The 57,671-nt window shown below is 38.6% G+C and carries 56 protein-coding genes and 2 pseudogenes (1 of these 58 running past the window's edge); 14 read left to right on the plus strand and 44 right to left on the minus strand.

Going from position 1 to position 57,671, the window contains the following annotated elements; translation table 11 throughout:
• Positions 1–415: GNAT family N-acetyltransferase (locus tag H7U02_RS07610; RefSeq protein WP_201043095.1), on the minus strand; the 415-nt coding region annotated here is incomplete at its 3' end.
• 118 nt (positions 416–533) lie between these two features.
• Here H7U02_RS07610 and H7U02_RS11715 point away from each other — a divergent pair.
• Positions 534–590, plus strand: a pseudogene (locus tag H7U02_RS11715) (IS3 family transposase); the annotation flags it as partial.
• 109 nt (positions 591–699) lie between these two features.
• On the opposite strand, the gene adhP reads toward H7U02_RS11715, so the two are convergent.
• The 9 genes and pseudogenes from adhP to glmS form a co-directional block, all read right to left on the minus strand.
• Positions 700–1,719, minus strand: coding sequence for an alcohol dehydrogenase AdhP (gene adhP / locus H7U02_RS07615; protein WP_021146799.1), 1,020 nt, complete (start codon positions 1,717–1,719; stop codon positions 700–702).
• A 161-nt stretch (positions 1,720–1,880) separates the two neighbouring features.
• Positions 1,881–2,162: a DUF5960 family protein gene (locus tag H7U02_RS07620; protein WP_110981446.1), complete on the minus strand. Its 282-nt coding sequence runs from the start codon at positions 2,160–2,162 to the stop codon at positions 1,881–1,883.
• A complete protein-coding gene (locus H7U02_RS07625; protein ID WP_110981447.1) occupies positions 2,140–2,517 on the minus strand; it encodes a hypothetical protein in 378 nt (125 codons plus the stop codon). Before H7U02_RS07625 ends, H7U02_RS07620 begins: the two co-directional genes overlap by 23 nt.
• Positions 2,514–3,929, minus strand: a complete 1,416-nt coding sequence (locus tag H7U02_RS07630) for a Y-family DNA polymerase (protein ID WP_110981448.1) — start codon at positions 3,927–3,929, stop codon at positions 2,514–2,516. The genes H7U02_RS07625 and H7U02_RS07630 overlap by 4 nt, the downstream gene beginning before the upstream one ends.
• 113 nt (positions 3,930–4,042) lie before the next feature.
• Positions 4,043–4,894: an amino acid ABC transporter substrate-binding protein gene (locus H7U02_RS07635; protein WP_060971242.1), complete on the minus strand. Its 852-nt coding sequence runs from the start codon at positions 4,892–4,894 to the stop codon at positions 4,043–4,045.
• A gap of 12 nt (positions 4,895–4,906) precedes the next feature.
• Entirely contained in the window at positions 4,907–5,536 is a 630-nt protein-coding gene (locus tag H7U02_RS07640) for an amino acid ABC transporter ATP-binding protein (protein WP_014634575.1), read from the minus strand.
• Positions 5,537–5,544: 8 nt separating this feature from the next.
• A complete protein-coding gene (locus tag H7U02_RS07645) occupies positions 5,545–6,186 on the minus strand; it encodes an amino acid ABC transporter permease (RefSeq protein WP_014634576.1) in 642 nt (213 codons plus the stop codon).
• A 200-nt stretch (positions 6,187–6,386) separates the two neighbouring features.
• Positions 6,387–6,719 (minus strand): zinc ribbon domain-containing protein YjdM, encoded by a 333-nt coding sequence (locus H7U02_RS07650; RefSeq protein WP_002891088.1) that lies wholly within the window; start codon positions 6,717–6,719, stop codon positions 6,387–6,389.
• Positions 6,720–6,836: 117 nt separating this feature from the next.
• Positions 6,837–8,645, minus strand: a pseudogene (gene glmS / locus H7U02_RS07655) (glutamine--fructose-6-phosphate transaminase (isomerizing)).
• A gap of 207 nt (positions 8,646–8,852) precedes the next feature.
• On the opposite strand from glmS, the gene H7U02_RS07660 reads away from it, so the two are divergent.
• On the plus strand, positions 8,853–9,761 hold the full coding sequence (locus tag H7U02_RS07660; RefSeq protein WP_073689982.1) for a LysR family transcriptional regulator: 909 nt from the start codon (positions 8,853–8,855) through the stop codon (positions 9,759–9,761).
• Positions 9,762–9,854: 93 nt separating this feature from the next.
• Here the strand turns inward: H7U02_RS07660 and H7U02_RS07665 are convergent, their stop codons facing one another.
• Positions 9,855–10,568: a glycoside hydrolase family 73 protein gene (locus H7U02_RS07665; protein ID WP_110981450.1), complete on the minus strand. Its 714-nt coding sequence runs from the start codon at positions 10,566–10,568 to the stop codon at positions 9,855–9,857.
• A 172-nt stretch (positions 10,569–10,740) separates the two neighbouring features.
• Here H7U02_RS07665 and H7U02_RS07670 point away from each other — a divergent pair, with 172 nt between their 5' ends.
• Entirely contained in the window at positions 10,741–11,748 is a 1,008-nt protein-coding gene (locus H7U02_RS07670; RefSeq protein ID WP_110981451.1) for a YeiH family protein, read from the plus strand.
• Positions 11,749–11,802: 54 nt separating this feature from the next.
• Here the strand turns inward: H7U02_RS07670 and H7U02_RS07675 are convergent, their stop codons facing one another.
• The 3 genes from H7U02_RS07675 to H7U02_RS07685 all read right to left on the minus strand — a co-directional run bounded on the left by H7U02_RS07675 (position 11,803) and on the right by H7U02_RS07685 (position 14,422).
• On the minus strand, positions 11,803–12,114 hold the full coding sequence (locus H7U02_RS07675) for a hypothetical protein (protein ID WP_002891096.1): 312 nt from the start codon (positions 12,112–12,114) through the stop codon (positions 11,803–11,805).
• A gap of 145 nt (positions 12,115–12,259) precedes the next feature.
• Positions 12,260–12,658 carry a hypothetical protein gene (locus tag H7U02_RS07680; RefSeq protein ID WP_037597868.1) on the minus strand — a complete coding sequence of 133 codons (399 nt, stop codon included), beginning with the start codon at positions 12,656–12,658 and terminating at the stop codon, positions 12,260–12,262.
• A gap of 219 nt (positions 12,659–12,877) precedes the next feature.
• A complete protein-coding gene (locus H7U02_RS07685) occupies positions 12,878–14,422 on the minus strand; it encodes a zinc ABC transporter substrate-binding protein AdcA (protein WP_002891098.1) in 1,545 nt (514 codons plus the stop codon).
• Positions 14,423–14,579: 157 nt separating this feature from the next.
• On the opposite strand from H7U02_RS07685, the gene H7U02_RS07690 reads away from it, so the two are divergent.
• Positions 14,580–15,401, plus strand: coding sequence for a PrsW family intramembrane metalloprotease (locus H7U02_RS07690; RefSeq protein ID WP_073686288.1), 822 nt, complete (start codon positions 14,580–14,582; stop codon positions 15,399–15,401).
• A gap of 55 nt (positions 15,402–15,456) precedes the next feature.
• On the opposite strand, the gene H7U02_RS07695 is transcribed toward H7U02_RS07690, so the two are convergent.
• The 16 genes from H7U02_RS07695 to H7U02_RS07770 form a co-directional block, all read right to left on the minus strand.
• Positions 15,457–16,854, minus strand: a complete 1,398-nt coding sequence (locus H7U02_RS07695) for a C69 family dipeptidase (RefSeq protein ID WP_201043097.1) — start codon at positions 16,852–16,854, stop codon at positions 15,457–15,459.
• A gap of 17 nt (positions 16,855–16,871) precedes the next feature.
• Entirely contained in the window at positions 16,872–17,783 is a 912-nt protein-coding gene (gene whiA / locus H7U02_RS07700; protein ID WP_004182012.1) for a DNA-binding protein WhiA, read from the minus strand.
• Complete coding sequence (locus H7U02_RS07705) at positions 17,780–18,754, minus strand: YvcK family protein (RefSeq protein ID WP_002891102.1); 975 nt, start codon at positions 18,752–18,754, stop codon at positions 17,780–17,782. The genes whiA and H7U02_RS07705 overlap by 4 nt, the downstream gene beginning before the upstream one ends.
• The gene (gene rapZ, locus H7U02_RS07710; RefSeq protein WP_014634584.1) at positions 18,751–19,641 is read right to left on the minus strand and encodes an RNase adapter RapZ; all 891 of its coding nucleotides are present in this window, start codon (positions 19,639–19,641) and stop codon (positions 18,751–18,753) included. Before rapZ ends, H7U02_RS07705 begins: the two co-directional genes overlap by 4 nt.
• Positions 19,622–20,392, minus strand: coding sequence for a DUF1003 domain-containing protein (locus H7U02_RS07715; protein ID WP_037603138.1), 771 nt, complete (start codon positions 20,390–20,392; stop codon positions 19,622–19,624). The genes rapZ and H7U02_RS07715 overlap by 20 nt, the downstream gene beginning before the upstream one ends.
• A 125-nt stretch (positions 20,393–20,517) precedes the next feature.
• Entirely contained in the window at positions 20,518–22,554 is a 2,037-nt protein-coding gene (locus H7U02_RS07720; protein WP_037613878.1) for a CAP domain-containing protein, read from the minus strand.
• A 260-nt stretch (positions 22,555–22,814) separates the two neighbouring features.
• On the minus strand, positions 22,815–23,306 hold the full coding sequence (queF, locus tag H7U02_RS07725; RefSeq protein ID WP_003097375.1) for a preQ(1) synthase: 492 nt from the start codon (positions 23,304–23,306) through the stop codon (positions 22,815–22,817).
• A gap of 122 nt (positions 23,307–23,428) precedes the next feature.
• On the minus strand, positions 23,429–24,145 hold the full coding sequence (gene queE / locus H7U02_RS07730) for a 7-carboxy-7-deazaguanine synthase QueE (protein ID WP_022496683.1): 717 nt from the start codon (positions 24,143–24,145) through the stop codon (positions 23,429–23,431).
• A complete protein-coding gene (queD, locus tag H7U02_RS07735) occupies positions 24,138–24,581 on the minus strand; it encodes a 6-carboxytetrahydropterin synthase QueD (protein WP_004182082.1) in 444 nt (147 codons plus the stop codon). The genes queE and queD overlap by 8 nt, the downstream gene beginning before the upstream one ends.
• Entirely contained in the window at positions 24,581–25,234 is a 654-nt protein-coding gene (gene queC, locus H7U02_RS07740) for a 7-cyano-7-deazaguanine synthase QueC (RefSeq protein ID WP_037600856.1), read from the minus strand. The genes queD and queC overlap by 1 nt, the downstream gene beginning before the upstream one ends.
• 173 nt (positions 25,235–25,407) lie before the next feature.
• Positions 25,408–25,788, minus strand: a complete 381-nt coding sequence (locus H7U02_RS07745) for a RidA family protein (RefSeq protein ID WP_002891112.1) — start codon at positions 25,786–25,788, stop codon at positions 25,408–25,410.
• Positions 25,789–25,896: 108 nt separating this feature from the next.
• A complete protein-coding gene (locus tag H7U02_RS07750; protein ID WP_021144044.1) occupies positions 25,897–26,304 on the minus strand; it encodes a hypothetical protein in 408 nt (135 codons plus the stop codon).
• A 26-nt stretch (positions 26,305–26,330) separates the two neighbouring features.
• Complete coding sequence (asnS, locus tag H7U02_RS07755; protein WP_037600853.1) at positions 26,331–27,677, minus strand: asparagine--tRNA ligase; 1,347 nt, start codon at positions 27,675–27,677, stop codon at positions 26,331–26,333.
• A gap of 36 nt (positions 27,678–27,713) precedes the next feature.
• The gene (locus tag H7U02_RS07760; RefSeq protein WP_013990479.1) at positions 27,714–28,895 is read right to left on the minus strand and encodes a pyridoxal phosphate-dependent aminotransferase; all 1,182 of its coding nucleotides are present in this window, start codon (positions 28,893–28,895) and stop codon (positions 27,714–27,716) included.
• Positions 28,896–28,899: 4 nt separating this feature from the next.
• Complete coding sequence (locus H7U02_RS07765) at positions 28,900–29,382, minus strand: DUF5590 domain-containing protein (RefSeq protein WP_037600849.1); 483 nt, start codon at positions 29,380–29,382, stop codon at positions 28,900–28,902.
• Positions 29,383–29,539: 157 nt separating this feature from the next.
• Complete coding sequence (locus tag H7U02_RS07770; protein WP_201043099.1) at positions 29,540–32,026, minus strand: bifunctional DnaQ family exonuclease/ATP-dependent helicase; 2,487 nt, start codon at positions 32,024–32,026, stop codon at positions 29,540–29,542.
• A 95-nt stretch (positions 32,027–32,121) separates the two neighbouring features.
• On the opposite strand from H7U02_RS07770, the gene H7U02_RS07775 reads away from it, so the two are divergent.
• Entirely contained in the window at positions 32,122–32,754 is a 633-nt protein-coding gene (locus tag H7U02_RS07775) for an MBL fold metallo-hydrolase (protein ID WP_037600743.1), read from the plus strand.
• A gap of 104 nt (positions 32,755–32,858) precedes the next feature.
• Here the strand turns inward: H7U02_RS07775 and H7U02_RS07780 are convergent, their stop codons facing one another.
• The 8 genes from H7U02_RS07780 to H7U02_RS07815 all read right to left on the minus strand — a co-directional run bounded on the left by H7U02_RS07780 (position 32,859) and on the right by H7U02_RS07815 (position 40,608).
• Positions 32,859–33,815, minus strand: a complete 957-nt coding sequence (locus tag H7U02_RS07780; RefSeq protein WP_004184107.1) for an ABC transporter permease — start codon at positions 33,813–33,815, stop codon at positions 32,859–32,861.
• Between the two features lies 1 nt (position 33,816).
• Positions 33,817–34,884, minus strand: coding sequence for an ABC transporter permease (locus tag H7U02_RS07785; protein WP_073689919.1), 1,068 nt, complete (start codon positions 34,882–34,884; stop codon positions 33,817–33,819).
• Positions 34,877–36,415, minus strand: coding sequence for an ABC transporter ATP-binding protein (locus H7U02_RS07790; protein WP_073689920.1), 1,539 nt, complete (start codon positions 36,413–36,415; stop codon positions 34,877–34,879). The genes H7U02_RS07785 and H7U02_RS07790 overlap by 8 nt, the downstream gene beginning before the upstream one ends.
• Positions 36,416–36,530: 115 nt before the next feature.
• Positions 36,531–37,595 carry a BMP family lipoprotein gene (locus tag H7U02_RS07795; RefSeq protein WP_277619197.1) on the minus strand — a complete coding sequence of 355 codons (1,065 nt, stop codon included), beginning with the start codon at positions 37,593–37,595 and terminating at the stop codon, positions 36,531–36,533.
• 67 nt (positions 37,596–37,662) lie between these two features.
• Positions 37,663–38,061, minus strand: coding sequence for a cytidine deaminase (locus H7U02_RS07800; protein ID WP_037600840.1), 399 nt, complete (start codon positions 38,059–38,061; stop codon positions 37,663–37,665).
• Positions 38,048–38,710 carry a deoxyribose-phosphate aldolase gene (gene deoC, locus H7U02_RS07805; RefSeq protein WP_022496692.1) on the minus strand — a complete coding sequence of 221 codons (663 nt, stop codon included), beginning with the start codon at positions 38,708–38,710 and terminating at the stop codon, positions 38,048–38,050. Before deoC ends, H7U02_RS07800 begins: the two co-directional genes overlap by 14 nt.
• A gap of 33 nt (positions 38,711–38,743) precedes the next feature.
• A complete protein-coding gene (locus H7U02_RS07810; protein ID WP_110981456.1) occupies positions 38,744–40,021 on the minus strand; it encodes a pyrimidine-nucleoside phosphorylase in 1,278 nt (425 codons plus the stop codon).
• Entirely contained in the window at positions 40,018–40,608 is a 591-nt protein-coding gene (locus tag H7U02_RS07815; protein ID WP_110981457.1) for a class I SAM-dependent methyltransferase, read from the minus strand. The genes H7U02_RS07810 and H7U02_RS07815 overlap by 4 nt, the downstream gene beginning before the upstream one ends.
• 112 nt (positions 40,609–40,720) lie before the next feature.
• Between H7U02_RS07815 and coaA the strand changes: the two genes are divergently transcribed.
• Entirely contained in the window at positions 40,721–41,641 is a 921-nt protein-coding gene (gene coaA / locus H7U02_RS07820) for a type I pantothenate kinase (protein ID WP_037597889.1), read from the plus strand.
• A gap of 69 nt (positions 41,642–41,710) precedes the next feature.
• Positions 41,711–41,947, plus strand: coding sequence for a 30S ribosomal protein S20 (gene rpsT, locus H7U02_RS07825; protein WP_037597891.1), 237 nt, complete (start codon positions 41,711–41,713; stop codon positions 41,945–41,947).
• 84 nt (positions 41,948–42,031) lie between these two features.
• On the opposite strand, the gene H7U02_RS07830 is transcribed toward rpsT, so the two are convergent.
• The 3 genes from H7U02_RS07830 to H7U02_RS07840 all read right to left on the minus strand — a co-directional run bounded on the left by H7U02_RS07830 (position 42,032) and on the right by H7U02_RS07840 (position 45,981).
• Positions 42,032–43,447: a sensor histidine kinase gene (locus H7U02_RS07830; protein WP_110981458.1), complete on the minus strand. Its 1,416-nt coding sequence runs from the start codon at positions 43,445–43,447 to the stop codon at positions 42,032–42,034.
• Complete coding sequence (locus H7U02_RS07835) at positions 43,437–44,111, minus strand: response regulator transcription factor (RefSeq protein ID WP_049546057.1); 675 nt, start codon at positions 44,109–44,111, stop codon at positions 43,437–43,439. Before H7U02_RS07835 ends, H7U02_RS07830 begins: the two co-directional genes overlap by 11 nt.
• A 199-nt stretch (positions 44,112–44,310) precedes the next feature.
• Positions 44,311–45,981, minus strand: a complete 1,671-nt coding sequence (locus H7U02_RS07840; protein WP_110981459.1) for a formate--tetrahydrofolate ligase — start codon at positions 45,979–45,981, stop codon at positions 44,311–44,313.
• A 193-nt stretch (positions 45,982–46,174) separates the two neighbouring features.
• On the opposite strand from H7U02_RS07840, the gene H7U02_RS07845 reads away from it, so the two are divergent.
• The 4 genes from H7U02_RS07845 to H7U02_RS07860 all read left to right on the plus strand — a co-directional run bounded on the left by H7U02_RS07845 (position 46,175) and on the right by H7U02_RS07860 (position 49,797).
• A complete protein-coding gene (locus H7U02_RS07845; protein ID WP_110981460.1) occupies positions 46,175–46,858 on the plus strand; it encodes a phosphopantothenate--cysteine ligase in 684 nt (227 codons plus the stop codon).
• A complete protein-coding gene (gene coaC / locus H7U02_RS07850) occupies positions 46,851–47,396 on the plus strand; it encodes a phosphopantothenoylcysteine decarboxylase (protein ID WP_073686340.1) in 546 nt (181 codons plus the stop codon). The genes H7U02_RS07845 and coaC overlap by 8 nt, the downstream gene beginning before the upstream one ends.
• Positions 47,397–47,424: 28 nt before the next feature.
• The gene (locus H7U02_RS07855) at positions 47,425–47,997 is read left to right on the plus strand and encodes an ECF transporter S component (RefSeq protein ID WP_070438309.1); all 573 of its coding nucleotides are present in this window, start codon (positions 47,425–47,427) and stop codon (positions 47,995–47,997) included.
• An 81-nt stretch (positions 47,998–48,078) separates the two neighbouring features.
• Entirely contained in the window at positions 48,079–49,797 is a 1,719-nt protein-coding gene (locus tag H7U02_RS07860; RefSeq protein WP_037600760.1) for a phospho-sugar mutase, read from the plus strand.
• 137 nt (positions 49,798–49,934) lie between these two features.
• Here H7U02_RS07860 and metF read toward each other — a convergent pair whose 3' ends face one another.
• The 3 genes from metF to H7U02_RS07875 all read right to left on the minus strand — a co-directional run bounded on the left by metF (position 49,935) and on the right by H7U02_RS07875 (position 53,846).
• Complete coding sequence (gene metF / locus H7U02_RS07865) at positions 49,935–50,810, minus strand: methylenetetrahydrofolate reductase [NAD(P)H] (RefSeq protein ID WP_013990458.1); 876 nt, start codon at positions 50,808–50,810, stop codon at positions 49,935–49,937.
• A 183-nt stretch (positions 50,811–50,993) separates the two neighbouring features.
• Positions 50,994–53,243 carry a 5-methyltetrahydropteroyltriglutamate--homocysteine S-methyltransferase gene (gene metE / locus H7U02_RS07870; RefSeq protein ID WP_201041770.1) on the minus strand — a complete coding sequence of 750 codons (2,250 nt, stop codon included), beginning with the start codon at positions 53,241–53,243 and terminating at the stop codon, positions 50,994–50,996.
• A gap of 252 nt (positions 53,244–53,495) precedes the next feature.
• A complete protein-coding gene (locus H7U02_RS07875) occupies positions 53,496–53,846 on the minus strand; it encodes a hypothetical protein (protein WP_037600767.1) in 351 nt (116 codons plus the stop codon).
• 146 nt (positions 53,847–53,992) lie between these two features.
• Here H7U02_RS07875 and pabB point away from each other — a divergent pair, with 146 nt between their 5' ends.
• The 3 genes from pabB to H7U02_RS07890 all read left to right on the plus strand — a co-directional run.
• Positions 53,993–55,711, plus strand: coding sequence for an aminodeoxychorismate synthase component I (gene pabB, locus H7U02_RS07880; RefSeq protein ID WP_201041772.1), 1,719 nt, complete (start codon positions 53,993–53,995; stop codon positions 55,709–55,711).
• A gap of 71 nt (positions 55,712–55,782) precedes the next feature.
• On the plus strand, positions 55,783–56,925 hold the full coding sequence (locus tag H7U02_RS07885; RefSeq protein ID WP_201043101.1) for a phosphoribosyltransferase domain-containing protein: 1,143 nt from the start codon (positions 55,783–55,785) through the stop codon (positions 56,923–56,925).
• A gap of 25 nt (positions 56,926–56,950) precedes the next feature.
• Positions 56,951–57,671 carry the 5' portion of a cysteine protease StiP family protein gene (locus H7U02_RS07890; protein ID WP_201043103.1) on the plus strand. The gene runs 368 nt beyond the window's last position, so 721 of the gene's 1,089 nt are visible here — the first part of the coding sequence; the start codon lies at positions 56,951–56,953; its stop codon lies beyond the right edge, outside the window.

Consider the following 57,671-nt stretch of genomic DNA (forward strand, 5'->3'; position numbering starts at 1 on the left):
TATCAATTTTAAATTTGGATGGAATGATTGTTATTAATTCTTTTAATCCCTGCTTTACAAAACCTTGATTTTCATATTTTTCTGATATCCAATATCCAATTTCGGCTTGATGTTTTTGTAAATCAATATTATGTATATCTATCATCCCTACTGGTTTCTGATTGACGCAAATTGTTAACATAAATAACTCATTACGCTCCATTTTTTCACGTGCATACTTTATAAACGCTCTTTCATTTTCAATACTTTTCATATCTTCCACCCAAGGAAGCCACATAGCAAGACGTTCTCGTTCAGTAGAAACAATCTCATATAACCCTTCACTATGGCTATCGGATATATATAAAAGTTGGCATCGTTTCCCACGTGATTTATACTCTATGAATAGTTCCGAGTCCAAGTTGGTAGAATCCACTTCATACTCCTTGTTATAAATGATAATATTCTTTAGCTTCTTTATTTACGAAATCATTATATTACTTTTTTACTACTTTTCAAATGAATAAAATTTTGTCTATCTTTTTGAGGTCAGTACATATTACAACAACAAACGAATTAAGGTAAAACTAAAAGGACCTAGTCCTATATAGTAGAGAACTAAATCCTTCACTTAAATTATTTGTCTAACTTTCTAGTATCAGTTCAAGTTTATACCGCTCGACTCTTCACATAGTCAGGATAGCATAGAAAGATGTTTGCTTACTTAGTGAAATCCAATACTTTACGTCCTTGGATTTGTCCTTTTTCCATTTGATCAAAGACTTCTACTGCTGTATCAACAGGAACAGTTTCAACAACTGGTACCACCAAGCCTTGTGCGCCAAAGTCGAAGGCTTCTTCCAAATCCTTACGTGTACCTACAAGAGATCCAACAACACGGATACCATCTAGAACTGTTTTGACAATTGAGAGCTCCATATATTCTGATGGGAGACCAACCGCAACGACTGTTCCACCAGCACGTACACTATCGATAGCCTGGTTGAAAGCGACCTTAGAAACAGCTGTTACAACAGCACTGTGTGTACCACCAGTTTTTTCTTGGATATAGCCTGCTACATCTTCAACTTCTTTACCGTTCACCACTAAATCAGCGCCAGATTCTTTAGCCAAATCAAGTTTATCTTGGTTGATATCAACAGCTACTACTCGTGCATTGAAAACCTTCTTAGCATACTGAATAGCCAAGTTACCTAGTCCTCCAGCACCATAAATAGCTACCCATTGACCAGGTTCAACTTTAGCTTCTTTAATAGCTTTATATGTTGTAACTCCCGCACAAGTGATAGATGAAGCTTGAGCTGGATTAAGTCCTTCTGGAACTTTCACAGCATAGTCAGCAGTAACCAAAGCATAATCACTCATACCACCATCAACACTATAACCAGCATTTTTTACAGAACGACAGAGTGTTTCACGACCAGTTGTACAATATTCACAATGACCACATCCTTCGAAGAACCAAGCGATTGATACGCGATCACCTTTTTTAAGTGTTTCAACCCCTTCGCCAACTTCTTCAACAATACCAATTCCTTCGTGTCCTAAGATACGACCTGGTACTTGGCCAAAGTCTCCATGAGCTACATGAAGGTCAGTATGGCAAACGCCACAGTACTCAACTTTAACCAAAGCTTGACCATGACCAACTACTGCGGGTTTTTCATGATCAACAACTTCAACACCTGTACTTGCTTGATTAACAACAACTGCTCTCATCTTAATTACCTCCATATGATAACTTTTAACACCTTCATTGTAGCACTTACAGAGACAATGTCAACGCTTATATAAAACTTTTCTTAGCTTGCGAAAACTTTCTTGAAAACACTCTATACAAGTGAAATTGCTACTATTTCTGCTGCTGATATAGCTATATTTCAATCATTCCCAAGATATCTATACTGTCTCACAAGTGTCTTGGAATCCGGTAGGCCGACTTCAAAATGGAAATAATGATTGCGTCCATCTCTGGCATTCTCTTTATTTAATAAAAAATAATTCTTTTGACTGATGGCCATCTCCCTCATAATATCATCCGTCAAAAAGGTTAAGGGAATATCCATGGCAGAATAGCGATAAAAGTCTTCTTCAAATTTTAAATAGCTAGCAGAAAAATAGTCAATTTGAAGTTTATCATCATAAATTTTTCTCTTCCTCATCTATGTTTTCAACCCCCAAACTAATTTCTAATATATCCTTTGTTAGAATACATTTATGTCGCTTGCAAGATTTTATAGTAACTTGATTAAAATTCAAGTCAACCACATAGCCACTACATCTACAGCACCTACCTTGATCCTTTATCTGGAAATTTCCCAATAATTGACCTGAATAAAGCTGGTTTAATAAAGTAAACTTCTCTAAATCATCCAAATGACTCGTAAGATTTTCTTTAGTCTTATCTTCATGTAGGGAACTTGTGTGTTCTGACAAGAAAAAGCCCATCCACTTCATCATTCCCCTATCTTTATGTTCCCTAGCTGATTGAAAGGGAAGGTAACTACGGTCTATCATTTTAAGCCATCTAATCCCCCAGCCGAGTGTCCACCAATAAGCTTACTTCGAGCAAGACTCCTAGATGCCCCCTGTAAAGAAGTCGCTTTTTGAATGGTCGTAAAGCCAAATTCCTGACGAATACTATCTATAGCTGACTGAAGCCTTTCTTCTTTATCAATGTCATCTGGATTATCAAATAAAGAAAGAATTTGAAACCCTTCATCTACAAAATTTGCATAAGAGACACTCACACTTCGAACAGCCCCTCCTTGATATTTCTTCCTAAAGAGTGCAATGACATGTCCTATTAATATCCTTGTGTTATTAGCAGGTTCAATCTTCATCTGTGCTTGTAGCGAACGCTTGCCCTCTAACTTTGAAAATCCAATGCTAATGGAAACTTGACAAGCTTTCTTATGAGCTCGTCTTAACCTAATGGCTACCTGCTCCGCCATCTCTCTTAGAATCAATTCAATATCAGCTTGACGCTCATAGTCTCGTGGTAAGATTTGAGAATTTCCTAAGCCAAGTGACTTTGGTTTATAAGGTTTATGAACATTACTCTCATCAATACCGTTAGCATGAAAAAAGAGGTCTAAACCTACAATACCTAACTCCTTTTTAAGAATATCAGGATTGCTATTAGCAAGTTCTCGAATGGAGCAAATTCCCAACTTGTTTAGCCGCTTCTCCATCCGCTTACCAATCCCCCAGAAATCAGTCATATGGGGAATATTCCAAACCTTAGTCTCGACATCTTCATAGGACCAGTTGGCTCTCATAGTAGCCGTATGTTTAGCCTCATTATCAAGAGCTAACTTAGCCAATAAGGGATTGCTGTTAGACATTCCAACTGTCGAGTAAATGCCTGTCTCCCTCCAAATATCTCTTTGAATACGCCCTGAAATCATATCTAACTTATCTTTTCTAGTAACAGTCCTATCGGGTATAAAGTAATTCAGTGACGACGTGAGATCAATGAAACCCTCATCAATGGAATAGGGAAGAATATCTTCAACACTGGCATAATTCTGGAAAATGTGTTGAATCTGGATATTCTTTTTTATATAGAGATCCATTCTAGGAGGAACGATAAAGGTAACCTTGGCCCAAGATTCGATGTAATCTACAAAATCTCTATCCGTTGGAAGTCCCTGCTTTTTGGCATTATAATAATGAAACTTACGAGAATGAATGTCAAAAGGTAAGTCATAAGAACGACTAACATTTGACTTGCCAAAAACTTGCTTAAATATAGGGGAAGAGGCTAGTATCAAACCATTCGCATTTTCAGCCCTACTCATCACACATAGAGAGGTCTTAAGAGGGTGCAGTCCACGTTCAACACACTCCACACTTGCATAGAAAGATTTCATATCTACAAAAGCAATGTCACTTTGCGGTTCTCTTGAATAATCAAAATATCCCATGCTCGCCCTTTCGTTAGTTTATAAACTAACACTAGTATAAATTATAACTTCTTATATTTCAAGTATTTTCCATAAAAAAATAACAACATCCCTTCTATAATGTTGTTATCCTTCTATTTTTTCCCTTTAACTTGGTCTGTGGCAACATCTTCGCCAAACCACTTGTTAGAAATCTTTTGAAATTCTCCTTTTTTATAAAGGGTTCTAAATCCTTGATTGATTTTTTTGATCAGTGTCTTATCTGCTTTACGAGCACCTACAGCAAAGCTTTCACCTTCATAACCAGCAGGCATAACATTATACTGATCCAGAACCCCTGATTTTTCTAAGTAGTAATTAGCATACACACGGTCAATCAATAGACCGTCAATACGTCCACTATCAAGGTCAATCAAGGCTTGAGTAAAGGTCGAATATTGGACTGCTTTTTGGTTGGCAACGATATCCTTCAAAATCTTCGGAGAAGCATTGAAAGCATCATAACCGGAAGACCCTGCTTGGGCACCTAAGGTCTTACCTGACATTCCAGCAACAGAATCAATTCCCGAAGACTTTTTGGTTACCAGTACTTGTTCATTGACCATATAAGGTTCCGTGAAGTCCGCAGACTGCTTACGCTCATCCGTGACCGAGTAACCATTCCAAATGAGGTCAATTGTCCCATTCTTCAGTTCTGTTTCTTTCATATCCCAGTCAATAGCCTGCCATTCGACATCGATACCATACAATTTAAAGACTGCAGTTGCAAGATCAATATCAAAACCAACATAGCTACCATCCTTTTCCTCATATCCCATAGGAACAAAGGTTGCATCAAAACCAATTTTGATTTTCTTTTCTTTGGTATAGGTTTGCCACTGATCTTTCTGAGTTGCAAAATGTGAGCGCGAGCTGCAAGCTGATAGCGCAAACAAAGGCAAAATGACAAGACAGCCTAGCAAAATCGTTTTTACTATTTTTTTCATGGAAAATCCTCACTATTTTGGATTGATAGTGACAATCTCATCGGCGATGTGTTGTGCAAACTGCATATCGTGAGTGATAACGATTTGCGTAATCCCAGTCTCACGATTCTGCAAAATCAATTTCTCCACTTCTTGACGCAACTCAGGGTCAAGAGCTGATGTTGGTTCATCATAGCCGACAATTTTCGGATCAATCATCATAGCACGCGCAAATGCAACACGTTGTTTTTGTCCCCCAGAAAGAGAGTAAGGATAAGCATTTCCGTGAGCTCCAAGGCCTAAACGGTCAAGCAGAGCTTGAGCTTTTTTCTGAGCATCCTCCTTAGACATTCCCATCGTCTTAATTGGAGAAAGCGTTAGATTGTCTAAGACTGTTAAATGTGGAAACAGTTGGAAATCTTGGAAGACAAAACCGAGCAAATTACGACTTTCCATCTGATCCAAAGGAATCTCTTCATTTTCATAAATAATTTGTCCTGAATCAATGGTTTCAAGACCTGCTAGCATACGCAAGAGAGTCGTTTTACCACCACCAGATGGTCCGACAATAGCCAAGATTTTTCCTTCTTCTACTGTCAGATTATACTTATCAAAAATTTTGTGTTGACCAAATTGCTTGGAAATATTTTTTAATTCTAACATAAGGTCTCCTATTTATAATAGTTGAATTTCTTTTCGATGTTTTTCGAAGCCACAGTCACAACACCCACAAGGATAAGATAGATAGCTCCGGCCACAAACATCGGTGCTAAGGTCGCATCACGGTTCGCAGCGGTACGACTTTCCAAAAGAAGGTCTCCAACCCCAAGCACATAAACCAATGATGAATCCTTAACCAAGTTAATAATCTCGTTAAAGATACTTGGCAAGACAATCTTGACCACCTGAGGAAGGATAATGTAGCGGATGGTTTGGAAAGGACTAAGTTTAAGCATTTTTGCTGCTTCGTATTGTCCTTTCGGAATAGCCAAGATTCCTCCACGGAAAATCTCTGCGAAATAAGCTGCATAGTTAAGCGTAAAAGCAAGAATAGCAGCTGGTAGACGATCAAAGACAATCCCAACACTTGGAAGAACGTAATAAACGAAGATCAATTGTAAAAGGAGAGGCGTTCCACGCATAATCCAAACGTAAAGGGTTAATAACCAATTTAAAGGTTTGAATTTAATCTGCATTAAGAAAGCAAGTACAATCCCTAATGGAATCGACAGTACGATAACAATGAAAAATACTTGAAGTGTGACTACCGCACCGTTCAAAAGGGCTGGTAATACTTCCAAAACGTATGACATATAAACTCCTATAATTATTTAGTATTATTGAATATTATACCAATTTTTTTGAAAAAATGATATAAGATTTTGAAAATAGTAAAAAGGAGTGCGACTAGACCCAATTTTCAAAATGAGTTCATAATCACACTCCTGGGAGACTTAAATAGTCTGTCCTGAGAAACAAACAATACTTAAGTCTAGCATCCCTAAAGCTTATTTTAGATTTTCTTAACAAATTCAGATTTAAGTTTCATAGCACCAAAACCATCAATCTTACAATCAATGTTATGGTCACCTTCAACCAAACGAATATTTTTAACACGTGTGCCTTGTTTAATATCTTTTGGCGCACCTTTCACTTTCAAATCTTTAATAACTGTAACAGTATCACCGTCAGCAAGACGTGTTCCATTACTATCAAGAACCACAAGTCCTTCTTCTTCTGCAACTTCGTTTGGATCCCACTCATAGGCACATTCAGGACATACAAGCAAGATTCCATCTTCATAAACATACTCTGAGTTACATTTTGGACAATTTGGTAATGACATAATTCTCTCCTAAGATTGTGATATAGATACTATTCTACTTTAGATTCTCCAATTAAGCAAGGGTAAAAAGGATAAAAACAAACAACATCCCTTACACTGTAAGAGATGTTAGTATTTTTATTCAACAGTAACTGATTTAGCCAAGTTACGTGGTTTATCGACGTCAAGTCCACGATGAAGTGTTGCAAAGTAAGCAATCAATTGTGTCGGTACAACCATTGAAATTGGTGACAAGTAAGGGTGAACATTATTAAGAACGATGTCATCACCTTCTTTAGCAACATTTTCCTCAGCAATAGTCAACACTTTAGCACCACGAGCAGCTACCTCTTGAATATTACCACGAGTGTGGCTAGCAAGAACAGCGTCAGACAAGAGCGCAATAACAGGTGTACCATCTTCGATCAAAGCAATCGTTCCGTGTTTCAACTCACCTGCTGCAAAACCTTCACATTGGATATATGAGATTTCTTTCAATTTAAGACTGGCTTCCATAGCAACATAGTAATCTTGACCACGACCAATATAGAAAGCGTTACGTGTTTCTGCAAGAAGAGCTGCCACTTTCTCGTCAATGACTTCTTTTTCAGAGAGTGTTGATTCGATAGATTGTGCTACAAGTGACAATTCATGTACCAAGTCGAAAGCTTTAGCTTTTTCATTACCATTAGCCTCACCGACTGCTTTAGCCAAGAAGGCAAGAGCCGCAATCTGAGCAGTGTAAGCTTTAGTAGAAGCTACGGCAATTTCTGGGCCAGCATGAAGAAGCATTGTATGGTCAGCTTCACGAGAAAGGGTAGATCCTGGAACGTTTGTCACTGTCAAACTTGGAATACCCAACTCGTTAGCTTTAACAAGAACCTGACGGCTATCTGCTGTTTCACCTGATTGGCTAATAAAGACAAAGAGAGGTTTCTTGCTAAGGAGTGGCATACCATAACCCCACTCAGAAGAAATACCAAGCTCAACTGGTGTATCTGTCAACTCTTCGAGCATCTTCTTAGAAGCAAAACCAGCATGATATGATGTTCCTGCCGCAAGGATATAGATACGATCAGCCTCTTGAACAGCCTTGATAATATCAGCATCTACAGTCACTTGTCCCTTGTCATCTGTGTAGGCTTGGATAAGCTTACGCATCACTGTTGGTTGCTCATCGATTTCTTTGAGCATGTAGTAAGGGTATGTGCCTTTACCAATATCAGAAAGGTCAAGTTCAGCTGTATAGCTATCACGTTCTTTAACAGTACCATCATAATCTTGGACTTCGACACTATCAGCTTTCACGATAACTAACTCTTAATCGTGAATTTCCATGTACTGATTAGTTTCGCGAATCATAGCCATGGCATCTGAGCAGACCATGTTATAGCCATCACCAAGACCAATCAAAAGTGGTGATTTGTTTTTTGCCACGTAAATTGTTGAGGCATCTTCAGAATCCATAAGAGCGAAGCCATATGATCCACGGATAATATGAAGAGCTTTCTTGAATGCTTCAAGAGTTGACAAACCATCTTCTTCAACGAATTTTCCAATCAAGTGAACTGCAATTTCAGTATCAGTTTGGCCTTTGAAATGGTGACCAGAAAGGTATTCTTCCTTAATTTCAAGATAGTTTTCAATAACACCATTGTGAACCAAAACAAAACGTTCTGTTTCTGAGCGGTGTGGATGAGCATTATCCTCTGTTGGTTTACCGTGAGTTGCCCAACGAGTATGTCCGATACCTGCTGTCCCTTCTACTCCTTCAGTTTTAGCAGCAAGTTCCGCAATACGGCCAACAGCCTTAACCAATTGACTAGATGCATCGCCAGCTACAAAGATACCAGCTGAATCATAACCACGGTATTCTAGCTTTTCAAGTCCTTGAATCAAGATATCAGTTGCATTTGTGTTACCTACAACACCAACAATTCCACACATATTTTTAATAATAACCTCAGATCAAAGAGGTCATGTCTCCTTCATTTAAAATTGGTATAGTCAATAAGCTCTTTAAAAAGCTTAACGAGGACAGTATATTCCATATATTTGACATTGTCAAGCATAAAAATTGGTATAGTCCTAAAAAGACTTTTTACTCGCCTCTTATCCTAAGGAATAATCCTTAAAATATGCTATAATAAGGCTATGCGAATTCAACAATTACATTATATTATCAAAATCGTCGAAACCGGCTCAATGAATGAAGCTGCAAAACAACTTTTCATTACGCAACCAAGTCTTTCAAATGCTGTTCGTGACTTGGAAAGAGAAATGGGAATTGATATCTTTATCCGTAACCCTAAGGGAATCACCTTAACCAAGGATGGCGTTGAATTTCTCTCTTATGCCCGTCAGGTAGTGGAACAAACGAATCTCTTGGAAGAACGCTACAAGAGTCATACAGAGACACGTGAATTGTTTAGTGTTTCCTCTCAACACTACGCTTTTGTTGTCAATGCCTTCGTCTCACTTCTCAAAAGAGCTGATATGACACGTTACGAGCTCTTCTTACGTGAAACACGTACTTACGAAATTATTGAGGACGTTAAGAACTTCCGTTCAGAAATTGGTGTTCTCTTCCTTAACAGCTATAACCGAGATGTCTTGACTAAGATGTTTGATGACAACCGTCTCACATATACCAGTCTCTTCAAAGCTAGACCGCATATCTTTATCAGCAAGTCAAATCCATTGGCTAAGCATGAAGTTGTCTCTTTGGAAGATTTAGAAGACTTTCCATACCTTAGTTACGACCAAGGGATTCATAATTCCTTCTACTATTCTGAAGAGATTCTCTCTCAGATTCCCCATAAAAAGTCCATCGTGGTTTCAGACCGCGCGACACTCTTCAACCTATTAATCGGTTTGGATGGTTACACCATTGCTACAGGTATTTTAAATAGTAATTTGAATGGTGATAACATTGTCTCTATCCCACTTGATATTGATGATGAAATTGATATTGTTTACTTGAAGCATGAAAAGGCAACCCTCTCTAAAATGGGAGAAAAATTCCTTGATAACCTCGTTAAAGAAGTCACTTTTGACAACTAATAGATGTTAGTCCCCAGCACATAATGTTGGGGACTTTTTATCGCCAAAACTATCCAATTCAAAGCACAAAAAAGAGCCTTTCGACTCTCATCATTATTTATAATTTTTATAGCTTGCCCAAGCTTCATCTATAGATAAGGTATCAGCATCTGTATATGAGCCTCTATAGCTGTTCCAAACAAGGCCACTTGTTGAACCAGTTGCTTGGGTAACTGGAGCTTGATCATAGGCAGTCAAACCATAGTATGCAATAATGCTATTTAATTTAGAAGCGTAAAGACTATCTGTAGCATAAGTCCCTGTCAGTGCCTGAGTGGCATCTGCATAACTACTTGTATTTGATTTCCAAGTACCTGCATAAGTAGATGACGTCATCAAAGCAGCATAATCTGCTAGGGAATCACTCAGACTTCCATAAGAACGGAAAGGTTCATCAATCTCATAAGTCTTCCCTGTACCATCGTCTTCCCAAGTACGCATAGTAACGGAGTTTCCATTATAAGAGCCCTTAATCCCAAAGAAGTTGTAATAAGGAGCTTGACTCAAACCTGACTGACCTGAATTTGATTCCAGAATAGCTTGAGCAATTAGAACAGAAGCATAGATATTGTAATCTTGACCAATCTGTCTCGCAGTCTCTCCGATACTATCAATAAAAGCCGTCGTAGTTTGATTGTAGGCAGCTTCAGCTTTAGCATTAACACTGTTATCATTTTTTCTATCTGTTGTAAAAGCTAGAACCAAAAAGAGCGAACAAACAAAAGCTCCCACGATAAAAATCATATACTTCTTTAAATGACGATACATACAACCCTTCCTTCATAAAATTTTCAATTATAATATTTTAATACTATTCTATCAGAAAAACTGACAAGTCGCAACTTTCAGACCTATTTTCCTTGATAAATAAAGCAGATGTTACCTTTACATCATATTTATAATAAGCTATAATATAGTCAAATTTTAAGGAGATAAATGAATGAAAATAAAAGAATTCTTACCCGGACTAAGTATTGCAATACTTATATCTCTCCTAGCATGGTTCCTTGGAAACTTATTTCCTATTATTGGTGGGCCAGTCCTTGGTTTATTTATAGGACTTCTGATAGGAATTATTCTAAGAGATTCTCAGAAACTTAAAGCAGGAATGCAATTCACATCAAAAAAAGTATTACAATACGCTGTTATTCTTCTTGGATTTGGACTAAATCTTTCTCAAGTCTTTAAGGTTGGCGTAACGTCACTTCCCATTATTCTAGTGACTATTGCTACGGCACTCGTTACTGCTTACTTCATCCAAAAGCTATTTAGGTTAGATAGCGAAATTACTACTTTAGTAGGGGTTGGTTCTTCAATCTGTGGAGGTTCTGCTATTGCTGCAACTGCTCCTGTAATCAAGGCTAAAGATGAATCTATTGCAACAGCAATCTCGGTAATTTTCTTTTTTAACATCTTAGCGGCTTTAATCTTTCCTCACTTGGGATCTTGGTTGGGACTTAGTAATCAAGGCTTTGCCATATTTGCTGGAACAGCTGTCAACGATACTTCTTCTGTAACTGCTACAGCTAGTTCTTGGGATAGCTTACATGGAACATCTATCCTAGAGCAAGCAACCATTGTTAAATTGACTCGAACACTTGCTATCATCCCTATAACTCTTGGTCTATCTGTATGGCAGTCACGAAAGGATAATACAAAGGAAGCATTCTCGCTAAGCAAAGCAGTGCCTAACTTTATCCTTTGGTTCCTTTTGGCCTCACTGATTACAACTGTTGCAATGTCACTCGGTGTAACACCTGCCGTCTTTTCACCATTAAAAGACCTTTCAAAATTTATGATTATTATGGCAATGACAGCTATCGGTTTCCAAACAAATCTCAAAAAACTAATCACTAAAGGAGGCTCAGCACTTCTAGTGGGAGGAGTCTGTTGGTTATTAATTAGTCTTGCTTCTCTTCTCATGCAAAAGATATTAGGACTTTGGTAAAAGACATCTAAAAAACTCACAATCTGGCTAAGACTGTGAGTTTTTATTATAGAATCATTTTTTATACTCAAAGACATAGGTTTGAATAACCTTGTCCCCATCGTTTGTTACTTTCAAATCAACATTGTAGCTCTTGGTTTCACCACTAATATCCTGAACCTTATAATCATCATCTTTTTTTACCGAAGAGGTGGTCTGCCCTGAATAATGCTTTACTTCATGACTTGAAGTTCTGTCTAGAGAAAAAGGAATGAGCCCGTTTAAAGAATATAGCCCATACAAAATAAGACATAAAAAGCTCAGTGACGCAAGGCTCACCAAATAATATTTAACAAAAGCCCCCAATTTCAACCCCTGTTTACTCACTTAATTGTTATCTTCCTTTAACTTAACATTATTTTTATTAGAGTATTTTCAAATTTTATTTTACACACATTTGGGTATTTTGTCAAATTATTTGATATTTAAAACAGAACCTATATTTTTCTATATACTAAAAGCCGTTAGTCATCTAACGGCTATTTTTTATTTCTGAGATAATGTATTCAAGACGGCTATAGAGACCAAGTAATAAGTCGTAACTTCGATTTTCATTTTCTTTCAAAACAGTGAAAACTGTTGTACTATAGGTAAATTCAAAGAAGTCATCTAATTCCTTGAGCCAGTCATCAATAACCCCTAAATTTTGATCAATGATTGCAAACAAACTTGGTTGATACCAGATTGTACCTTCGATATAAAGGTTTTTGTCAGATAATTTAGATAGGGATACTTTCAAGTCAGCAAGCTCTCGTTTAGCAAGATTGGGTTCAATCTTTAAATCAAAAAGCAAACGTGCATCATGATTTAGAATATCGAGTTCTGCTTGAAGCAGTTGAATATAATGTATCGCTACTAAATACTGGTTCATGGGTCTCTCCTGGTCATCTGAAAATCGTACTATTATTGTACCACTAAAGAATGAAAAAATGTAGTAATTATTTAATTTTTTACAGGATTTTTTTAGAAAAAATACCATGCTTTAAATTTCTATTTAAAAATAATGACACTAGCGATTTTCTAAGAGTTTAAGAAATGAAAGATTTTTTTAAAAAAAGAAAAACACTCACGAATGAGTGCAATTCTAGTATTAATGACTAACCATTTCTTGTGCAATTTCCAAGCCACTAAGTTTTTCAGGATAGTAAGTTGGCCAATTGTCCATCTCTTTTAGAATCTCATCTTGGCTACTATTTCCGAAGAAAATATGGAAATGTGCTGAAGTTGTTGGATCTATTTGATGATCTGAAAATTGGACATATTGGTAAGGATTGTCAGCAGCTTGACTGTCAGTTGCTGTGAAGAGATAACGGACACCTTTTTTACCAGAAGCATAAGTCAAAATCTTATAACCATCATAACGATAAGTGTGTGTCACGCTACTTCCATCATTTTTTGTGAAAGTCATGGTCATCTTTTTACCATCAATAGCAATTTTAGAAACATCTGTTTGATAGCCCTTAGTGTAGTACTCTTTGTACTCTTGTGCGGTTTTATCCTTATTCAATAGAGATTTGTATTCAAATACTTGATCTAAAGTACCATCTTGGAGGTAAGGATAGACCGATTGCCACTCACCAGACCAATCAGAAAGTTCTCTATCTTTGACATCTTTGTCATCAAAGTAACCATTTTGGACTGTTTTCTTATCATCACTTCCTGTTTCAGGTTGGATAGCTTTACCTTCAACATCTGTTGTTAAACGAAGGTTTTTAAGATTCTCAGTCATAACACTGACATAATCTTCACCTTTTTTCAACTGTTCCTTAGTTAGTGATTCAATTGGATTTAAAACTGCTGTCTTAACTCCTACTTCGTTAGCTAAGGTTTTGGCAACGCTACTTGAAGCATTTTCCTCAAAGTAGATATAGTTAATGTCATATTCTTTGACATACTTAGAAAGGCTAGCGATACGTTTTGCAGATGGATCAGATTCAGCTGAAACACCTGAAATTGGTACTTGTGTCAAACCGTAATCTAAAGCAAGGTAGGCAAAAGCTGAGTGCTGGGTAACAAAACTTTTCTGTTTCGCTTGACTTAAGGCTTCAGTATACTCCTTATCCAAAGTCTTTAATTTTTTAAGGTATTTCTCAGCATTGGTTGTAAAGACTGCTTTTTTATCTGGGTGTTGAGCAATCAAACCGTCCCTAATAGTTTCAACTAATTTTTGAGAACGTTTAGGTGAGAGCCAAACATGGGGATCGTATTCGTGGTGATGTTCTTCTCCACCATGATCATGATCTTCTTCCTCTGTTCCAGGTAAAAGAACCATGCCTTGACTTGCCTTAATGACTTTTGTATTTTTTGTGTTGATAGACTTTTCAACTTTTGGAACCCAGGTTTCCATATTTTCATTTAGGTAGACAAAAGTGTCTGCTTTTTCAATGTCAGCGACATTCTTAGTAGATGGTTGGAAATCGTGGGCTTCACTTCCAGCAGGAATGAGATAAGACACCTCTCCCTCATCTCCTACAACCTGCTTGGTAAATTCATAAACAGGGTAAAAGCTCGTCACAACTTTCAAATCACCATTTCCTTTTGAACCGTGGTGACTAGTCGTATAATAAATACCTGCACCAGCAGCTAAAACAACTGCTGCTAATCCTGCTAGGCCAAAAATGCGTTTCTTTTTCATGATATTCCTTTCAAAATACTTAACCAGTTAATAGTTTACTGGTTAAGTATATCACACTTCATTTATTTTGCAAGTCCTAAAATAAAAAAATTGAAATATTTCGACGAGAAAGAATTATTTGATATACTGGAAATATCATTTGGAAAGTAGGTTATACATGTTTCGAAAATTAATCCTATATCTTTTTTTATTGCTTTCAGCCATTGGCCTGACTTATGATACGCAATCATACACTTCAGGCGCTTTGTCTGGTTCGGCATACGGTATTATTGGACTATCAACACTGATTGCCTTATGTTATATCGTACCAGGAATATTTCTGATTCTGTACTTAGGCAAGAGATGGCAGGTGAAACCACTTGTTCTCATATTTGCTCTAATTGGTGGAGTCTTTATCACAGGATGGATAGCTGGTTATGCCAATACCATTTCTCACGATTGGGTAACTGCTCATCTTTCTTCAAAGAGTTTCTTCTACCGCTTTGAGGATGCCCTTATGGCTCCCCTAGTTGAAGAACCCCTAAAACTAGCAGCTTTTCTCTTTGCTATCTATATGGTGCCAACGAAAAGTTACAAGGGGATCTTGCTTGTTGCTATTACGGCAGGTCTTGGCTTCCAGATTAGTGAAGACTTCTCCTATATTCTTTCAGATTTGCCTGATGGTTTTTCTTATACGATTTCAGGTATTCTTGGTCGAACTATTGGCGCCGTATCGTCTCACTGGCTTTACACATCCTTTCTTGCTATGGGGCTAGTCCTTATATGGCGTTCCCGTCAAAAACTCATTAATTCTAAATACAGTCTTATTGGTATACTTTATGCTTGCGGTGCTTTTGCTGCACACTTTGCTTGGAATTCACCTCTTCGAAATTTAGAAAGCGATTTGCCATGGGCATCAGGCCTTCTCATTTCACTCAATCTTTTCTTCTTTATTACGCTTTATCAGCTCCTCTCGAAACTGGATAAAGAAAACAAGTAATGTTTACAATACTAAAAAACCTTTCCAATTTTATGGAAAGGCTTTTTTGATGACTTTAATCACTCATAGAAAAACGATTGGTCATCAAATTACTTGCATCATCTAAGACTTTTGCCAATAGATTATCTGTTTCTGACTGAATCTTATCACTAATTTTTTGATTTTCAGCTTCAAAATCAATACTCTCACCATTTGCTAAAGCAGTATCTACATGATTAATCATAGCATGGCCAAGAGCCATAGTTGTTTCTACATAAGCATCCAAATCAGATTCATGCTGTTGGAAATGGGGATCACAGATAGCAGCAATCAAGCGATTACTCCAGTAGAAATTACCTGTATCCACTTTATCAGTTGTTTGACGGAAATAAGCAGGTGTTGTTCCGACTTGAGTCCAGAATGGCACCATTGTACCAAATGGCATTGATCCATAGGCTAACCACTGAATTCCTGTCGTTTCTGATGGTTTGTTAGGACGCATTTGCAAGAGAGCTGTTTGACTAGTACGGTTGATACCGATTGGACGGAATTGGCGTTGACTCACCGCATCTCCTTGAGGTCCATAAGGATCGTAAGGTGTATCTTGGTAATGAAGACTCAAGACATATTTAACATCTTCAACTGTAATTTTGCGGTATGGTTTTTGACACCATGGAATAAAGAATGATTTTGGATCATAATCTTTTTCTGGGTTCAAGAATTTCTGCATTGCCCAGGCACGTGGTGTATTATAATGACGATCCTTATCTCGTTGGCTACCAAAAGCATAACGTGGATTAAAGTGTTCATTAGAATAAGTCAAATCCAAGTGATGTTTATTAATAAAATCTCGAATGTCTGGTGAGGCTAAATAGTCGTCTGGATTTTCAAACTCATAGTGATCGATGCCAAGTTGGTTTGGGTTAGTGACATAGGCATCGTCTGGAACACGTCTTGCAATCCAATGGTGACCACCTATGGTCTCTAGCCACCAAATTTCTTCAGTATCTGAGAAAGCAATACCATTAGATTCGTAAGTTCCATAAGTTTCAAGAAGTTGCCCCAAACGAAGGACACCTTCACGCGCCGTCTTGATATATGGCAAGACCAATGTTAACATATCCTCTTCTCCAAAACCATCTTTAACAAGAGGGTCTGCACCGAGTACACGCGCATTGGTGGTGATTGTTTCTGTTGCACTCATTGCAACATTAGCTGAGTTAATACCAGCTTCACCCCAGATACCGTCTTTACCAAGTGCATCTGGAACAGAAGTATAACGTAGAGGATTATCTGGCAAATCAATTGAAAAATTGCTAAGCACAGACTGATAATGACGCGGTTGGTCTTCAGGGGTTACGACGAGAAATTCTTTGGGCGTAAAAACGCCAGATTGAGAATCCTCAGTACGTGCAATCATGGTAGAGCCATCATATGAGGCTTTCTTACCTACTAAAATCGTTGTACAAGCCATAAAAATTTCCTTTCTACTTACAAATCGTCCGCAATTTTATTGATTTTTCTGAGACGATGATTGACACCACTCTTGGTCAGAGGAGGTTCTATACTATCTGCGATTTGCTGGATAGAGTAATCTGGATTGGCAATACGGAGTTGAGCAATTTGGCGCAGCTCCACCGGTAAAATCTCCAAGCCAACCGTATCCATAATCTTGATAATATTATTAATTGTTTTCATACTAGCACTAATCGTTCTAGCAATATTAGCTGTTTCCGCATTATTGGCACGATTCAGATCATTTCTGGTCTCTCGCATAATTTTAACCTCTTCGAAGGTATCCTTAGAGTTCATTGCACCAATAACAAGGAGGAAGTCCATAATATCCTCAGCTTTTTGAAGATAGGTCACAAAACCATTTTTATGACTCAAAACCTTGGCATCGAGCATAAATTTTTTCATGAGGGAAGCCAAGTCCTCTGCGTGGTCTTGGTAAACGGAAAAAATCTCTAATTGATAACGGCCTTTTTCAGGATCACGAACTGTTCCAGTCGCCAAAAAAGCACCTCGTAAATAGGATCTTCCAGCTTCGTCATCTTCCATTACTGATGTTTCGATGCCTGTTTCAAAGCCAAAGAAAGAATCCGCCAATTGTAAATCGGACAAAATATCATTGACATGGTCAGCGACAAAAACCGTGTAAACACGATTTTTCTTGAGATTGGTCTTGTTGTGATGTCTCAATTCAGGATTACTCTGATAACGACTTTCCATTAATTGGTAGATATGTCGCGCAATCTTTGCATTTTCTGTTGAGATGGAAAGAGTCAATCCTTGGTTGGTCAATCCAACCGAACCAGACATCTTAATCAATGCTGACAATTCAGCCTTGTCTTTGCTTGAAGCAGCAATTATCTCTTCTTTAACCTTAATTGTGAAACTCATGACTTGTTCCTCACTAGATGCATGAGCTCATCCACTACCAAGTCACCATGGTGGAAGGCACCACCATTTTCAAGTCGCAGAAAATTAGAAGACACAACTGTTTTAGCTTCACGACGTAAGCCCTCAAAATCATGCTCAACCTGAACAAGGTATTCATCAAATTTATTACTAGCCATGTATTCCTTAGGTACTTTCTTAATATTAACTAGGACATTGTCAATCACATCAGAGCCAAGATGACGATTAAGAACAGCCACATGGTCGGCATCTGAGAATTGTTCAGTTTCTCCGTACTGAGTCATAATATTACAAATGTAAGTCACATCAGCCTTGGTCTCGATAAGAGCCTGACGAATCTCTGGTATAACTAGGTTGGGCAAAATCGATGTATAAAGAGATCCAGGACCTAAAACAATCATATCACTATTCATAATAGCATCAACAACCTTACGACTGGCCTTAGGCTCTTCGTCATTATAGGTATTGGTCACATAAACGCGTTCAATCATGCCATCATACTGGGCAATACTACTCTCCCCTGCTACTTCATGACCATCTTGAAAAACGGCATGAAGCGTCAAAGCTGTCTCACTAGCAGGATAAATTTTTCCTGTAACGTGGAAGAACTTCGTCAGAAGCTGCATGGCATTATAGGTAGATCCCTGCATTTCTGAAATTCCAGCGATGATTAAATTTCCGAGTGGATGACCAGCCAAAGCACCATCGGTTTTATCAAAACGATATTGGAAAACTCTTTCATAAAGTTTAGGCATATCACTCATAGCTACCAAAACATTACGCAAATCCCCTGGAGGTGTCAGTTGCATGATATCACGCAAATCTCCCGAAGAACCGCCATCATCAGCTACAGTTACCACAGCAGTGATATCAACATCCTTATGACGCAAACTACGAAGAATGACTGGGATACCAGTTCCCCCACCTATTACTGTAATTCTTGGTTTTTTCATGAACGATTCACTGTCTCCTTACGTCGATCCTTATCACGATGTGTTTCATTGACTGTCCAATCATTTTTCAAATCTTGAGCCAGACGATGTGCAAAGGCTACACTACGGTGTTGACCACCTGTGCAGCCAACAGCAATGGTAAGAACAGACTTACCTTCTTTCTTGTAGCCAGGCAAGATTGGTTTAATAAGCTGTGTCAAATGATTGTAAAAGTCTTCTGATTCCTTATGTTTCATGACATAATCAAAAACTTCTTTATCCAAACCTGTGAGGTTACGAAGTGCAGGATCATAATAAGGATTTGGCAAGAAACGGACATCAAAAACCAGATCTGCATCCAATGGCAATCCATATTTAAAACCAAAACTCAAAACTTCAATACGGAAAGAAGATTGGTCTTGTTCAGATGAGAACTGTTCAGAAATAGCCTTACGCAACTGGCGTGGGGTTAATTCTGTCGTATCAACCACGTTTTGACTCAAACTCTTAAGCGGTGACAAAAGCTCACGCTCAAGCTTAATGCCATCCAAAACACGGCCATCTGCCGCCAGTGGGTGACTACGACGTGTCTCTTTGTAACGAGAAACCAATTCACCATCCGTAGCGTCCAAGAAAAGAATCTTGAAATTAAGTTCCTCATTGCTTTCCAATTTATCCAAAATATCGTTGATTTCATCGAAGAACAAACGACTTCGCATATCAACGACAAGAGCAATCTTATCTGTCTCTTCACTATGTTTTACCAATTCGATAACCTTTGGTACCAAAGAAGGTGGCATATTATCAATAGTGAAGTATCCAATATCCTCAAAGGATTGAATCGCTACAGTCTTACCTGCCCCGCTCATCCCTGTTACAACAACTAAATTAATTTTTTTCGTTCCCATGAGACTCCCTTTCTAGTCTTTCTTCTTTCAAGACACGAATATCGTCTGACATTTTTTCAACTTGTTGGCTAACCCCCATAATCATTTCTGTCTGCAATTTTTGAATAGTAAGCAAATCTGATTGGTCTTGTTGCACCAAGTGATCAATTTTTTCATGTAAAAGTCGGATTTCTGCCTTTGATTGTTTATTGACGTTATAGTCATTTCGTGCTTGCAATCGATCGTAATCCGATGCCCGATTCTGACTCATCATAATCAATGGTGCCTGAACGGCAGCTAGAGTGGACAAGGCCAGATTCAACAGAATAAAAGGATACTTATCAAAGGCAATGCCAAAGGGTTGGATGACATTTAGCCCCATCCAAATAGCCATAAAAGCAATGAATGACAAGATAAAAGTCCAAGACCCACCAAATCTGGCCACTTCATCCGCCACTTTCTGTCCAAAAGTAATTCGACTATCCAATTGTTCCTGGACATCCTGGTCCTCGTAGAACAAACTCTTGGTCACATCATGAACTGTTTCACGTACGTGCTCATTTTTCTCATTAGCATTTGCGATAATCTCGTCGAGAAAAACTAACCTATAATCCAAAAGGCTAATATTACTAATGAAATCATGTCCTTGTAAATCAGGGTAATCTTTTTTCAAAAGCACCTGCAAACGACTATTTAGTCGTTCGAAATAGGAGCCATCGGTTTCATCGAACCACTCTTTAGAGATATAATCCTGAACTCTCTTAACCTGCATATTTTCGCCTTCTTTCTAGGCTCTATTATACCATATTGAAAGCTTAAACGTTCAATAGATAAAGGAAAAGAGTCCAAGACTAACCTCAGACTCCTCATTATTGGGACAATTAATTTAACATCTTCTTATTGGTAATTCAAAGTCCAGTAGTAAGTACCATCACCTGCGACAACACAAGCCACTGCAGCTTGAGTAGCATCTGGACTCATGAGAAGTTCACGAATACCACTGCTCAACCATTTATTTGCAACAACTGAACCATCAGATTCACGACGGTAAACAATACCGTCACTGTTGTAAGTATGTGAAATATCTTTGGCGTGTGGAAGAGTTGTGCTATTGTAAAGATCATCAGACCATGTAAGCGCTGGTAAACCGGCAGCTGTACGTTGAGCATTGATTTCATTAAAGGCAGCCTTAGCTGAATCAACTTCAACATAATCAGAATTTTCAGTTGGTTCTACATGATAAACAAATTTTACATAACCAAATTCAACATCACTATATTTTTTGTCGTCAACACCGCTCTTGAGATTGGCTGTAATAACATAGTCACGTGCCCAAGCACTGCCCTTAGAAGCGTTGAAGTTATCAACATCTTCAATTTCCCAAGTTACATTACAATCCCAGCCAGCATTGTCTATGAATTTTGGAGCAAGATTATTAATGACATAGTCTTTGAATTCATCAACATTTTGGAATGGAAGAGCTTCTCCTGCTTTACCAGTACCAACTACATTTTCAGAATACAACTTAACACTTGATGCGTTGTCATCGTACATGTATTCGTCGTTTCCTGCTGGTTTATGGAAATCTGGATCAAGCTCAGGGTCATCATTGGCAGTACCATTGTAGAGTTTCCACTTACCATCAACCCATTTGTAGTAACCATCGATACCACGCGCATTTTCCTCATCAGTCATAGCAACACGGTAGTAATACGTACCGTTGTCATCTACAAATCGTGGGTCTGAGTGCATGCGATAATCTGTTGGTGGCAATGTTGGTTTTGGCAACTTATCATAGTCAATGCTTGTTTCAGGCGCATATGGTGGTTTTTCAAGTTCAGGAGCTTCAGAACTTGTTTCTGATGTTGAACCTGTCTCTGAAGTTGCTGTTGAAGAAGATTCAGAAGTTACAGTCGAACTTGAGTTACCAGTTGAAGCCGCTTCTGAAGTTGAGTCAACAGTTGAAGCTACTTCTGAGCTTGCAGACGAAGTTGAATCTACAGTTGAGGCTACTTCTGAACTTGCAGACGAAGTTGAATCTACAGTTGACGCTGCTTCTGAACTTGCTGATGAAGTTGAATCTACAGTTGAGGCTACCTCTGAACTTGCTGATGAAGTTGAATCAACGGTTGAGGCTACTTCTGCGCTTGCTGATGACGTTGAATCAACGGTTGAGGCTACTTCTAAACTTGCAGACGAAGTTGAATCTACAGTTGACGCTGCCTCTGAACTTGCTGATGACGTTGAATCAACGGTTGAGGCTACTTCTGAACTTGCTGATGACGTTGAATCAACCGTTGAGGCTACTTCTGAACTTGCTGATGAAGTTGAATCTACAGTTGAAGTTGTTGGAGCTTCAGAATCTGTGCTTGATGCCTTAACAAGCACCCACTTACCATTTGAATAATAGTAGTAATCGCCATTATCTTTCAAATAATAGTGAGTACCATTTTCGTAACGGTAGTGAGGGTCATTTCTCAAAACCTCATATCCTGTCGTTGGGGTATTATTAGAACCACTATTGTTGTTATTATAGTCACCACCACGAACCCAACGTCCGTTATAGTTAACATAGTAGCTACCATCACTCAAGATGTAGTACAAGTAACCATTGCTATAGCGGTAAGTACCTGATTCGTTGTAGTTGTTGTAACCATAATTATAGTTATAGCCATAGTTATAGTTTGGATAGTAATTATTGTAACCGTAGTTATAGCCATAATTGTAATTATAGCCTGGATAATAACCATTGTATCCGTAGTTATAACCATAGTTTGGATAATAGTTGTTATACCATGGATTATAAGAATAGTTATTATAGTAACCTCGGCCATAATAACTATCTGCCTGTGCATGATCATTACCAACTACCGTTGGTGCTAATATTGCTGCCCCTAAAACAGCGCACGAAAATAGACGTAAACTTTTTCTCATTGTCTTCATCCCCTTTTTTAAAAACAAATATACCTTTTATAAGCAAGCGCTTACGCTTCTGTTTTACTTTAATTGTAGGAGATAATACTTCTATTGTCAAATTATTTTAATAATAGAACTTTCTAAGAACAGACCAATAAAAAACTAACAATGACCTTACTTTTACTTGTAAAAAATGATTAATCAGCTTTCTTTTACACCCTAAAGACAGGTGTTTAACAGAATAAAAAAGCCCTTAACATAAGGACTTTAGCATGATATTAACGATTATCAATATTTTCTGGGTAAAGATCGTGATTAAAAAGACGTTGCTCTGCCATCTTTTCATACTTAGTTTCTGGACGGCCATAATTATAATAAGGGTCAATAGAAATACCACCACGAGGTGTAAATTTACCCCAAACTTCTAAGTAACGGGGGTTCAAAAGCTCCACCAAATCTTTACCAATGGTATTAATACAGTTTTCATGGAAATCTCCGTGATTACGGTAACTAAAGAGGTAAAGCTTTAGAGATTTAGACTCAACGCACAGCTGGTCTGGAATATAAGAAATATAGATACTTGCAAAATCAGGTTGGCCAGTAATAGGACAAAGTGACGTAAATTCTGGACAGTTGAATTTGATAAAGTAATCATTATCAGTGTGACGATTATCAAAAGACTCCAAGACTTGTGGAGAGTATTCAAAAATATAAGGTGTCTCCTTATTACCAAGGAGAGTGAGGTTTTTCATTTCTTCTTGTTGTGACATTTTTCTTCCTTCGTTATTAATTTTTCTAGACCTTTATATAGTCGATTTTTAATCTTAATTTCTAATCTTAATCATCAAAAAAGTCAAAATACTATCAATTCTAATCTTATAGACTGTGAAGATTAGACACCACGCTCATTATCATAGAGTAGGGTATGAAGCTGAGGGAGGACACGCACATTGCCCCACGAATTATCAGCAGCTACAGTCTCCCATAGTTCTTTTAGGCGATTTAATTGATGTTGGACAATATTACCCTCTGCTTTAGGTTCAGGATTACCAGCTGAAAGAAACATGACATCTGGCTGATAACGTTCCTGAATCATTTTAGCAAAGGCTAAATCTGTATCATCGAAAACAGGAACCTTGAAGGTAACTTTATCAGGATCAAGCTGAGAAACAATAAAGTCAAGGGTTTCCATATTGACTTCCATCTTGGATGATGGCGGTTTAGGACTTAAGGTTACTTGGTCAATTTCCTTTAGCCACTCCTGCCAGCGAGAACCCTGTGTTTCAACGGCCAGGGTTACGCCTCTTGCCTTGAGTTTTGAAACGAGTTCAGCCATATTAGCCGCTAGCAGAGCTGGGTTTCCTCCAGATAGAGTAACATAGTCGTAAGTTCCTAGCGCATCCAAAGCTTTAATGACTTCGTCAGCTGTCATACGAGTTGGCTTTTCTGAACCATCCCAAGTGAAGGCAGAATCACACCAATCACAGTGGTAATCACATCCTGCTGTCCTTACAAACATGGTTTTTTGACCAATTGCTCGCCCTTCCCCTTGAAAGGTTGGTCCAAAAATTTCAAGCACTGGTAGTTTGAGTACACGTTCTCTAGTCATCCAACCACTCCCGTCTAAACTCTGCAAAGGCTGTTGGTGTTTCATAAAGGCGTACATATTCCAAACGAAGTCCTCTCTCCTCTGGCAGATGTTGACTCGTCATCTGGAAAATCCAGAAAACCATATTTTCCGCAGTTGTGTTCATATAAGGCAAAGTCTCATTGAGATAACGGTGATCTAACTGTGGTTCCAAATGGTCCTTATAAATGCTCTTTAGATCACCAAAATCGAAGGTCATGCCACGCTCATCCAAGTATCCACTTACTGCAATCTGAAGATGGTAGGTATGACCATGAAGTGATTTGCATTTGCCTTCATAATTAAAGAGATGGTGGGCAGCATCAAAAGTAAACTCTTTAGAAACCATTGTACGGTGAGGATTGTAAACCAAGGACTCACCTGTTTCTTTTTTGATTTCTTTCGGTGCAAAGAACATTAAGCTTCTCCTCTTTCCGCTAGATATTTTTCAAGGCCTTTTTGACGCAAGTGACAGGCAGGGCATTCCCCACAACCAGTTCCAATAATACCGTTATAGCAAGTTAGCGTTTTTTCACGAACATAGTCAAAAGCTCCTAGTTGGTCAGCCAAAGCCCAAGTCTCAGCCTTATCTAACCACATGAGAGGGGTTTGGATAACGAAATCATAGGCCATGGCTAGATTAAGTGTAACATTAAGCGATTTGACAAAAACATCACGACAGTCTGGATAACCAGAAAAGTCTGTCTCACAAACACCCGTAACAATATCAGTAATACCACGTTGCTTAGCTAGAACAGCTGCAAAAGAAAGGAAAAGATGATTACGCCCGTCCACAAAAGTATTAGGAACTTCACCTTCTTCTGCCTCAATCTCAATATCAGATGTTAAGGCATTTTCAGTGATTTGACCAAGCAAAGACATGTCCAAAACATGGTGTTTAAGCTCTTGTTCTTGCGCAATCTCTTTAGCTACTTCAATTTCCAAGCTATGACGTTGGCCATAAGCAAAAGTAACTAATTCAACTGTTTCATAATGTTTTAGAGCCCAAAATAGGCAAGTAGTAGAATCTTGACCGCCACTAAAGACGACCAAAGCTGATTGACGTTTCATAATATTCCTCTTAATTCGTGATGTCTGAGACACATAAAAAGGCCCCTTGGGGGAGCCAAAAAACGCCAGTAATGGTTTTTTTTAGCGATGGTGTCTCCCAAACATCGAAAATGATTTATCTTTAATAGTCTATCATAGTTGAGAAAAAAAGAAAAGAGCCAAGGCTCTCTTCATTAATCAATCTCAGCGATAACTTCGATTTCAATTTTAACATCTTTTGGTAAACGTGCCACTTCTACCGCAGAACGTGCTGGAAAATCAGATGTAAAGGCAGTTGCATACACTTCGTTAAATGGAACGAAATCGTTAATGTCACTTAGGAAGCAAGTTGTTTTAACAACGTGATCAAAGTCTGTTCCTGCTTCTGCCAAAATAGCACCAACATTTTTAAGAACTTGTTCTGTCTGTTCTTGAATTGTTTCACCAATGATTTCACCTGTTTCTGGTGACAATGGTACTTGACCAGAAGCAAACAAAAGGTTGCCTACGATTTTACCTTGAACATAAGGTCCGATTGCTGCTGGTGCTTTATCAGTATGAATAGTTTTTGCCATGATAGTTCTCCTTTGACTAATATGTTGCTATTATAACAAAATATTCTGAAAATTGAAACATATAATTCCAAAAAGAAAAGAATCAGCGCTAGGCTAATCCTTCTCCTACTATTTCAGATACTTTTTGACATAGCTATAGTAGTCTGGTTTTTCTTTTTTATTAAGTGCAAAGAGCATTTGACCCTTAATGGGTTCTTTCTCATCATTTGGTTGTAGAAAAAGAGCAACCTCTTTGGATTTAGTTGGGAAAAATACTGTATAAGACGTTTCTTTTCCCTGATCTTTTACTTTTAGCGAATAATAGGTAAAGTCATCTTTAGACTTGGGACCATCCACTGTATAGTTATAATCCTGCTCACCAATCTTGACCTTATCTTTCTTGAAGACAATCGTATAATCCTTCTTTAAGGCATCTTGTGCCTGCCATTCACCCTCTAGTGAGGGAGCAGACTTGCTACAAGCTACCATCGAAACCATACAAAGTAAGGCCAAAAGACCAAGTAACCATCTTTTCATACTTTTGCACTCCTAAAGAATTTTACTTATGGTTTGATACGGTGCAACATACGTGGGAATGGAATAGCTTCACGGATGTGTTTTGTTCCAGCTACGAAAGTAACCATACGTTCAATACCGATACCAAAACCACCGTGTGGTACTGAACCATATTTACGAAGGTCAAGGTAGAATTCGTATTCTGAACGGTCCATTCCGAGTTCATCCATTTTAGCTACAAGAGCATCGTAGTCATCTTCACGCATTGAACCACCGATGATTTCACCATAACCTTCTGGAGCCAAAAGGTCTGCACAAAGAACGCGCTCAGGATTACCAGGAACTGGCTTCATGTAGAAGGCCTTAAAGCTTGCTGGATAATTAACAACGAATGTTGGAACACCAAAATAGTTAGAAATCCAAGTTTCGTGTGGAGAACCAAAGTCATCTCCATGTTCGAGGTGCTCGTAGTCTGTACCTTCATCATTTTCATGTGCTTGAAGAAGGTCGATAGCTTCATCATATGACACGCGCTTGAATGGCTCAGCAATGTATTTCTTAAGAAGATCTACATCACGTTCAAGGATTTCAAGAGCTTGTGGCGCACGATCAATAACACCTTGAATAAGAGCCTTAACATAAGCTTCTTGCAAATCAAGTGACTCATCATGTGACAAGAATGAATACTCAGCATCCATCATCCAGAACTCAGTCAAGTGACGGCGTGTTTTAGATTTTTCGGCACGGAAAACAGGACCAAAGTCAAATACACGACCAAGAGCCATAGCACCAGCTTCAAGGTAAAGCTGACCAGATTGGCTTAGGTAAGCAGGTGTACCAAAGTAATCCGTTTCAAACAATTCTGTTGAATCTTCAGCTGCATTTCCTGACAAAATTGGACTATCAAATTTAATGAAACCATTTTTATCAAAGAATTCGTATGTTGCGTAAATAATCGCATTACGAATTTGTTGAACAGCCATTTGTTTACGTGAACGCAACCAAAGGTGACGATTATCCATCAAGAAGTCAGTTCCGTGTTCTTTTGGTGTGATTGGGTAATCATGTGATTCACCGATGACTTCTACTGCTGTCACATCCAACTCGTAACCAAATTTTGAACGTTCGTCTTCTTTGACCACACCAGTCACATAAACTGATGTTTCTTGGCTAAGACGTTTAACAGTATCAAATTTTTCAGTACCTTCTTCTTCACCGTATTTTTCGATGAAGTTAGGTTTGAAAGCTACCGCTTGGAAGAAGGCAGTTCCATCACGCAATTGAAGAAAGGCCAATTTCCCTTTACCTGATTTGTTAGCTACCCATGCACCGATAGTGATTTCTTCGCCCACGTGTTTAGGCACATCAATAATTGAAACTAATTGTTTAGACATGTAATTACTTCTCTTTTCTTTTGATCTATATTAATTCTATTTTTCCATAAAGGCTTTGATTCGGCGGACTGCTTCTTTCAAAGTATCCAAGTCTGTTGCATAGCTAAGACGAATATTTTCAGGTGCGCCGAATCCTGCACCTGTTACCAAAGCGACTTCAGCCTCTTCAAGAATAGCATTTGTAAAATCATTAACATTTGTGTAGCCCTTGATTTCCATCGCTTTTTTAACATTAGGGAAGAGGTAAAAGGCACCTTGAGGTTTGATGACTTCAAAACCAGGCACTTCAGCTAGGAGTGGATAAATCGTATTCAAACGTTCCTCAAAAGCTTGACGCATTTCTTCGATAGAAGACTGATCACCTGTTAAGGCTTCAATAGCAGCGTATTGAGAAACTGCTGTAAGATTTGATGTTGTTTGGCTAATAATCTTCGCCATTCCTGAAATAATTTCTGGATCTCCTACAGCAAATCCCACGCGCCAACCTGTCATAGCATAGGTCTTGGAAACACCGTTAATCACAATTGTTTGCTTACGAATGGCATCTGAAAGACTTGAAATTGGAGTAAAGGTGTTCCCATTATAGACCAAACGGCCATAGATATCATCTGCTAAAATCAAAATATCGTGCTCAACCGCCCAGTCACCGATTGCTTGCAATTCTTCCTTGCTGTAAATCATTCCTGTTGGATTTGATGGAGAATTAAGCAAGACAACCTTAGTTTTTTCAGTTCGAGCAGCTTCAAGTTGTTCAACCGTTGCTTTAAAGTGATTAGCTTCAGTCGTTTGGAAAGTAACCGGTACACCCTCAACCATTTTAACTTGGTCTACGTAAGAAACCCAGCAAGGTGTTGGAATAATGACTTCATCACCAGGATTAATGACCGTAGCAAAGAAAGCATATAAGATAAATTTAGCACCAGTACCGACAACAACCTCATTTGGTTTCACAGCATAACCATAGAAATTTTCCATGTAAGTGCTGATTGCATCCTTGAGTTCCGGAAGTCCAGAAGCCACGGTATAAAAACTTGCTTTACCATTTTCAATAGAAGCAATGGCCGCATCTTGAATGTTCTTAGGTGTTACAAAATCTGGTTCACCAAGTGTCAAACTCAAAATATCACGTCCTTGAGCTTTAAGAGCTTTAGCACGCGCACTGGCAGCTAAAGTGACACTTTCTTCCATTTGTAATACACGATTTGATAATTTTGTCATTTCATTATAGTCCTTCCACTTTAATAACCTGACCTGAGATAAAATCAACCAGATAATACTGGGTTCCTGACTTCACTTCCCAAATAGGAGTTTTGCCATATTTTCCTAGGTGGACATAGGATATCTCCTTAGCACCATAGGCCTTAGCAGCTTTCTTAGCCACTGACTTACTAATACCATCAGATTGCTTGTAGATATCAACCACACCTGAATCATGACTCATGATAACAGCTAGCTTCTCACCTTGACTAGACTTTCCAAGAAGTCCGTAATAGGTAGACTCACCATGGTAGATATCAAATTCAGTAACAGTCCTTATGTCTGCTTTGCTCTTTGCTATGGCAATAACCTTCTTTTCAGCGTCTACGTAAGGCTTAGTCGCTACAATAAGAATAGCAGTCACAGAGGCAATTAAGGTCACAACGATTACAATTATTCCAAAAATGAACTGTTGCTTTTTGGTCCAGGGTGAACGTTGTTTACGCATAATGCCTCCTAAAAAAGTTTCTGAATTTATTATATCAGAAAATGATAAATCTTTACATAGCAATATAGCTAGTATTGAGCAATTAAGTCTATCTTTTTTATAAGTCAGTAAAATTTATAAAACCTAAGTAATCTTAGAAAAGGTTGGTTTTAAAAAGTTAACTTTCTTGTTCTAAGAAATCCTGAATATCCTCTTTGACTTCCTCGAACTTAGCATGCTTAAGCGCAACTTCTTGTGTCACTTCTTTTAGAAATAGTTTTCCATAACTCTTAACGAGCGGGCGATTATCCATAAGAAGAATAGCCGAGCGCTGTTCTGGACGTCTTTGAGCACGTCCAATAGCTTGTTTAAAACGTAAAACCGTCATGGGAAGACTGTAACTATCAAAGGTGCTCTTTCCTTGCTTAGAAAACCAAGATTCAATCTTTTGATAGAATGGATCCTTAGGATTGTCAAACGGCAGACGTGCAATAACCTCAATTACCCTATTTTGTTGGGCAAAGTCAACACCTTCCCAGAACGATCCCATACCCAGAAGGAGATTGGTCTCACCTCTATCAAAACGTTTTTTGACATTAAAAGCAGTCCCATTTTTCTCTTGAGTTAGGTGACGAACTTCCCTATGATCCAATAAATCTGAAACAGCCATCATACTCTTTCGAGACGTGAATAGTACTAAAATTGGATATTCCATTTCAGATAGCTTCTGGAGACGTTTTGCAAGAGCAACTTCATACTCTTCCTCAGAAGAAACACCAATCATAGGCATACTTTGATCAATCCAAATAGCTTGATTGGGTAAAGTGTCCATTGGGAGGCTAACCTTGCGTACCTGATCTAAGCCCAACAAATCAGCCACATCTACATCAGGTCCCACATCAATAGTTGCTGAAACAATTATCACTTTTTGGGCACTTGGTAGATAAGCAGAAAGCTCTAAGAGCTCTTTGCGTGACGCCTTTAAATAAGTCACACGATGTTCCTGATAATAGTCTGTTTCAAGCCAGAAATGGCTGTAAAGCGGTGTCTTCAGTGGAGACAACATCTCCATAAAATCACTTTCACCTTCCAGTTCAGAAATGGTTTGTAGCAAACGATCTAATTGCTGGCGATTATACTGCTTCTGAGGAAATTGTTGATGTTCTTGGATTAGATGGCTAACTTCAAACTGCAGATTTTCGAGCAATCGTTGTTGAAGCAAGCTTTGACTACCACTATCAAGAATTCGATGAATATGTTGCAACAGGACAGTAAGATTGACTTGATGACGTGAAAATTGTTCCAAAGCCAGAACCATCTTTTGCCCCTCATCAATCACAAGAGTTTTTCCTCGAACAAAATCATGATCATCTTCCATACGCGTCAACAGATAAGCATGGTTGGTCACAACTACCCTAGCTTCCTGGGCTTTTTGGTAGGACTGTTGCCAAAAATCATATTCAGCAAAAAGACTATCAGCTTTTAACTTACCATCGTGCTTAATCTCATCAAAATAAGCCATATAGCGCTGTTTTTGTCTGATTTCGTCAAGATCCCCTGTCTCTGTTTCAGTCAACCACACCAAAAGTTGCATTTTGTAACGATTAATCAAACGGTTACTATCCTGACGAAGTAAGGTTTGGTAGAAGGCATCTAACTTGATATAATTCTGAGGTCCTTTGAGACTATGGAAGTTAATATTAAAGACATCCGATAAGGCTGTAGCTTCCTGATTCATAATCTGATTTTGAAGGAGCTTGGTCGGAACAGCCACTACCACTTTATCTACATCAGATTGCGCCAACAAAGGAAGCAAATAGCCATAAGTTTTTCCGATTCCAGTCTGCGCCTGAATCATGGAAATATCAGTATTATCAAGCTCCCTTCTTACTGCCTCAGCAAACTCTTTTTGTTTAGGCCTTGATTCCAAATCTAAGAGTGCAATATTGGTATCAAAATCTTGAGACAGTTTTCGTTCAGACTTATAAGTCAAAGGTCTACGAAGAACAATTCCAGATTCTTCAAGCATGACATATTCTTTTGAAAGGCCTAAATTTTGACCTCTTATAGCATCACGAATAACCAACTCAGTCTCAAAAAGAAGATTATCTGAAAAGGTCAAAAGCATCTCAATGGTCTGTCTAGGTAAGCTGGCAATCTTATCCATCAAATGAAACAAAAGCTGTCCGGTCGCTCTCGCATCTTCAATAGCCGTATGGGCCTGAGCTAGGTCAAGATTAAGAACCTTGGATAAATGAGATAGCTTATATTGTTCTAACGTCGGATAAAAGACCTGAGCCAATTCGACAGTATCCACACGAGGAGTCCTTAGTTCGAAGCCCTCCATGAAAAGTGCCTCTGCAAGCAAATTGGCATCAAATTTAACATTATGGGCAACAAAAATACAGTCCTCAATCAGTTCAAAAATTGTTCTAGCAATTTCTGAAAAATCTGGTGCTTGGGCCAACTGCTGATCGGTAATTCCTGTTAAATGAACAATGTGCTCATCGAGTTCTTGGTGTGGGTTAACATCACTCGCAAATTCGTCAACCACCTGACCATTTTGCATGATAACAATTCCCACCTGTATAATACTAGCCGTTGACGAAGCGGAGGTTGCTTCCAAATCAACAATGGCATATTTATTCGTGTTTTTTTCACTCATAGTGACCTTATTATAGCATATACAAAGCACCAAAAAAAGACAAAGCCATCATTCTGATATTGGAAAAAGCCTGAAATTCGTGCTACACTAGAACTATGAAAATAAGACGAATTTTAAATCCTGTTGCTCAGGAAAACACCTATATTTTAGAAAACGATACAGCCTGTCTAGTCATTGATCCAGGAAGTGATACTTCTGCTATCTTAGCTGAACTTAAAGCAATCGACAAACCAGTTGCTGCTATCCTTTTGACACATACACACTACGACCACATTATGAGTGTTGAGGCAGTCCGTCAGGCTTATAATCCTCCTGTTTATGTTACTGAAGCTGAAAAAGACTGGTTGATGAGTCCTATTGATAATTTATCTGGACTCCCACGTCACGACGATATGGAAGACGTTATTGTCAATCCTGCAGAACACTACTTCGATTTTACTGAAGATTATAACATCAAGAACTTTCAGTTTAAAGTTGTTCCAACTCCAGGACACTCTATTGGAGGTGTTTCTTTTATCTTTGATAGAGAAGAAACTGTATTTTCTGGTGATGCCCTCTTTAAAGAAACAATTGGACGCTGGGATCTTCCAACAGGGAACCACGAACAATTACTCACTAGTATTCAAGAGCAACTTTTTACACTTCCTAACCACTACAAAGTTTTCCCAGGACATGGATGGGATACCACTATTGGTCACGAGAAGGTCTTTAACCCATATTTTTCATAAAAACAAAAGCTTGTCATACCTACTTTAGTGAGTATTGACAAGCTTTTTTATTCGAATAAAAAAGAAGGCCGATAGACCTTCTTATCTGAGACACTGTAGAGTGCCTATTTAGATTTGATATAGTTAACACCATCTGCTTTAGGTGCAACGGCTTTACCGAAGAAAGCAGCCAAGACAATAATTGTCAAGATATATGGTGCAATTTGCAAATACACATTTGGTACATGTGAAATGAGTGGAAGCTGTTTTCCAATGATTGCCAATGATTGTGACAATCCAAAGAACAAACTTGAGAGCATAGCTCCAATTGGACTCCAACGACCGAAAATCATAGCAGCCAAGGCGATGAAACCAGGACCTGCAATTGTTGTAACGGCAAAGTTGTTTGAGATTGATTGTGCATAAACCGCACCACCAACACCACCAAGGAAGCCCGAAATCATGACGCCATAGTAACGCATACGATAGACGTTAATTCCAAGTGTATCTGCTGCCTGTGGGTGTTCACCAACTGAGCGAAGTCGTAAACCAAAGCGAGTCTTAAAGATGAGCCACCATGATGCTACTGAAACCAAGATAGCAACATATGCTACCAAAGAAACATTAGTGAAGAAAACTTTACCCAAGAAAGGGATATGATCCAAGATTGGGAAGGATACAGTCTTAAAGTTATGACTGATAGCAGGTGTTTGACCAGCACCATAGAGAACACGTGTCAAGAATACTGCCAAAGATGGTGCGATAAGGTTCAACACTGTACCAGAGACAACATGGTCAGCTCGGAAGTTAATTGTCGCAACAGCATGGAGCAATGAGTAGAGAACACCAACCAGACCTGCTACAATCGCAGCAATCCAAGGTGTCACATCTCCAAAACTTTCTGCAAAAGTCAAGTTAAAGAGAACACCTGCGAAAGCACCAATTACCATAATTCCTTCAAGGCCGACATTTACGATACCGCCTCGTTCAGAGAAAGTTCCACCGATACTTGTAAAAATCAATGGTGCTGAATATTTCAACATAGAGGCAACGATTAAGGCTATAATTGTAATAAAGTCCATATTAGTTTTGTCCTCCTTTAGCTTTCACTGATTTATGACGAGGGCGAACCCAATATCTAATGATGTAATTAGCACCAACAAAGAAGATGATCAAGGCTGAAACAACATCGATAATTTCAGGTGGAACACCAATCATACCACTCTTACCAATAGACAAAACACCATAAAGAAGGGCGGCAAATGGGATACCGATAGGTGAGTTAGACGCTAAAAGCGCAACCGCCATACCGTTCCAACCGATAGCCAATGAAGCGTTTTGAACGAAGACATTTTGGAATGTACCAAGTCCTTCTACTGTTCCTCCAAGACCACATAGAGCACCTGAGATAATCATTGACATGATAATAACACGTTTAGATGACATCCCTGCATACTCTGAAGCATGAGGATTAAGACCTACAGATGTAATTTCAAAACCAGTTGTTGTTTTCTTAAGCAAGAACCAAACTAAGAAGGCAGCCGCAAGAGCTAGGAAGAAACCAATATTGAAACGCGAACCACCAGTTATTTGAGATAAGTACTCCGTTTGATAACTAGCTGAGGCTACAACCTTGTTAGAAGCTTCTGAAGAACGCAACATTTCAGCTGTAAATCCAAAGCGAATAATATTGTTTGCTACATACAAAATGATGTAGTTCATCATGATGGTAACAATGACCTCACTAGTTCCCAAGTAAGCACGGAGAATACCTGGAATAGCCCCAGCGATACCACCTGCAACCAGACCGATTATGACTGTACAGATAACTGAAATCACCTTTGGTAAGTCAGGGAATGACAAAGCAAACCATACGGCAGAAACCCATCCTGCCAAGGCTTGTCCTGGCAAACCAACGTTAAAGAAACCTGCCTTAGATGCAACAGAGAATCCTAGTGCAATCAGAATCAGCGGACTCATGGCACGAAGAATTTCACCAATATTTTTCAATGAGCCGAAGGCCGTTGTGAAAAGATCATAGTAAGCCCAGAATGGATCGTAACCGAAAATCAACATCAAAACGGCTCCAATCAGCATTCCCAAGAGGACAGCAATTAAAGGAACTGCCCAATTTTGTACTTTTTTAGACATTTGCTTCCTCCTTATTCAATTGTCCACCAGCCATAAGAATACCAAGATCTTGCTTATTCGTTTCAGCAGGATCTAGAATTCCCTGAATTGCACCATCATAGATAACCGCAATTCTGTCTGACATATCAAGAATTTCATCCAATTCAAAGCTGACAACAATCACAGCCTTACCTTTATCACGTTCTGCGATAATACGTTTACGGATGTACTCAATGGCACCAACGTCAAGACCTCGAGTTGGTTGACTTACAATAAGAAGTTCTGGGTCACGGTCAATCTCACGAGCGATAACAGCTTTTTGTTGGTTACCACCTGACAATTCACCACCAGCAATTAACTCTCCTGCACCACGAACATCAAATTCTTTCATCAATTCACGCGCTTTAGCATTGATGACATTATAGTTCAAGATACCATTCTTAGAATTTGGCTCTTTGTAGTAGGTTTGAAGAGCGATATTTTCAGCAACTGTCATTTCAAGGACCATACCATCACGGTGACGATCTTCAGGAATATGGCCAACACTCATTTCAGTAATCTGACGAGTTGTCTTATGAATAATAGATTCACCCTTGATGGTAATATCACCTGACTTAACTTTACGAAGTCCTGTAATCGCTTGGACAAGTTCTGTCTGACCATTGCCATCGATACCGGCAATACCGATGATCTCACCAGCACGAACATCTAATGACAGATTTTTTACAGCAGGTATTCCTCGGTTCTCGTTAACCACCAAATTTTTAATAGAAAGAACAACTTCTTTTGGATTTGAAGGAATTTTCTCTGTCTTGAAGGAAACCTGATGGCCAACCATCATTTCGGCTAAGTCAGCATTTGTTGACCCTTCAATCGTTACCGTATCAATTGATTTACCACGTCTAATGACAGTGACACGGTCAGAAACTGCTCGAATTTCATCCAACTTATGGGTAATCAGAATAATCGACTTGCCTTCCTTAACCAAGGTCTTCATAATGTTTAGAAGTTCAGTAATTTCAGACGGAGTCAATACCGCAGTCGGCTCATCGAAGATCAAAATATCAGCCCCACGATACAAAGTCTTAAGGATTTCAACACGCTGTTGAGCACCAACAGAGATATCTGCAACTTTGGCAGTTGGATCTACCGCAAGACCGTATCTTTCAGAGAGTTCAGTAATTTCCTTGATAGCCTTCTTCATATCAAGGACACCACCTGCTTTAGTTACCTCACTACCCAGGATGATATTTTCAGCAACTGTAAAAGCTTCAACCAACATAAAGTGTTGGTGAACCATCCCAATCCCCAGTTTCGTTGCTTTAGATGGTGAATCAATCGTCACCTCTTGTCCTGTAACCTTAATGGTACCGCTCGTAGGTTGCAAAAGACCTGAAAGCATATTCATTAAAGTTGACTTACCTGCACCATTTTCACCGAGGAGGGCATGGATCTCTCCTTGTCTCACATCAAGATTGATATGGTCATTTGCCACGAATTCACCAAATTTTTTGGTAATATCGTGCATCTCAATGACATTTGGCTTCGTCATACAATCTCCTTCCAAGAATAATTTTTATTTCAGCAAAGGGAATCATTAACTGCTTCCCTTTGCTGAGACAAAAATTTGTCTCAGTCTAAGTTCTATAAAGACTTATACTTAACTATTATTTGCTAAGACCATCAGTTGGTTTCAATTCACCATTCTTGATTTGTTCTTTAGCTTTTTCTACTGCATCTTTGATATCTGAAGGAAGATTAGACGTTACAATGTCAACACCACCGTCTTTGATACCGTAAGTCTTAGTTTTACCACCTTCGAATTTATCGCCTTTGACTTGTCCGTTAGCAATATCTTTAACAACTGTACCAACTTGTTTGATTGTTGAAGTCAAAACAAAGTTAGATTTTTTCTTGTCTGAAGATGTATAATTACCTTCTGCTGTTTGGTCACGGTCAACACCGATTACCCATACTTTCTTATCGCTTTCAGCATCAAGTTTTTCGTTAACTTCTTTAGCAGCTGTGAAGACACCAGTACCAGTACCACCAGCAGCTTGGTAGATTACGTCAACGCCTGAAGCATACATTGTTGAAGCGATTGTTGTCCCTTTAGCTGCATCAGAGAATGATTCAGCATATTGAACTTGTACATCGATGTCAGGTTTTACTGACTTAGCACCAGCTGTGAAACCAGCTTCAAAACGTGTAATTGTGTCTGATGTTTGACCACCGATGAAACCAACTTTATTTGTTTTTGATTGCATAGCTGCTGCGATACCTGCAAGGTAAGCACCTTCATTATCGGCAAACAAAACGCTTTCAACGTTCTTTTGGTCTTTAATAACATCGTCAATAATTACATAGTTCACATCTTCGTGTTCTTTAGCTGCATCTGCTACTGCATCATGAAGAGCAAAACCAACACCAAAGATGAGATTGTAGCCTTGACTTTGTGCTGAAGACAAGTTTGTTGCAAAGTCAGACTCTGAACCAGATTGGAAGTAATTGTAGCCAGAATCTTTTTCAAGTTTGTTAGCTTTACCCCAAGCTTGAAGACCTTCCCATGCTGATTGGTTAAATGATTTATCATCTACCCCACCAGTATCTGTAACGATAGCAGCTTTAACTTTAGAATCAGCTGATGATCCACCGCGTCCGCCACGAGCACATGCTGCAAGACCAAGTGCTGCTACAGCAACAAGGCCAAGACCGATAATTTTCTTGTTCAATTTCATCTTGAACACTCCTCCTATAACTTGCAAGAAAACTTGCTTAATAAAGAATAAAACAACTAGACTATTGTAAGTCTGTAAAAGAGTATGGTAACAACTCTCCGACTGTCATCTCGACTGTCGATTTATCTTCAGCGATAAGAATCACTTTAGAATCGGATTTAAAAAACTCAGCCATCACTTGGCGACATGCACCGCATGGTGATATAGGCTCTTTGGTATCACCGTAAACAGCGAGACACTCAAAATCACGGTGTCCTTCAGATACCGCTTTAAATATAGCCGTTCTTTCTGCACAATTGGTCAATCCAAAAGAGGCATTTTCTATATTGCAGCCTTGAAAGATTTCTCCATTTTTTGTAATCAAAGCCGCACCAACTCTAAACTTAGAGTAGGGAACATAGGCATTTTCAGCTGCCTCTTGTGCTGCATTTATCACTTGCTCTTTTTCAATAACTGTCATGACTTTCTTGCCCTTTCATTATGGCCACTCCTGACGAAGTACCAATACGGGTTGCACCAGCTCTGATAAAGGCTTGAGCCGCCTCAAGTGTACGTGCTCCACCAGATGCCTTGACTCCCATAGTAGGACCCACAGCTTCTCGCATAAGTTCAATATCTTCAATGGTAGCACCACCAGTAGAAAAACCTGTAGATGTCTTCACAAAATCTGCACCTGCCAGTTTTGCTAATTGGCAAGCTTCGACCTTTTCTTCATCAGTCAATAGACAAGTTTCAATGATAACCTTTACAAGTTTACTTCCACTAGCTTCAACAACAGCTTTAATATCGTCTTCAACTAATTTAAGATTTCTAGATTTAAGAGCACCGATATTGATTACCATATCAATTTCATCCGCCCCATTGGAAATAGCATCCTTGGCTTCAAAAGCCTTAACTGCTGAGGTCGATGCTCCCAAAGGAAAACCAATAACCGTACAAACTTTAACAGAACTATCTTTTAGCAATTCAGCTGCCGTTTTGACCCAAGTTGGATTAACACAGACGCTGGCAAACTCATACTTCTTAGCCTCATCAATTAAGGAAAGAATCTGTTCTTTATTAGCATCAGCTTTTAGTAAGGTATGGTCAATATAGCTATTAACAGACATAAACAAACTCCTTAATTAGATTTGGATTAAGGCCTAAGAAATAATTTTTAATATTTCATTTGGCTTTTTACACACTCTACCAATAATAACATTTTTTTCGAATTCAGTCAGCATTTTTTCAGATAAAATTTCTTGGCTATAGACCTTGGCAATAAGGTCTCCTTGAGTCACAGAATCGCCAACTTTCTTTTCAAATACAATTCCTGTTTCATAATTAAGACTATCTGACTTCGTAGCTCGACCTGCTCCTAATTGCATGGCAAATTTCCCAAATGCCATAGCAGGTAACTCTTTAATGTAACCTGTTTCATGAGCATGAATATCTGTCACGACAGGAGCACTGGTATGACGATAAAGATCGGTCAAATCACCACCTTGAGCTTGAATGAGTTCTTCAAACTTAGCAAGAGCTTTTCCACCCACTAAGTGCTGACGAATCTCTTCCTGACTAGCTTCAACCTGAGCTAAATCTAATAGAATCTCAGCCAACTCACAGATAAAGTCAGTGATATCTTCACGTCCCCTACCTTGCATAATTTCAATAGCCTCTGTGATTTCTAAACGGTTACCAATAGCCTTACCTAGTGGCTGGCTCATATCTGTAATAACTGCAATCGTTTCACGATTGACCTCATGACCTAGTGCAACCATGGTTTCAGACAACTTCTCAGCGTCAGACATATTTTTCATAAAAGCGCCTTGACCAACAGTAACATCCAGTAAAATCTTATCAGCGCCTGCTGCAATCTTTTTGGACATAACAGAGCTTGCGATTAGAGGAATGGAATCTACTGTTGCAGTGACATCACGCAAGGCATAAAGAAGTTTATCAGCCTTAACTAAATGCTCAGACTGACCAATGAGGGAAATTCCAATGTCTTTAACTTGCTGAATGAACTCTTCCTTGCTACGCTCAACCTGATAGCCTTTGATAGACTCTAATTTGTCAATCGTTCCACCTGTATGTCCAAGACCACGACCACTCATCTTAGCTACTGGAACACCAAAGCTAGCTACAAGTGGCATAAGGATGATGGTTACCTTATCGCCAACACCACCGGTCGAATGTTTATCTACCTTAACACCTGGAATTTCCGACAAATCATATTGTTCACCTGAAGCAACCATATCAGTGGTCAAATCATGGATTTCACGAATAGACATTCCTTGATAATAAATTGCCATCGCCAGTGCAGCTATCTGATAGTCTGGAATTTTCCCAGACACATAGCCATTAATGAGATATGAAATTTCCTCTGTGCTTAACTCGCCTCCATCTCTTTTCTTTTCAATTAAATCAACGGTTCTCATATTTTCTCACTTCTAAGGATATAATATCCTTTATCCTTTTTAACGACTTCAGCATTACCAAACACATCCTCCATCTTAGCTTTAGCTGACGGAGCTCCTTGTTTTTTCTGAATAACAATAGTTAGGTTACCACCTTGATTGAGATAATCATATGCCTCCTCAATAACTTGATGAACCACCTTCTTGCCAGCACGGATAGGTGGATTAGAAATAATATAGTCAAAACTTCCAGTAACATTTTCATAGACATTCGATTGGAAAATAGTAGCTTCAACCTTATTTCGTTCAGCATTTTGTTTCGCTAAATCAATTGCCCTACTATTGATGTCAATCATTGTGACTTTGACTCCTTGTACCTTGGCCAAACTAATACCAAGAGGACCGTAGCCACAGCCCACATCTAATAGTGTGTTTCCAGCTTCCAAATCTAATGCACTCAAAAGCACTTGACTTCCATAATCAATCATTTTTTTAGAGAAAACCCCAGCATCCGTATAAAACTGAAAACTTTCTCCTAACAAATTTACCTTTAAATCATGAATATCGTGAGCCGCATCTGGCGTCTCAGCATAATACATTTTTGACATTATTTTTTCCTTCTAGATAGTCTTTTCCCTTTATCGTATCATAAATACCAAAGTAAGGCTAGTGATATGATAAGGCTTACATTCCGGCTTTTTTTCTGCTATAATGTTAGCTATGTTAAATGAATTTATCAATTTCGAAACGATATCACGTAAGGAGTGGCAACGCCTTCATAAAGAAGGTAATGCCCCATTGACTGCGGAAGAACTTGATTCCATTCGTAGCCTTAATGACAAGATCGATGTGCAAGAAGTTAGTGATATTTATCTTCCCCTTATCAATCTCATTCGTATCTATCAGAAAACGGCCAATGATTTAACCTTTTCTAAGAGTATCTTTTTACAAAAATCACAGACTAATCGTCCATTTATTATTGGGGTATCTGGTTCAGTTGCTGTTGGCAAATCCACTACCAGTCGTTTGCTTCAACTCTTGTTACAACGTACCTTCCCCCAATCTAAGGTTGAACTTGTAACAACCGATGGCTTTCTCTATCCTAACCAAGTCTTGAAAGAAAAAGACATCCTTAACCGTAAGGGTTTCCCTGAATCCTACGATATGCCGCTTCTTCTCAATTTTTTAGATACTATAAAAAATGGTGGTGATGTCAATATTCCTGTTTACTCCCATGAAATTTATGATATTGTACCAGGTCTTACACAAGAAATCAGACAGCCCAATTTTTTGATTGTCGAAGGGATTAATGTTTTCCAGAATCCTATTAACCAAAGACTCTACATGAGTGACTATTTCGATTTTTCTCTTTACATTGATGCTGAAGTTAATAATATCGAATCATGGTATCTCGAACGTTTTCAAACCCTTCTTGAGCTCGCCAAGAAAGATGAAAATAACTATTACCATCGTTTCACTAAATTCAGTAAAGATGAAGCCTTATCTTTAGCACAAAAAACTTGGCGTGATATCAATTTGGTTAACCTGGAAAATTATATCGAACCTACACGAAGCCGAGCCGAACTGATTCTTCATAAGGGAGACAATCATAAAATCGACTTCATCCACTTAAAAAAATAGAAAAAGCTTGCCAAGGGGTCTAAAATAACGTATAATGACATAGTTAGATAAATTTTGGAGGTGAAAACATTGGCAAATATTAAATCAGCTATCAAACGCGCTGAACTTAACGTTAAACAAAACGAACAAAACTCAGCTCAAAAATCAGCTTTGCGTACTGCTATCAAAGCATTCAACGCTAACCCAACTGAAGAAGCTTATCGTGCTGCATCTGCTAGCATCGATAAAGCCGCTTCTAAAGGTTTGATTCATAAAAACAAAGCAAGCCGCGATAAATCACGTCTTGCAGCTAAATTGGCTAACTAATTGAAAGCTCCATTTAGGAGTTTTTTTATTACCTTATAACATAAAAACCTGCTAGACCATAGGCTAGCAGGTTTTCTTTATTAATTAAACTCCAGTGATTTTAACTTCAAAAATAGTCCCCTTCGGATGATTGTCCTTGACAACAATTGTTCCTTTAAGAGCTAAAACAATTTGTTGCGCTAGTGATAAGCCCAGTCCAAACCCACCTTTTTGTCTAGTTCTAGCCTTATCTACTCGATAAAAGCGATCAAAGATTTTTTTCTTATCACTATCTGATATACCAGGACCATTATCAGCTACCGAAATATAAAGATGTCGGTCATTAGTGCGAACTGTAAAGATAACATGTCCATCATCTTCTGTATATTTAATAGCATTATCAAATAATATGGTCATTAGCTGCTTCAATAGCGTTTTATCAGTATGGATTGGACGACTAACTTGGTTTTGACCCGTGAAACCTTTCTCATTTTCTTCAGCAATCATAGCATAATTGGTAAATACTGTATCAAAGAAAGCAGGTTCTAAGGTTTCGATTTCCGGCTTAATACCATCGTCACGACGAGCCAAGTTCAAGAGATTTGTCGTCAACAGACGCATATTACGTACTTCATCAAGACTTGAAGCAATATTCTCTGAATTATCTAAAATGGTGCTCTCAGGCTTGCGGAAAAGAACTTCTAATCGGTTTTGAATCACAGCAAGCGGTGTCCGTAACTCGTGACTGGCATTTTCAACAAAAGCCTTCTGCTTCTCCAGACTTTCCTGGATAGGACGTCTTGACCACTTGGCCAAATACATACTAGCCGCAACAGATAGGAGCCAGAAGAAACTCATCATGATGACAATGAGCTTGACATAACGTTCAGTGGCTTCTTCCAATTGAGTTGTATTAATCGCAATAACAAGGTACTTAGCATCAGGATAGAGACTATTATCTACTTTTTCAGTAATCAGGCGATACTTTTCGGTTTGATCGAAATAATTCTGAGCGCTTCCCTTGCTAATAACATCAATGTTATTTTTATCTATTGGTAAATTGGATAAGCTAGAAAATTTGTCAACGACATTGAGGACTTTTCCATTCTTATCAAGCACTAAGACACTGGTATTCGCCGCAACAGATAAATCGTGAGGGGCATCTTCCATCTTTGATCTCTTCTTAGATTCTTTTTTAGAGCCACTCGAGTCAGGTGTTTCATCTGTCGACCCTTTAGTATCATAGGCTTGGTAGATGGTTGTCGTATTATTTTGATCTACCTCAGAAGTCAGAAAAAGTTCCCGTTTTAGCATTTCCATTTCTAAATAAGAATTGGTCTTAGTTGCTGCCATTTTCAGACTAGAGTCCACATTGGAATAAACACCGTAACTCAGAATCTGCAAAATCATGACAGTCATGACAAGGAAAATACCAGAAAAAGTAGCAAAGAAATGAATAAAAGACTTAAATCCTTCTGACTTCATTCTCCTAAAGAGATAATTGAAAAATTTAGTCAGCATTCTTCAAAATGTACCCCACACTTCTCAAGGTTTGGAGGTTGGCAGCAAAGTCTGTTCCTTTAAGTTTCTTACGAATTTTAGAAACATATACTTCAACAACCGATACCGTGGTATCACTATCAAATCCCCAAAGACGGTCAAAAATTTGTGACTTAGGCAAGATCACATTCTGATTTTGTAAGAAATAAACTAATAAATCAAACTCTTTACCAAGAAGTTCTACTTCTTTATCACCCACAAAGGTTGAATTTGTAGCAAGATTGACACGAACATCACCGAAAGAAAGTGTGTTTTGGTCAAATTTACCAGAGCGTTTCAAAAGTGCTTGAATACGCATCTTCAACTCTTCTAAGTAGAAAGGTTTGGTTAGATAGTCATCCGCACCAAGTTCAAAACCATGTCCCTTATCGTCTAGACTTTCCTTGGCAGTCATGATAAGTACAGGAGTTGTTACACCTTTATCACGTAATTCTCTAAGAACAGTGAAACCATCTTTTTCAGGTAACATTAAGTCTAAAAGAATCAAATCATAGACGCCACTTTCAGCTTCGTAGAGGCCTTCATCACCATCAAAGACCTGCATAACATCAGCAAAGTCATCTAAAAAATCAAAAACTGAGTTGGACAAACTCAAATCATCTTCAACTAGTAATATTTTAATCATAGTTATCCCCCTTGCTAGGTGCCAAAGATCTAAAGAACACTTTGACTAAGTCTTATCATTATATCTAAAATACACATAATCATCTAGTGCTTTGATCTTCTTTTATTTAGATTCAGTCTACTATACTTTCCTTAAGTTTTTCATAACTGGAACGAAAAAACAGCACCAATAGGTACTGCCCTCTTATCGTTATTTTTTCTTAGAACAAACCAACAGCTGTTCCGTCTTCAGAAACGTCCATTTTAAGGGCTGCTGGAGCTTTTGGAAGGCCTGGCATGGTCATAACATCACCTGTAAGAGCCACGATAAATCCAGCACCTGTTTTAGGAACAAACTCACGAATAGTGATATCAAAACCTTCTGGTGCTCCAAGCAAGAATTGGTTATCTGAGAAACTATATTGTGTTTTAGCCATACATACTGGTAATTTATCCCAACCAAATTCGGCAAATTGCTTGAGTTGGTTTTTAGCTTTTTTCTCGAAGACAACTGATTTACCACCATAGATTTCAGTAACAATCTTAGTGATTTTTGCTTCCAAGCTATCATCATCAGAATAAAGACGTTTATAGTCGGCATTACCATTTTCAACAGCATCAACTACCGCGTTGGCAAGGTCAATACCACCATCAGCACCATTAGCCCAAACGCTAGCCAATTCAACAGGAACATCGATTTCTGCACAAAGTTCTTTAAGGGCTGCAATTTCAGCTTCTGTATCAGCAACAAACTCGTTAATAGCAACGACTGCAGGAAGACCGAATTTACGAACGTTTTCCACATGACGTTTCAAGTTAGCGAAGCCATCACGAACAGCTTGAACATTTTCTTCAGAGAGGTCAGTTTTGGCTACCCCACCGTGCATTTTGAGAGCACGAAGTGTCGCAACAATAACAACGGCATCAGGAGTTGTTGGGAGGTTTGGAGTCTTGATATCAAGGAATTTTTCAGCACCAAGGTCAGCACCGAAACCTGCTTCAGTAATCGTATAATCAGCCAAACGAAGAGCTGTAGCTGTAGCTAGAACTGAGTTACATCCGTGAGCGATGTTGGCAAATGGACCACCGTGTACCAAGGCTGGTGTCCCATAAATTGTCTGTACCAAGTTTGGTTTGATGGCATCTTTAAGAATAAGGGTAAGCGCACCTTCAATTTCAAGATCACGTACATAAACTGGTGTACGATCATAACGGTAAGCAACTACAATATTTGCCAAACGTTCTTTAAGGTCATTAATATCAGTAGCCAAGCAAAGAATCGCCATGATTTCAGACGCAACAGTAATATCAAAACCATCTTCACGTGGAATACCATTAAGTGGTCCGCCAAGACCAACGTTTACATGACGAAGCGCACGGTCATTAAGGTCAACCACACGTTTCCAAATGATACGACGTTGGTCAATGCCGAGAGCATTTCCTTGGTGAATATGATTGTCAAGAAGGGCTGACAAAGCATTATTCGCTGTAGTAATAGCGTGCATATCCCCTGTGAAGTGGAGGTTGATATCTTCCATCGGAAGCACTTGAGCGTAACCACCACCTGCAGCACCACCTTTGATTCCCATAACCGGACCAAGAGATGGTTCACGAAGGGCAATCATTGTTTTCTTACCAATTTTGTTAAGAGCGTCTGCAAGACCAATTGACATGGTTGATTTCCCTTCACCAGCTGGTGTTGGGTTGATAGCTGTCACCAAAATCAATTTTCCTGGCTTATTGTCTTTGACTGCATTGATCTTATCAAATGACAATTTTGCCTTATATTTTCCGTAGAGTTCCAAATCGTCAAAGCCGATTCCAACTTTTTCAACTACTTCTGTGATTGGTTTTAATTCTACACTTTGAGCAATTTCGATATCTGTTTTCATGAGACACTCCTCTATATTTTTCTAGAATATATTATATCAGAGTTTGATAAAAAACGCATTATTTTTGGTTAATTACTTTTCAATGTTCGGTTTTTGTTTTGTTATAAATCGTTATAACTTTAATTTATAGGGGTACACCCCAAAAATACCTACTATTATTTACAAAAGACTCAATTTTTAGTACAATACTACTATGAAAATTTTGATTACATCGGGTGGTACCACTGAAAAGATTGATGCTGTACGTGGAATCACAAACCATTCAACAGGTTATCTAGGTAAGGAAATTGCTGAACTTTTCTTGGCTAAGGGGCACCAAGTAACCTTAGTAACGACCAAGACAGCGGTTAAACCAGAACCGAAAGAAAATCTAAAGATTACAGAAATTACGAACGTAGATAGTCTTCTCAAAAAAATGGAGCCACTCGTCAAAGAGCACGATGTTCTCATCCATAGTATGGCAGTCTCTGATTATACGCCTGTTTATATGACGGATTTCGCTGAATTAGAGGCTACTGAAGATCTCGCTCAATTCTTGCATAAGTCTAACACTGAGAACAAGATATCTTCAGCTTCAGAGTATCAAGTTCTCTTTCTTAAAAAAACACCGAAGGTCATTAGCCTTGTTAAACAATGGAACCCTACTATTCAGTTAATTGGCTTCAAACTTTTGGTTAATGTAAGTAAAGATGAGCTTTTTGAGGTTGCTCGTGCAAGTCTAAGACGCAACAAAGCAGATATCATTGTCGCAAACGACTTGAGTGATATTTCTCCAGATCAACATATCGCCTATCTAGTTGACGAAAAAAGCGAGGAGAAGGTTAGGACCAAAGCTGCAATTGCTCGAGCTTTATTTGAAAGGATATGCCATGACTAAACGTATCATCCTTGCTGTTTCAGGATCAATTTCTGCCTATAAAGCAGCCGATCTAACAAGCAGGTTAAAGAAAAAAGGTTATGATGTTCACGTCATTATGACTGAAGCTGCTCAAGCCTTTATCACCCCTCTGACACTTCAAGTTCTCTCGAAGAACCCCGTTCACACTGATGTCATGGAAGAAAAATTAGCTGAAGGTATTAATCATATTGACTTAGGAAAAGAAGCTGACCTCTTTATTGTAGTTCCAGCTTCAGCAAATACCATTGCCAAATTAGCACATGGTATGGCCGATAATATGCTTACTGCTACTGCTTTAGCTTTACCTAGCACTACCCCAAAACTAATTGCCCCTGCAATGAATACGAAAATGTATGAAAATCCACTGACTAGGAAAAATTTAGATACTTTGCATGACCTTGGCTACCAAGAAATTCTTCCAAAATCAGGTTTACTGGCTTGTGGAGATACGGGACGCGGTGCCTTAGCTGATATCGATGACATTATTGAATCCATTAACAATGCTTTAACAAAATAACCTTGTAGAGAATAAAAAGGAGTTTATGATGAATAAGAAAAATAAAGCAAACCAAACAGCGCAGTTAGCGCTCTTGATAGCGACTATGGTTGTTATCGAAGTACTTAGTCAAACCATCTTTGCCGCTTTTGTACTTCCAATTAAACCAACCCTAACGCACATCCCAGTTATTATTGCTAGTATCGTCTATGGTCCTAAAATTGGAGCCTATTTGGGTGGTTTCATGGGAATTATGAGTATTGTTCGTAATACAATCATTTATACGGTTAGTAGCTATCTCTTTAGTCCCTTTGTTGAAGGGGGAACTTGGGCATCTGCAGTCATTGCCATCGTCCCTCGCATCCTAATCGGTATTTTCCCTTACTTTGTCTACAAGTTACTTCAAAACCGTCTAGGTTTGACTCTATCTGGGGTTTTAGGTGCTTTCACAAATACATTTTTCGTACTTATTGGCATCTACTTCTTAATCCCTAACTTCTACACAGCGGGTGGAAAAACACTAATGGCAACCATTTTCACAACAAATTCGATTGCTGAAATGATTATCGCTGGCCTGCTAACCCTAAGTATCACACCTGTGTTATTAAGATTGAAAAAATAAAGAAAAAACATGGTGATTACCATGTTTTTTTCTTTTAATTATGGTATAATGTAAGCGTTTAAAAATATAAAGGAGATTGCTATGTCTTACACTGAAAATTATCAAAAATGGCTCGACTTCGCTGAATTGCCTGCTTACCTTCGTGATGAGTTGGTCGCAATGGATGAAAAAACGAAAGAAGATGCCTTCTATACCAACCTTGAATTCGGTACAGCTGGTATGCGTGGATTGATTGGTGCTGGTACTAACCGCATTAACATTTACGTTGTTCGCCAAGCAACTGAAGGTTTGGCCCAATTGATTGACTCAAAAGGGGAAGAAGCTAAAAAACGTGGTGTTGCTATCGCTTACGATAGCCGTCACTTCTCTCCAGAATTTGCTTTTGAATCTGCTCAAGTTTTGGCTGCTCACGGTATCAAATCTTATGTATTTGAAAGCCTACGTCCAACACCTGAATTGTCATTTGCTGTTCGTCATCTCCACACATTTGCTGGTATCATGGTAACAGCTAGCCACAACCCTGCTCCATTTAATGGATACAAGGTTTATGGTGAAGACGGTGGACAAATGCCACCTGCAGATGCTGATGCTTTGACAGATTACATCCGTGCTATCGAAAATCCTTTCACTGTGCAATTGGCTGACCTTGAAGAAAGCAAAGCTAGCGGCTTGATTGAAGTTATCGGTGAAAACGTCGACGCTGAATACTTGAAAGAAGTGAAAGGCGTTAACATTAACCAAGACTTGATCAATGAATACGGTCGTGACATGAAGATTGTCTACACTCCACTTCATGGTACTGGTGAAATGTTGGCTCGTCGTGCTCTTGCACAAGCTGGATTTGAAGCTGTTCAAGTTGTTGAAGCTCAAGCTGTTCCAGATGCTGACTTCTCAACTGTTAAATCTCCAAACCCTGAAAACCAAGCTGCCTTTGCTCTTGCTGAAGAACTTGGTCGCAAAGTAGACGCTGATGTATTGGTTGCAACTGACCCAGATGCTGACCGCCTTGGTGTTGAAATCCGCCAACCAGATGGATCTTACCTCAACCTTTCTGGTAACCAAATCGGAGCTATCATTGCTAAATATATTCTTGAAGCTCACAAAACAGCTGGTACACTTCCTGCAAATGCTGCCCTCTGTAAATCAATCGTATCAACTGAGTTGGTGACTAAGATTGCAGAAAGCTACGGCGCAACTATGTTTAACGTCTTGACTGGTTTCAAATTTATCGGTGAGAAAATCCATGAATTTGAAACACAACACAACCACACTTACATGCTTGGTTTCGAAGAAAGCTTCGGTTACCTCATCAAACCATTCGTACGTGACAAAGACGCTATCCAAGCTGTTCTTATCGTTGCTGAAATCGCAGCTTACTACCGCTCACGTGGCATGACTTTGGCAGATGGTATCGAAGAAATCTACAAACAATACGGCTACTTCGCAGAAAAAACAATCTCTGTTACCCTCTCAGGTGTTGACGGAGCTGCTGAAATCAAGAAAATCATGGATAAATTCCGTGGTAATGCTCCTAAACAATTCAACAACACAGACATTGCTAAGACAGAAGACTTCTTGGAACAAACAGCTACTACTGCTGACGGCGTTGAAAAATTGACAACTCCTCCAAGTAACGTGCTTAAATACATCTTGGCTGATGATTCATGGTTTGCCGTTCGTCCTTCAGGTACAGAACCAAAAATCAAATTCTACATCGCTACAGTTGGTGAATCTGAAGCAGATGCTAAAGAAAAAATTGCTAATATCGAAGCAGAAATCAATGCTTTCGTAGGCGAATAATATTTAAGACTTAGAGCTAAGCTCTAAGTCTTTTTTATACACGACAATACTAGGATTGTAAGCAAGTCACCCATTTTACTACTCGAAACAAGCAACCACCTATAGACTAATCTATAGGTGGTAGTTTTATGATTTAATTATAGAGCGCTAACTTGTGAATGATGCTTAAACAAGGAATGAGTAGCTCCATGAATATGACGAGCGGTCTCTGCATTATTCATGGTGTAGAGGTGAACGCCTGCAACATCTTGCGTAACAAGATCGACAATCTGGTCAATAGCATAGGCAAGACCTGCCGCTCTAAGTGACTCAGGATCATGCTCATACTTATCCAAAATGGCACGGAACTTACGTGGTAAATGGATATTCTCACAAGTCTTAAGCAAACGTAGGGCTTGGTTACGATTCAAAATAGGCATAATACCCGCATGAATTGGTACATCAATTCCAGCCAAGGTACATTTATCTTGAAAATCATAGAAACGTTCATTGTCAAAGAAGAGTTGAGTTACAAGGCTAGAACAACCTGCATCAACCTTTTTCTTAAGGTTTTGGATATCAGAGATTTGATTTGGCGAATCTGGATGCCCTTCAGGATAGCAGGCACCGATGATATCAAATTGAGGAGCTTCTTCCTTAATAAACTCAATCAAATCAGTGGCATATCTAAAGTCTTTAAGAGGTTCCACACCAGGAATGATATCACCACGTAGGGCTAAGATACGGTGTACACCAACAGCATCCAAGTCACGTAAGGTATCAGCAACCTTTTCTTTACTCAAATAGATAGCCGGAAGGTGGGCAATCGTTGGGATGGCTAGGTCATTTTGAATATGATCTGCCAAAGGAACCGTCGTCTCTTTGATATTATATTTGTTATTACTAGCTGTCACACTGATAAAGTGTGGAGCCAATCCTTGCATATCCTCAAGGGCACGTAGAATTTTTTCATTACCCACTGCTGGGTTGGGTGGAAATACTTCAAAAGAGAGTGATGGTGTTTGGCTTGTCATATTTTATACCTTCTTCTTTTTAGATTTTTGTTAAGACAAAAGCAGTTTTAAGTGTCTACTGACTTCATAAGTAGCGTACACTTGTTAATCATAGCCTGCTTGCAAAAATCTTTAGAATATTATTAGCTATTGAAAACCTTCTACACTTAAGGAAGAAGGTCTTCAACGTATGATAACTTCTGCTTACAAGTTTTCGCGAGCTGCTTTTGCAGCTTCTACAAGCTTGATCAAGCTTTCTTTAGTTTCTTTGATTCCGCGAGTCTTCAAACCACAGTCAGGGTTAATCCAGACTTTACCACTTGGTACTTTAGCCAAGATTGCTTCGATAGTGTGGTCAATTTCACCGTCTTGTGGGACACGTGGTGAGTGGATATCGTAAACCCCAGGTCCAACTTCTGTTTGGAAGTTTTGTGCTTTAAGTTCATCCAAGATTTCAAGATTTGAACGACTAGCTTCAAATGAGATAACGTCAGCATCCAAGTTGTCGATGGCTGGGATGATATCTGTAAATTCTGAGTAACACATGTGAGTATGGATTTGTGTGTCTGGTGCTACAGTTGAGTGTACCAAACGGAAAGCTGGAATTGCCCAGTCGAGGTAATCCTCATACCAGTCACTACGACGGAGTGGCAATTTTTCACGAAGAGCGGCTTCATCAATTTGGATAATTTTCACGCCTGCAGCTTCAAGGTCAAGCACTTCGTCTTTGATTGCAAGAGCAATTTGAAGAGTTGAATCCTTAATAGAGATGTCCTCACGTGGGAATGACCAGTTAAGGATAGTTACAGGTCCAGTCAACATACCTTTAACAGGTTTATCTGTACGGCTTTGTGCGTAGCTAGACCATTTAACAGTGATTGGGTTAAGACGAGTGACATCACCCCAAATGATTGGTGGTTTAACCCCACGCATACCGTATGATTGAACCCAACCATTTTTAGAGAAGAGGTAACCTGACAAGTTCTGACCGAAGTACTCAACCATGTCATTACGTTCAAACTCACCATGAACAAGAACGTCAAATCCAACTTCTTCTTGCCATTTAATCCATTCATCAGTGATTTCAGCAAGGAAAGCATCGTATTCTTCTTGTGATAATTCATTCTTACGGAAAGCCAAACGTTTAGCACGAACATCCTTAGTTTGAGGGAATGAACCGATAGTTGTTGTTGGAAGCAATGGAAGTTTGAAAGCATCCTTTTGAATCTCTTCACGTTCTGCAAACGCTGGCAAACGAGTGTAATCAGCTTCAGTCAAACCTGCAATACGAGCACGAAGCTCAGCATTTTCACCAACACGCTCAGTCGCAAAGAGTTCTTTGTTAGCAGCAAGTTCTTCTGCACCTTGACCATTGCGGATGGCATCCAAGTCACGCAATTCACCCAATTTTTCAACCGCAAAGGCGAAGTGGTCCAAAATAGCTGGTTCAAATTCTTCATTAGCAGTTGTAAATGGTACGTGGAGAAGTGAGCAAGAGGTTGTCAAAACAACATTTTCAGCTGGAACTTGTTCAAGAATTGCGAGGCTCTTCTCGTAGTTGTTACGCCAGATGTTTTTACCATTGACGATACCGGCATAGAGAATCTTATCAGCTGGGAAACCACCTTTAACCAATTCAAGTGTTTTCTTACCTTCAACAAAGTCAAGACCAATCGCATCTACTGGCAATTTCACAAGGTCAGCATAGACGTCACGAACGTCACCAAAGTAAGTTTGAATCAAAACTTCAAGGCCTTTCTTATCAGCCAAGAGCTTGTTGTAGAGGTTCAAGAAGAGAGCTTTTTCTTCAGATGTCAAATCTTTAACAAGAGCTGGCTCATCGAGTTGAATACGAGTAGCACCAAGCTCTGCCAATTTTTCAAAAACATCTTGGTATGCAGAAACAAAGCTATCTACGAAGTCTTCAGCTTTTACACCATCTTCAAAGTCAGACAATTGAAGGAAAGTGAATGGTCCAACCACAACTGGACGTGTATTAAGACCCAATTCTTTTGCTTCTTGGTACTCATCAAAAATCTTGTGACCAGCAAGTTTAACTTCTGTTGTTTTTTCAAATTTAGGAACGATGTAATGGTAGTTAGTATTAAACCATTTTTTCATAGGAAGGGCACGAACATCCCCTTTTTCACCTTGGTAACCACGCGCCAAGGCAAAGTAACGTTCAAGATCTGTCAAATCCAAGTTTTGAACAGATTCAGGTACGACGTTGAAAAGGAAAGCTGCATCAAGGAAGTTATCGTAATGTGAAAAATCATTTGAAGGAATTTCAGTGATACCCTTCTCTTTAACAATATTCCAGTGTTTTGCACGCAAGTCTTTGGCTGCTGCTAAAAGTTCATCTGCAGTAATTTCATTTCTAAAGTATTTTTCTGTTGTAAATTTTAATTCGCGGAATTCACCCAAACGTGGGAAACCAATGATAGTAGTTGACATCTTGTGTCCTCCTCTTTGTTGTTGAACCTATCTTACCAAAGAAATGGGTAGCTGTATAATTGCTATTAGTTTTCTCTATATATAGTTTTAGACTATACCCTATAAAATAAAGGGTTACCGACTTCTGTTATCTCCTTTTGCTTAGATATTGTTATAGCTAATAACTATATATTAACTTACTAAATCCCTTTTTATATCAAAAAATCCCTAAACTTTTGTCTAGAGACTCTATTATTTACTAGGATTAGAACACTAAGCTCTATAAGTGCTCAGTACCCTCTCTTGAAGCCAAGATGATGTATAAGACATATTCTCACTATTGTAACTATTCCAAATAAAATAACCAAAAATAGCCAATACTAATAAGAAACAAATTCCCAAAACGGCTAACCATATGATTTGTTTCTTTAAGCTATCATACTCACTCATATAGCCATTATGAAGTTTAATGAGTTCATTTCTTTTTTTGTTACTTGACTCTTTAGCAATAGCTATTTCTAGCTCGTACATCTGGTGCTTCCATGAATTCTTAGAAGTGCCTTTTTTCATTTTATTGTTTGAAAGGCTGCTGTTGCCCTTCTCAAAGTTATTTTTTTCAGTCATATTTCCCTCTAAAATCTTCTTTTAGTCCCTATCATTATAACATATGTAAAACTGTCTGAAAAGTTCATTTTTGGTTAAAATTTTGAGAAAGATAATTAAAACATGAAAAAGAACCAGAGGGAAACTTCTTATGTTATACTCTAAGTATGCATAAGAAAACTGTTATTGATTTTAAAGAACTTGGTGTCAGACAAATCTTTACAGACGCCATTAAAGAACTAAAAACAAAGGACATTAAGGAAGTCAAACCCCTTTTAGATGAACTCGAAGCCTATCAAAATGAAGGTTATTATGCAGTAGGTTATGTTTCCTATGAAGCAGCCCCTGCCTTCGAGACAAAATTTCAGGTTATTGATGGTCCATTAATGTCTGAGTATCTCCTCTACTTCACTGTTCATGAAACTGTTCAAACAGAGCCTATTCCACTTACTTATGACCCTATTACCTTACCAAAGTCTTGGCAAGAGCTAACTTCTGCTGAGGAATACAAGGCTGCTATTGAGCATATACACCACCATATTCGACAAGGTGATACTTATCAGGTCAATTATACTGTTCAACTTCAACAGAACCTGACAGCTGATCCCTTTGCCATCTACAATCGATTGGTTGTTGAGCAAAATGCCCATTACAATGCCTTTATTCAGCACGATGATGTTTCTATCATTTCTATAAGTCCAGAACTCTTCTTTAAAAAAGATGGAGATAAGTTGACTACTCGTCCTATGAAAGGTACTACCAATCGAGGTTTAACAACTGAAACTGACCTTGCACAAGCAAGATGGCTAGCTCAGGACCAAAAAAATCGCTCTGAAAATATGATGATTGTTGATCTTCTTAGAAATGACATGAATCGTATTTCTAAAATAGGAAGTGAAGATGTTAAGAGCCTTTGCCAAGTTGAACAATACACTACAGTTTGGCAAATGACTTCGACAATTGAAACGCAACTCCTGACAAATAGAAGTTTATGCGATGTCTTCCAAGCCCTTTTTCCATGTGGATCGATTACAGGTGCCCCAAAAATAGCAACCATGGAGATTATTAAGAAGGTTGAAAAACAGCCTCGAGGTGTTTATTGTGGAGCTATTGGAATCTTGGTGCCACAGGGACCTAGTATTTTCAACGTAGCCATTCGGACACTACAAATGGAAGAAACCAAGGCTATCTATGGTGTCGGAGGGGGGATTACCTGGGACAGTAACTGGGAATCCGAATACGAAGAAACCAAGCAAAAAGCTGCTGTTCTATACCGTCAGAACCCAAAATTTGATCTCATTTCTACCGGTCGTATTCATCAAGGAAAACTTCTCTTTCTGGAGGAGCATATAAAACGTTTACAAGAGAGTAGCCGATACTTTGACTATCCTTTCAATGCAGAAAAAGCGCACTATCAAGTCGAAGCTCTGTGCCAATCACTAGACCTTAACACAGACTACCGTCTTAAATTGTCCCTTAAAAAAGATGGTGAACTGAAGTTTGAACATAGCCAATTAACAAACTTATCTGATGACTTTTGCCAAGCAAGATTAGTTGAGCAAAGACATCCGTTGGATAGCCCCTATACCTTCTTTAAAACAAGTTACCGTCCTCACCTTAGTATCGAACCTCACGAACAAATCTATTATAATCACGAGGGACAACTCCTAGAAACCTCTATCGGTAACATCGTTCTTAAAATCGAAGACCAACTCTACACACCACCAGTTCACCTCGGCCTCTTAAATGGCATCTACAGACAAAGTCTTATAGCTGAAAATAAGCTAAAAGAAAAGGTCCTGACTGTAAAAGATCTGAAACAGGCTCAGGCCATCTACGGATGTAATGCGGTGAGAGGGTTGTATGAATTGAAGGTGGAGAAATAAATCAAAAAAACTGTACAATTTTTACTATTCTATATGTAAACTAATGAACCATTACATAGAAAGGTATTGATATGACCTATCAATTAAAACTAAATGATTTTGTAAATATAATCGAAAATAAATCAAGCTTTAATCCAGATGATCTGATTCATATCTGTAAACGATACAAGAATCCTAAAAGAGACTATCTCTTTGTTAATAAATATCAAGCTAAACATTATCCTAGCCAAGCCAATACAACAATTCAGCTTTTTAAAGAACTTTACGAACAAATTAAAGATCATTTAAGTTCACAAGAACGCATACTCATCATCGCCTTTGCCGAGACTGCTACTGCCATCGGTCAAGCCATCATGCATTTTTGTTTGGAAAATGATGACCTAAACGCCATTTTCTACCTACAAACAACTCGAGAAGATTTGGATACAACTATCCAAACACTTTCATTTGAAGAAGAACATTCTCACGCAACAAATCAGAAATTGTATTACCGTGAGGTCATTCCTGAGTATGACACTATTTTGTTTATTGAAGATGAAATTACGACAGGAAATACTATTCTTAACTTCATTACTGAATTTAAAAAATTGAATAAAAGAACTAAGTATGCAGTGGCTTCCATCCTTAACTGGCAAAATATGGCTCATGCTTCTACTTATAAAGAAGAAAATATCGACACTATCTACTTGATTAAGGGACACCTTAAGGATGATGTTCCAACCATTTCTATCGATTATCAGAGTCTTCCCGAGAACAACTTGGATCAAAATGAAAAGGTTACCTTATCTTCTAAAAATAATCCACGTCTTGGATTAACTCAAACTGAATTCAGAAATTACAGCAAGTCTCTTGAGACTCTCATTTCTAAGTTAGATGACTCCCCACTAGATCGAGACTCGTATGAAGTAAGAGTAATCGGAACTGAAGAAAATATGTGGCTTCCAATTCTCCTTGCACAAGAAATTGGTGCGAAGGTTCGTTCAACGACACGAAGTCCTATAGCTATCTCAACTGAGGATAATTACCTCATCAAAAATGCTATTCATCTCCCTAGCGCATATGATAGCCAACGATCAACATACCTTTACAATGTAACTGAGGAAGTTGACCGCTACATCGTCGTCTACGAAGAAATGACAAAGGCTTTTGAAGATTCCATCAAGGAACAATTACAGCCATACTCAAGACAAGAAATTATTTTTATCCAACAATAAAACAAATATAAATAGGAGGAAACGCATGCGTTTTGTTCGCACCAGTTACCCAGCAGAAAGTGTAACTTTCTTACTACAAGATGTTAAAGGAAGAGTCCCCATCTTAGATACTGCAGAACGTGAAAAATTAAACCAGCAAGGTATCCATTATTCTGAAATGCTTCCTTTAGAATACGCACCTACAAAAACTTACATGGACCTTTACTTTAATAGCTTAGACCAACTCTCTTTTGAAACAGCATCTGCCACAGTCGCTCTTGCTGAAAAATTATGGAGTTCAAAAGGACCTGAACTTGTTCTAGTTTCACTTGCCAGAGCAGGAACACCTATCGGCATTCTCGTTCAACGTTATCTCAAAGCTAGATACGGGGTAACGCCACCGCACTACAGTATCTCAATTATACGTGGGAAGGGGATTGACTCAGCAGCTATGCATTATATCGTTGATCGTCATTCTGCTGAAAATATTCAATTTATAGACGGTTGGGTCGGTAAAGGAGCCATTAATACTGTTTTAGATGAAGCCTGTCAAAAACTTCGAGCTCAAAAGAATTTTCAAAAACTTGATAGTGAACTTGCCGTATTGAGTGATCCAGCATCGGTAACAAAGCTTTATGGAACTAGACAAGATTTCCTTATCCCAAGTGCATGTCTTAATGCAACAGTTAGCGGTCTTGTTAGTCGAACAGTTAAATTACCAACTATGACTGAGGACGAATTTCATGGAGCTATTTTTTATGAAGAAA

Source organism: Streptococcus sp. 3.1, from assembly GCF_016648915.1.
In the GTDB taxonomy this organism is placed as follows: Bacteria; Bacillota; Bacilli; order Lactobacillales; family Streptococcaceae; genus Streptococcus; species Streptococcus salivarius_E.

Bases quoted from the DNA above. Each gene is read 5' to 3' on its own strand.
- H7U02_RS07815 (WP_110981457.1), bottom strand. From the start codon at position 40,608: ATGTCAAAAATGTATTATGCTGAGACGCCAGATGCGGCTCACGATATT.
- H7U02_RS07650 (WP_002891088.1), bottom strand. From the start codon at position 6,719: ATGTCATTACCAAATTGTCCAAAATGTAACTCAGAGTATGTTTATGAA.
- H7U02_RS07835 (WP_049546057.1), bottom strand. From the start codon at position 44,111: ATGATTAAAATATTACTAGTTGAAGATGATTTGAGTTTGTCCAACTCA.
- pabB (WP_201041772.1), top strand. From the start codon at position 53,993: ATGCATAAGAAAACTGTTATTGATTTTAAAGAACTTGGTGTCAGACAA.
- rapZ (WP_014634584.1), bottom strand. From the start codon at position 19,641: ATGGGAACGAAAAAAATTAATTTAGTTGTTGTAACAGGGATGAGCGGG.
- H7U02_RS07625 (WP_110981447.1), bottom strand. From the start codon at position 2,517: ATGATAGACCGTAGTTACCTTCCCTTTCAATCAGCTAGGGAACATAAA.
- H7U02_RS07635 (WP_060971242.1), bottom strand. From the start codon at position 4,894: ATGAAAAAAATAGTAAAAACGATTTTGCTAGGCTGTCTTGTCATTTTG.
- H7U02_RS07715 (WP_037603138.1), bottom strand. From the start codon at position 20,392: ATGCAGGTTAAGAGAGTTCAGGATTATATCTCTAAAGAGTGGTTCGAT.
- H7U02_RS07785 (WP_073689919.1), bottom strand. From the start codon at position 34,884: ATGTCTAAAAAAGTACAAAATTGGGCAGTTCCTTTAATTGCTGTCCTC.
- H7U02_RS07620 (WP_110981446.1), bottom strand. From the start codon at position 2,162: ATGAGGAAGAGAAAAATTTATGATGATAAACTTCAAATTGACTATTTT.
- deoC (WP_022496692.1), bottom strand. From the start codon at position 38,710: ATGTCTGTTAATAGCTATATTGACCATACCTTACTAAAAGCTGATGCT.
- H7U02_RS07690 (WP_073686288.1), top strand. From the start codon at position 14,580: ATGTTTCGAAAATTAATCCTATATCTTTTTTTATTGCTTTCAGCCATT.
- H7U02_RS07720 (WP_037613878.1), bottom strand. From the start codon at position 22,554: ATGAGAAAAAGTTTACGTCTATTTTCGTGCGCTGTTTTAGGGGCAGCA.
- H7U02_RS07840 (WP_110981459.1), bottom strand. From the start codon at position 45,981: ATGAAAACAGATATCGAAATTGCTCAAAGTGTAGAATTAAAACCAATC.
- H7U02_RS07830 (WP_110981458.1), bottom strand. From the start codon at position 43,447: ATGCTGACTAAATTTTTCAATTATCTCTTTAGGAGAATGAAGTCAGAA.
- H7U02_RS07860 (WP_037600760.1), top strand. From the start codon at position 48,079: ATGTCTTACACTGAAAATTATCAAAAATGGCTCGACTTCGCTGAATTG.
- H7U02_RS07685 (WP_002891098.1), bottom strand. From the start codon at position 14,422: ATGAAAAAGAAACGCATTTTTGGCCTAGCAGGATTAGCAGCAGTTGTT.
- H7U02_RS07660 (WP_073689982.1), top strand. From the start codon at position 8,853: ATGCGAATTCAACAATTACATTATATTATCAAAATCGTCGAAACCGGC.
- H7U02_RS07630 (WP_110981448.1), bottom strand. From the start codon at position 3,929: ATGGGATATTTTGATTATTCAAGAGAACCGCAAAGTGACATTGCTTTT.
- adhP (WP_021146799.1), bottom strand. From the start codon at position 1,719: ATGAGAGCAGTTGTTGTTAATCAAGCAAGTACAGGTGTTGAAGTTGTT.
- H7U02_RS07640 (WP_014634575.1), bottom strand. From the start codon at position 5,536: ATGTTAGAATTAAAAAATATTTCCAAGCAATTTGGTCAACACAAAATT.
- H7U02_RS07705 (WP_002891102.1), bottom strand. From the start codon at position 18,754: ATGAAAAAACCAAGAATTACAGTAATAGGTGGGGGAACTGGTATCCCA.
- coaC (WP_073686340.1), top strand. From the start codon at position 46,851: ATGACTAAACGTATCATCCTTGCTGTTTCAGGATCAATTTCTGCCTAT.
- H7U02_RS07885 (WP_201043101.1), top strand. From the start codon at position 55,783: ATGACCTATCAATTAAAACTAAATGATTTTGTAAATATAATCGAAAAT.
- queE (WP_022496683.1), bottom strand. From the start codon at position 24,145: ATGACTAGAGAACGTGTACTCAAACTACCAGTGCTTGAAATTTTTGGA.
- H7U02_RS07695 (WP_201043097.1), bottom strand. From the start codon at position 16,854: ATGGCTTGTACAACGATTTTAGTAGGTAAGAAAGCCTCATATGATGGC.
- H7U02_RS07845 (WP_110981460.1), top strand. From the start codon at position 46,175: ATGAAAATTTTGATTACATCGGGTGGTACCACTGAAAAGATTGATGCT.
- H7U02_RS07680 (WP_037597868.1), bottom strand. From the start codon at position 12,658: ATGAACCAGTATTTAGTAGCGATACATTATATTCAACTGCTTCAAGCA.
- H7U02_RS07780 (WP_004184107.1), bottom strand. From the start codon at position 33,815: ATGGACTTTATTACAATTATAGCCTTAATCGTTGCCTCTATGTTGAAA.
- H7U02_RS07800 (WP_037600840.1), bottom strand. From the start codon at position 38,061: ATGACAGTTATTGAAAAAGAGCAAGTGATAAATGCAGCACAAGAGGCA.
- asnS (WP_037600853.1), bottom strand. From the start codon at position 27,677: ATGTCTAAACAATTAGTTTCAATTATTGATGTGCCTAAACACGTGGGC.
- H7U02_RS07770 (WP_201043099.1), bottom strand. From the start codon at position 32,026: ATGAGTGAAAAAAACACGAATAAATATGCCATTGTTGATTTGGAAGCA.
- H7U02_RS07875 (WP_037600767.1), bottom strand. From the start codon at position 53,846: ATGACTGAAAAAAATAACTTTGAGAAGGGCAACAGCAGCCTTTCAAAC.
- H7U02_RS07765 (WP_037600849.1), bottom strand. From the start codon at position 29,382: ATGCGTAAACAACGTTCACCCTGGACCAAAAAGCAACAGTTCATTTTT.
- H7U02_RS07790 (WP_073689920.1), bottom strand. From the start codon at position 36,415: ATGACGAAGCCAAATGTCATTGAGATGCACGATATTACCAAAAAATTT.
- coaA (WP_037597889.1), top strand. From the start codon at position 40,721: ATGTTAAATGAATTTATCAATTTCGAAACGATATCACGTAAGGAGTGG.
- H7U02_RS07750 (WP_021144044.1), bottom strand. From the start codon at position 26,304: ATGAAAAGATGGTTACTTGGTCTTTTGGCCTTACTTTGTATGGTTTCG.
- queF (WP_003097375.1), bottom strand. From the start codon at position 23,306: ATGTCACAACAAGAAGAAATGAAAAACCTCACTCTCCTTGGTAATAAG.
- H7U02_RS07810 (WP_110981456.1), bottom strand. From the start codon at position 40,021: ATGAGAACCGTTGATTTAATTGAAAAGAAAAGAGATGGAGGCGAGTTA.
- H7U02_RS07745 (WP_002891112.1), bottom strand. From the start codon at position 25,788: ATGGCAAAAACTATTCATACTGATAAAGCACCAGCAGCAATCGGACCT.
- queD (WP_004182082.1), bottom strand. From the start codon at position 24,581: ATGTTCTTTGCACCGAAAGAAATCAAAAAAGAAACAGGTGAGTCCTTG.
- H7U02_RS07665 (WP_110981450.1), bottom strand. From the start codon at position 10,568: ATGTATCGTCATTTAAAGAAGTATATGATTTTTATCGTGGGAGCTTTT.
- H7U02_RS07670 (WP_110981451.1), top strand. From the start codon at position 10,741: ATGAAAATAAAAGAATTCTTACCCGGACTAAGTATTGCAATACTTATA.
- H7U02_RS07775 (WP_037600743.1), top strand. From the start codon at position 32,122: ATGAAAATAAGACGAATTTTAAATCCTGTTGCTCAGGAAAACACCTAT.
- H7U02_RS07855 (WP_070438309.1), top strand. From the start codon at position 47,425: ATGAATAAGAAAAATAAAGCAAACCAAACAGCGCAGTTAGCGCTCTTG.
- whiA (WP_004182012.1), bottom strand. From the start codon at position 17,783: ATGAGTTTCACAATTAAGGTTAAAGAAGAGATAATTGCTGCTTCAAGC.
- H7U02_RS07760 (WP_013990479.1), bottom strand. From the start codon at position 28,895: ATGACAAAATTATCAAATCGTGTATTACAAATGGAAGAAAGTGTCACT.
- queC (WP_037600856.1), bottom strand. From the start codon at position 25,234: ATGAAACGTCAATCAGCTTTGGTCGTCTTTAGTGGCGGTCAAGATTCT.
- metF (WP_013990458.1), bottom strand. From the start codon at position 50,810: ATGACAAGCCAAACACCATCACTCTCTTTTGAAGTATTTCCACCCAAC.
- metE (WP_201041770.1), bottom strand. From the start codon at position 53,243: ATGTCAACTACTATCATTGGTTTCCCACGTTTGGGTGAATTCCGCGAA.
- H7U02_RS07645 (WP_014634576.1), bottom strand. From the start codon at position 6,186: ATGTCATACGTTTTGGAAGTATTACCAGCCCTTTTGAACGGTGCGGTA.